54 protein-coding genes and 3 pseudogenes (2 of these 57 cut by a window edge) are annotated in these 57,671 nt (G+C 37.7%); 42 read left to right on the top strand and 15 right to left on the bottom strand.

Going from position 1 to position 57,671, the window contains the following annotated elements:
* The 3 genes from recG to ESV24_RS10425 form a co-directional block, all read left to right on the top strand.
* Positions 1-1,747 carry the 3' portion of an ATP-dependent DNA helicase RecG gene (gene recG, locus ESV24_RS10435; RefSeq protein WP_111816205.1) on the top strand. It extends 359 nt beyond the left edge of the window, so only the last 1,747 of its 2,106 coding nucleotides appear in the window; its start codon lies off the left edge, out of view; its stop codon occupies positions 1,745-1,747.
* Between the two features lie 226 nt (positions 1,748-1,973).
* On the top strand, positions 1,974-2,813 hold the full coding sequence (locus tag ESV24_RS10430; RefSeq protein WP_111816204.1) for a helix-turn-helix domain-containing protein: 840 nt from the start codon (positions 1,974-1,976) through the stop codon (positions 2,811-2,813).
* A gap of 277 nt (positions 2,814-3,090) precedes the next feature.
* A complete protein-coding gene (locus ESV24_RS10425) occupies positions 3,091-4,683 on the top strand; it encodes a M28 family peptidase (protein ID WP_160110614.1) in 1,593 nt (530 codons plus the stop codon).
* A 274-nt stretch (positions 4,684-4,957) separates the two neighbouring features.
* Here the strand turns inward: ESV24_RS10425 and ESV24_RS10420 are convergent, their stop codons facing one another.
* Positions 4,958-5,632, bottom strand: coding sequence for a TetR/AcrR family transcriptional regulator (locus ESV24_RS10420; protein ID WP_111816202.1), 675 nt, complete (start codon positions 5,630-5,632; stop codon positions 4,958-4,960).
* A gap of 171 nt (positions 5,633-5,803) precedes the next feature.
* On the opposite strand from ESV24_RS10420, the gene ESV24_RS10415 reads away from it, so the two are divergent.
* The 20 genes from ESV24_RS10415 to ESV24_RS10320 all read left to right on the top strand — a co-directional run bounded on the left by ESV24_RS10415 (position 5,804) and on the right by ESV24_RS10320 (position 26,806).
* Entirely contained in the window at positions 5,804-6,565 is a 762-nt protein-coding gene (locus ESV24_RS10415) for a carbonic anhydrase family protein (protein ID WP_111816302.1), read from the top strand.
* A 123-nt stretch (positions 6,566-6,688) separates the two neighbouring features.
* The gene (locus tag ESV24_RS10410) at positions 6,689-7,348 is read left to right on the top strand and encodes a DUF2490 domain-containing protein (protein ID WP_111816301.1); all 660 of its coding nucleotides are present in this window, start codon (positions 6,689-6,691) and stop codon (positions 7,346-7,348) included.
* 9 nt (positions 7,349-7,357) lie between these two features.
* Positions 7,358-8,674 (top strand): Na+/H+ antiporter NhaA, encoded by a 1,317-nt coding sequence (nhaA, locus tag ESV24_RS10405; RefSeq protein ID WP_111816201.1) that lies wholly within the window; start codon positions 7,358-7,360, stop codon positions 8,672-8,674.
* Positions 8,675-8,676: 2 nt separating this feature from the next.
* Entirely contained in the window at positions 8,677-8,946 is a 270-nt protein-coding gene (locus ESV24_RS10400) for a hypothetical protein (protein WP_111816200.1), read from the top strand.
* 163 nt (positions 8,947-9,109) lie between these two features.
* The gene (locus ESV24_RS10395; RefSeq protein WP_111816199.1) at positions 9,110-9,607 is read left to right on the top strand and encodes a mechanosensitive ion channel domain-containing protein; all 498 of its coding nucleotides are present in this window, start codon (positions 9,110-9,112) and stop codon (positions 9,605-9,607) included.
* Positions 9,600-10,184, top strand: coding sequence for a hypothetical protein (locus tag ESV24_RS10390; RefSeq protein WP_111816198.1), 585 nt, complete (start codon positions 9,600-9,602; stop codon positions 10,182-10,184). The genes ESV24_RS10395 and ESV24_RS10390 overlap by 8 nt, the downstream gene beginning before the upstream one ends.
* Positions 10,174-10,866 carry a DUF2490 domain-containing protein gene (locus ESV24_RS10385; protein ID WP_160110613.1) on the top strand — a complete coding sequence of 231 codons (693 nt, stop codon included), beginning with the start codon at positions 10,174-10,176 and terminating at the stop codon, positions 10,864-10,866. Before ESV24_RS10390 ends, ESV24_RS10385 begins: the two co-directional genes overlap by 11 nt.
* A 161-nt stretch (positions 10,867-11,027) precedes the next feature.
* Positions 11,028-11,981 carry a calcium/sodium antiporter gene (locus ESV24_RS10380; RefSeq protein WP_111816196.1) on the top strand — a complete coding sequence of 318 codons (954 nt, stop codon included), beginning with the start codon at positions 11,028-11,030 and terminating at the stop codon, positions 11,979-11,981.
* A gap of 174 nt (positions 11,982-12,155) precedes the next feature.
* A complete protein-coding gene (locus tag ESV24_RS10375) occupies positions 12,156-12,527 on the top strand; it encodes a helix-turn-helix domain-containing protein (RefSeq protein ID WP_111816195.1) in 372 nt (123 codons plus the stop codon).
* Between the two features lie 49 nt (positions 12,528-12,576).
* Positions 12,577-12,933, top strand: a complete 357-nt coding sequence (locus tag ESV24_RS10370) for a hypothetical protein (protein WP_111816194.1) — start codon at positions 12,577-12,579, stop codon at positions 12,931-12,933.
* 131 nt (positions 12,934-13,064) lie between these two features.
* Complete coding sequence (locus tag ESV24_RS10365; protein WP_111816193.1) at positions 13,065-15,269, top strand: RelA/SpoT family protein; 2,205 nt, start codon at positions 13,065-13,067, stop codon at positions 15,267-15,269.
* Between the two features lie 27 nt (positions 15,270-15,296).
* Positions 15,297-15,770 carry a Fur family transcriptional regulator gene (locus ESV24_RS10360; protein WP_111816192.1) on the top strand — a complete coding sequence of 158 codons (474 nt, stop codon included), beginning with the start codon at positions 15,297-15,299 and terminating at the stop codon, positions 15,768-15,770.
* Between the two features lie 6 nt (positions 15,771-15,776).
* Complete coding sequence (locus tag ESV24_RS10355) at positions 15,777-17,051, top strand: adenylosuccinate synthase (RefSeq protein WP_111816191.1); 1,275 nt, start codon at positions 15,777-15,779, stop codon at positions 17,049-17,051.
* 55 nt (positions 17,052-17,106) lie between these two features.
* Positions 17,107-18,831, top strand: coding sequence for an OstA-like protein (locus ESV24_RS10350; protein WP_235004033.1), 1,725 nt, complete (start codon positions 17,107-17,109; stop codon positions 18,829-18,831).
* Between the two features lie 88 nt (positions 18,832-18,919).
* Positions 18,920-20,104: an aspartate aminotransferase family protein gene (locus ESV24_RS10345; RefSeq protein ID WP_111816190.1), complete on the top strand. Its 1,185-nt coding sequence runs from the start codon at positions 18,920-18,922 to the stop codon at positions 20,102-20,104.
* A gap of 140 nt (positions 20,105-20,244) precedes the next feature.
* Positions 20,245-21,645, top strand: a complete 1,401-nt coding sequence (locus ESV24_RS10340) for a tetratricopeptide repeat protein (protein WP_111816189.1) — start codon at positions 20,245-20,247, stop codon at positions 21,643-21,645.
* A gap of 35 nt (positions 21,646-21,680) precedes the next feature.
* Positions 21,681-22,679 (top strand): DUF368 domain-containing protein, encoded by a 999-nt coding sequence (locus ESV24_RS10335; protein WP_111816188.1) that lies wholly within the window; start codon positions 21,681-21,683, stop codon positions 22,677-22,679.
* 58 nt (positions 22,680-22,737) lie between these two features.
* Positions 22,738-23,760 (top strand): DUF368 domain-containing protein, encoded by a 1,023-nt coding sequence (locus ESV24_RS10330; protein WP_111816187.1) that lies wholly within the window; start codon positions 22,738-22,740, stop codon positions 23,758-23,760.
* The gene (locus ESV24_RS10325) at positions 23,753-24,484 is read left to right on the top strand and encodes a shikimate dehydrogenase family protein (RefSeq protein WP_111816299.1); all 732 of its coding nucleotides are present in this window, start codon (positions 23,753-23,755) and stop codon (positions 24,482-24,484) included. The genes ESV24_RS10330 and ESV24_RS10325 overlap by 8 nt, the downstream gene beginning before the upstream one ends.
* 102 nt (positions 24,485-24,586) lie before the next feature.
* Entirely contained in the window at positions 24,587-26,806 is a 2,220-nt protein-coding gene (locus ESV24_RS10320; protein ID WP_111816186.1) for a DUF349 domain-containing protein, read from the top strand.
* A gap of 33 nt (positions 26,807-26,839) precedes the next feature.
* On the opposite strand, the gene mazG is transcribed toward ESV24_RS10320, so the two are convergent.
* The 4 genes from mazG to ruvX all read right to left on the bottom strand — a co-directional run bounded on the left by mazG (position 26,840) and on the right by ruvX (position 29,732).
* Positions 26,840-27,622, bottom strand: a complete 783-nt coding sequence (mazG, locus tag ESV24_RS10315; RefSeq protein ID WP_111816185.1) for a nucleoside triphosphate pyrophosphohydrolase — start codon at positions 27,620-27,622, stop codon at positions 26,840-26,842.
* Positions 27,623-27,749: 127 nt separating this feature from the next.
* Positions 27,750-28,295, bottom strand: a complete 546-nt coding sequence (locus ESV24_RS10310; protein ID WP_111816184.1) for a DUF5606 family protein — start codon at positions 28,293-28,295, stop codon at positions 27,750-27,752.
* A gap of 64 nt (positions 28,296-28,359) precedes the next feature.
* Complete coding sequence (def, locus tag ESV24_RS10305; protein WP_111816183.1) at positions 28,360-28,950, bottom strand: peptide deformylase; 591 nt, start codon at positions 28,948-28,950, stop codon at positions 28,360-28,362.
* Positions 28,951-29,321: 371 nt separating this feature from the next.
* Entirely contained in the window at positions 29,322-29,732 is a 411-nt protein-coding gene (gene ruvX / locus ESV24_RS10295) for a Holliday junction resolvase RuvX (RefSeq protein WP_111816182.1), read from the bottom strand.
* Positions 29,733-29,937: 205 nt separating this feature from the next.
* Here ruvX and ESV24_RS10290 point away from each other — a divergent pair, with 205 nt between their 5' ends.
* Complete coding sequence (locus tag ESV24_RS10290) at positions 29,938-30,753, top strand: 2,3,4,5-tetrahydropyridine-2,6-dicarboxylate N-succinyltransferase (protein WP_111816181.1); 816 nt, start codon at positions 29,938-29,940, stop codon at positions 30,751-30,753.
* Between the two features lie 158 nt (positions 30,754-30,911).
* Positions 30,912-31,213 (top strand): annotated as a pseudogene (locus ESV24_RS10285) (HigA family addiction module antitoxin).
* Positions 31,214-31,298: 85 nt separating this feature from the next.
* On the opposite strand, the gene ESV24_RS10280 reads toward ESV24_RS10285, so the two are convergent.
* Positions 31,299-32,045: a lipopolysaccharide kinase InaA family protein gene (locus ESV24_RS10280; RefSeq protein WP_111816180.1), complete on the bottom strand. Its 747-nt coding sequence runs from the start codon at positions 32,043-32,045 to the stop codon at positions 31,299-31,301.
* Positions 32,046-32,093: 48 nt separating this feature from the next.
* Here ESV24_RS10280 and ESV24_RS10275 point away from each other — a divergent pair, with 48 nt between their 5' ends.
* The gene (locus tag ESV24_RS10275) at positions 32,094-33,167 is read left to right on the top strand and encodes a glycosyltransferase family 9 protein (protein WP_111816179.1); all 1,074 of its coding nucleotides are present in this window, start codon (positions 32,094-32,096) and stop codon (positions 33,165-33,167) included.
* 35 nt (positions 33,168-33,202) lie between these two features.
* On the opposite strand, the pseudogene ESV24_RS10270 reads toward ESV24_RS10275, so the two are convergent.
* Positions 33,203-34,009 (bottom strand): annotated as a pseudogene (locus tag ESV24_RS10270) (glycosyltransferase family 2 protein); the annotation flags it as partial.
* A gap of 36 nt (positions 34,010-34,045) precedes the next feature.
* Positions 34,046-34,861: pseudogene (locus ESV24_RS15450) on the bottom strand (glycosyltransferase family 2 protein); the annotation flags it as partial.
* A 150-nt stretch (positions 34,862-35,011) separates the two neighbouring features.
* On the opposite strand from ESV24_RS15450, the gene ESV24_RS10265 reads away from it, so the two are divergent.
* A complete protein-coding gene (locus ESV24_RS10265) occupies positions 35,012-35,749 on the top strand; it encodes a glycosyltransferase family 2 protein (RefSeq protein ID WP_111816178.1) in 738 nt (245 codons plus the stop codon).
* 140 nt (positions 35,750-35,889) lie between these two features.
* Here the strand turns inward: ESV24_RS10265 and ESV24_RS10260 are convergent, their stop codons facing one another.
* Positions 35,890-36,594, bottom strand: a complete 705-nt coding sequence (locus ESV24_RS10260) for a polysaccharide deacetylase family protein (RefSeq protein WP_235004032.1) — start codon at positions 36,592-36,594, stop codon at positions 35,890-35,892.
* Between the two features lie 115 nt (positions 36,595-36,709).
* Here ESV24_RS10260 and ESV24_RS10255 point away from each other — a divergent pair, with 115 nt between their 5' ends.
* Positions 36,710-37,471 carry a glycosyltransferase family 2 protein gene (locus ESV24_RS10255; protein WP_111816176.1) on the top strand — a complete coding sequence of 254 codons (762 nt, stop codon included), beginning with the start codon at positions 36,710-36,712 and terminating at the stop codon, positions 37,469-37,471.
* Positions 37,472-37,473: 2 nt separating this feature from the next.
* Here ESV24_RS10255 and ESV24_RS10250 read toward each other — a convergent pair whose 3' ends face one another.
* The gene (locus ESV24_RS10250) at positions 37,474-38,259 is read right to left on the bottom strand and encodes a glycosyltransferase family 2 protein (RefSeq protein ID WP_111816175.1); all 786 of its coding nucleotides are present in this window, start codon (positions 38,257-38,259) and stop codon (positions 37,474-37,476) included.
* Complete coding sequence (locus tag ESV24_RS10245; protein WP_111816174.1) at positions 38,256-39,125, bottom strand: hypothetical protein; 870 nt, start codon at positions 39,123-39,125, stop codon at positions 38,256-38,258. The genes ESV24_RS10250 and ESV24_RS10245 overlap by 4 nt, the downstream gene beginning before the upstream one ends.
* A gap of 74 nt (positions 39,126-39,199) precedes the next feature.
* On the opposite strand from ESV24_RS10245, the gene ESV24_RS10240 reads away from it, so the two are divergent.
* Entirely contained in the window at positions 39,200-40,153 is a 954-nt protein-coding gene (locus ESV24_RS10240) for a glycosyltransferase family 2 protein (protein ID WP_111816173.1), read from the top strand.
* Between the two features lie 62 nt (positions 40,154-40,215).
* Here the strand turns inward: ESV24_RS10240 and ESV24_RS10235 are convergent, their stop codons facing one another.
* A complete protein-coding gene (locus ESV24_RS10235; protein ID WP_160110612.1) occupies positions 40,216-41,025 on the bottom strand; it encodes a glycosyltransferase in 810 nt (269 codons plus the stop codon).
* A 116-nt stretch (positions 41,026-41,141) separates the two neighbouring features.
* Between ESV24_RS10235 and ESV24_RS10230 the strand changes: the two genes are divergently transcribed.
* The 7 genes from ESV24_RS10230 to ESV24_RS10200 all read left to right on the top strand — a co-directional run bounded on the left by ESV24_RS10230 (position 41,142) and on the right by ESV24_RS10200 (position 47,272).
* The gene (locus ESV24_RS10230) at positions 41,142-41,702 is read left to right on the top strand and encodes an L-threonylcarbamoyladenylate synthase (protein WP_111816171.1); all 561 of its coding nucleotides are present in this window, start codon (positions 41,142-41,144) and stop codon (positions 41,700-41,702) included.
* A 49-nt stretch (positions 41,703-41,751) separates the two neighbouring features.
* Positions 41,752-42,126, top strand: coding sequence for a GxxExxY protein (locus ESV24_RS10225; protein WP_111816170.1), 375 nt, complete (start codon positions 41,752-41,754; stop codon positions 42,124-42,126).
* Positions 42,127-42,243: 117 nt separating this feature from the next.
* Complete coding sequence (locus ESV24_RS10220) at positions 42,244-43,668, top strand: CCA tRNA nucleotidyltransferase (RefSeq protein WP_111816169.1); 1,425 nt, start codon at positions 42,244-42,246, stop codon at positions 43,666-43,668.
* Between the two features lie 93 nt (positions 43,669-43,761).
* Complete coding sequence (locus tag ESV24_RS10215; protein WP_111816168.1) at positions 43,762-44,775, top strand: COX15/CtaA family protein; 1,014 nt, start codon at positions 43,762-43,764, stop codon at positions 44,773-44,775.
* 77 nt (positions 44,776-44,852) lie between these two features.
* The gene (locus ESV24_RS10210) at positions 44,853-45,368 is read left to right on the top strand and encodes an IS1096 element passenger TnpR family protein (RefSeq protein ID WP_111816167.1); all 516 of its coding nucleotides are present in this window, start codon (positions 44,853-44,855) and stop codon (positions 45,366-45,368) included.
* Between the two features lie 241 nt (positions 45,369-45,609).
* Positions 45,610-46,668, top strand: coding sequence for a nucleoid-associated protein (locus ESV24_RS10205; RefSeq protein WP_111816166.1), 1,059 nt, complete (start codon positions 45,610-45,612; stop codon positions 46,666-46,668).
* Positions 46,669-46,813: 145 nt separating this feature from the next.
* Positions 46,814-47,272, top strand: a complete 459-nt coding sequence (locus tag ESV24_RS10200; RefSeq protein ID WP_111816165.1) for a hypothetical protein — start codon at positions 46,814-46,816, stop codon at positions 47,270-47,272.
* 201 nt (positions 47,273-47,473) lie between these two features.
* Here the strand turns inward: ESV24_RS10200 and ESV24_RS10195 are convergent, their stop codons facing one another.
* Positions 47,474-49,666 carry a RecQ family ATP-dependent DNA helicase gene (locus ESV24_RS10195; protein WP_111816297.1) on the bottom strand — a complete coding sequence of 731 codons (2,193 nt, stop codon included), beginning with the start codon at positions 49,664-49,666 and terminating at the stop codon, positions 47,474-47,476.
* A 203-nt stretch (positions 49,667-49,869) separates the two neighbouring features.
* On the opposite strand from ESV24_RS10195, the gene ESV24_RS10190 reads away from it, so the two are divergent.
* The 4 genes from ESV24_RS10190 (at position 49,870) to lptB (ending at position 53,195) form a co-directional block, all read left to right on the top strand.
* The gene (locus ESV24_RS10190; RefSeq protein WP_111816164.1) at positions 49,870-50,835 is read left to right on the top strand and encodes a KpsF/GutQ family sugar-phosphate isomerase; all 966 of its coding nucleotides are present in this window, start codon (positions 49,870-49,872) and stop codon (positions 50,833-50,835) included.
* Complete coding sequence (gene tatC / locus ESV24_RS10185) at positions 50,835-51,677, top strand: twin-arginine translocase subunit TatC (RefSeq protein ID WP_111816163.1); 843 nt, start codon at positions 50,835-50,837, stop codon at positions 51,675-51,677. Before ESV24_RS10190 ends, tatC begins: the two co-directional genes overlap by 1 nt.
* A gap of 102 nt (positions 51,678-51,779) precedes the next feature.
* The gene (locus ESV24_RS10180; protein WP_111816162.1) at positions 51,780-52,133 is read left to right on the top strand and encodes a carboxymuconolactone decarboxylase family protein; all 354 of its coding nucleotides are present in this window, start codon (positions 51,780-51,782) and stop codon (positions 52,131-52,133) included.
* A gap of 321 nt (positions 52,134-52,454) precedes the next feature.
* Positions 52,455-53,195, top strand: a complete 741-nt coding sequence (gene lptB, locus ESV24_RS10175; RefSeq protein ID WP_111816161.1) for an LPS export ABC transporter ATP-binding protein — start codon at positions 52,455-52,457, stop codon at positions 53,193-53,195.
* Positions 53,196-53,911: 716 nt separating this feature from the next.
* On the opposite strand, the gene ESV24_RS10170 is transcribed toward lptB, so the two are convergent.
* Positions 53,912-54,682 carry a CDP-alcohol phosphatidyltransferase family protein gene (locus tag ESV24_RS10170; protein WP_111816296.1) on the bottom strand — a complete coding sequence of 257 codons (771 nt, stop codon included), beginning with the start codon at positions 54,680-54,682 and terminating at the stop codon, positions 53,912-53,914.
* 177 nt (positions 54,683-54,859) lie between these two features.
* Between ESV24_RS10170 and ESV24_RS10165 the strand changes: the two genes are divergently transcribed.
* Together ESV24_RS10165 and ESV24_RS10160 are read left to right on the top strand one after the other, a co-directional pair.
* Positions 54,860-55,927 (top strand): putative type IX sorting system protein PorV2, encoded by a 1,068-nt coding sequence (locus ESV24_RS10165; protein ID WP_111816160.1) that lies wholly within the window; start codon positions 54,860-54,862, stop codon positions 55,925-55,927.
* 156 nt (positions 55,928-56,083) lie between these two features.
* Positions 56,084-57,265, top strand: coding sequence for a lipoprotein N-acyltransferase Lnb domain-containing protein (locus tag ESV24_RS10160; protein ID WP_235004031.1), 1,182 nt, complete (start codon positions 56,084-56,086; stop codon positions 57,263-57,265).
* A gap of 404 nt (positions 57,266-57,669) precedes the next feature.
* On the opposite strand, the gene ESV24_RS10155 is transcribed toward ESV24_RS10160, so the two are convergent.
* Positions 57,670-57,671 carry a 2-nt sliver of a sugar transferase gene (locus ESV24_RS10155; protein ID WP_111816159.1) on the bottom strand. Its footprint extends 1,390 nt past the window's final position, so a 2-nt sliver of its 1,392-nt coding sequence is all that appears in the window; its start codon lies beyond the right edge, outside the window; only part of the stop codon is in view: it crosses the right edge, with 2 bases visible at positions 57,670-57,671.

The raw sequence follows: 57,671 nt of genomic DNA, 5'->3' as shown, positions 1-57,671 counted from the left end.
AACGAATTATTTCAATGGTAGTTTTTCAATGCCACACCCCGAAATGGAATTGCTGGACGCGCACGAAAAAAGCATTCGCTCTGCTATGCAACCTGTCTATCCTTCCACCGAAAAGTTGGGGAACAGTGGCATAACAAATAGGGTGATAAATGGACTGATGCAACAGCTGTTTTTGGAGAGCAAAAATGCCTTCGCCGAGACCCTCTCAAAACCACTTTTGGAGCAGCTTAAATTAGCCTCAAAAAAGGAAGCACTTTTTAACATACATTTTCCAAAAAGCCAGGCGCATTTAGCGCGCGCAACATACCGATTAAAGTTTGAGGAATTGTTCTACATTCAACTTCAATTAATTCGGAAAAACCTCATCCATAAATCTAAAATTAAAGGCTATACTTTTGATAAAATTGGACACAATTTCAACACCTTTTTTTCGGAACATTTACCCTTTGAATTGACCGAAGCACAGAAGCGGGTGATCAAAGAAATACGAAACGATTTGGGAAGCAACGCGCAGATGAACCGACTTTTACAAGGCGATGTTGGTTCTGGGAAAACAATAGTAGCGTTAATGTCAATGTTAATAGCTATTGACAACGGTTTTCAAGCTTGTTTAATGGCACCTACTGAAATTTTGTCAGTACAGCATTATACAGGTTTAGTTGAATTATGTAAAAAACTGAATACCAGTATTGAATTGTTAACGGGCTCAACCAAAACTTCAAAGAGACGAGAAATCCATGAAAAACTGGAAAATGGCGAATTAGACATCCTAATTGGCACTCATGCGCTGCTCGAAGATAAGGTAAAATTTAAAAATTTGGGGCTTGCAATTGTAGATGAGCAGCACCGTTTTGGGGTAGAACAACGCAGTAAATTATGGCATAAAAATGAGTACCCGCCACACGTACTTGTAATGACCGCCACCCCCATCCCCCGCACCCTTGCCATGAGCGTTTATGGCGACCTAGATATTAGTGTAATTGACGAGCTTCCGCCAGGCAGAAAAGACATCAAAACTGTGCACCGTTTTGACGCAAATAGACTGAAGGTTTTTCGCTTTATGAAAGACGAAATTTCAAAGGGCAGACAGGTGTATATTGTGTACCCTTTAATACAGGAAAGTGAAACCATGGATTACAAAGATTTGATGGACGGATACGAGAGTATCGTACGCGAATTTCCACAGCCAAATTATCAAGTTTCCATAGTTCACGGACAGATGAAACCTGCCGATAAAGAATATGAAATGAACCGCTTTATAAAAGGCGAAACGCAAATTATGGTCGCCACCACGGTTATTGAAGTTGGTGTAAATGTTCCAAATGCCAGTGTAATGATTATTGAAAGCGCGGAACGTTTCGGACTTTCACAATTACACCAATTGCGTGGTCGTGTGGGTCGTGGTGCCGAACAGAGTTACTGCATTTTAATGACTAGCCATAAACTATCTGCAGATGCAAAAACCCGTTTGGAAACCATGGTGCGCACCAGCGACGGCTTTGAAATTGCCGAAGTAGATTTAAAACTACGCGGCCCCGGCGATATGATGGGCACCCAACAAAGTGGTGTACTAAATCTTCGTATTGCTGATATAATAAAGGATTCGGAAATATTGAAAATCGCGCGTAGCTATGCAATGCAAGTATTGAAAGCTGACCCCAACCTTTCTTCCGAAGAAAATATTCCTATAAAAAATACCTACGCACAGCTTGTGAAGTACCGTAATATCTGGAATTATATTTCATAAATTATCACTAAAATTGCTTTCTTTTCACTGAGATAAAAGTTACGAAGGAGAGATCTGCAATTAAGACATTCCACTGATGGAAAGAACATATACTAATGTAAGATAAAACTCTCTTAAATTAGGGGGATTTACCCCTAACCTAGTTCATATATTTATTGTAATTTGTTGTAATTTGTTGTAAACTAAATATATATGGATCAAAACAGCCAATCTTAAGCTAAATGAAATGTTTCAAACGCATGTTCCATCCAAGATTCTACAACCCTACATTGCATTTTATTATACCATAAAATGCAAGAAGACCGATTATGACAATATAATAAGTGAGTATAATTTACCCAGTGGTTTTGGACATATGGGGTTTCACTTTTGTGGTTCTTTTTATGTAGTTCAAAAAAAAGGAGAACAAGAACTACCGAGATTTTACACCGTAGGCCAGCAAACCCAACACTACTATATGAATTCTGACTCGTCCAAGGTAGATCTCTATGCTGTAACGTTTAAACCAACAGGGTTATGGCATTTTTTTGGATTGGATATGCCATCAATTACAGATAAGGCAATTGCAACTACTTCACTCTTTAATAATAATATTCAGAAATTTACCAAGCAATTTGATTCTCAACAAGGCGATAAATTAAAGATTAAGCTTATTGAAAATCTTTTAATTAATCATTTATTAACGGTAAATCCGCAATTAAATGTAATTGATTCTGCAATACAAAGAATAAATGAAACTTACGGTTGTTGTTCAATTACAGAACTTATAAGTTATTTAGGAATTAACGAGCGCTACTTTCAAAAACAGTTTAAAAAAATGGTCGGCATCACTCCCACAGTATACAAGCGCATCGTGCGTTTTAATTATATGTTTGCAGAAATAAAGAACGAAACTCCAATCGATTGTAAGGCCTTAATTGCACTATTTAATTATTACGATTTTTCCCATTTCTCCAAGGATTTTAAAAAATATTGTGGCGCCTGTCCTTCTAAATTTCATATTGAAAAGTTCAAATTTCTTCAAGAGCTTATGGCTTCAAAAGCTTTTCTCAACCCACCACTATAAAATTCTCCCCCACTATATAATTGATTTCCAGATACTAAATGGCGGTTTTATACAACTCAATATTAGATTTTCCAATTACATTTAAACATCTTAACTCCCAATTACTAATTATTAAAAGAATATTAACCACTTTAAAATTATCATTATGGGACAATTCAACTTTATCCATTCCGGAGTAAAAACAGCCGAAAACTATTTTACAATTCACGTTGGACCATTCGAATTTAACAACAATAATAGATGTGATACTCGCATAAAAAGGCTTCGATTTAACAAAATGAAAAAAAATCTAACATTTATTTTATGTCTTTTCTCTTTAGTGTGCCTTGGTCAAAACACCCCACCACAAATTGAAATTACCGATTTAACGGAAGATGAAACTGCAAAAACCCTTACCGTTAATTATTCTTTAAGCGATGCTGAAAGTGATATATGTGAAGTGTGGCTAAAAATTTCCTTAGATGATGGGATCTATTTTGAAACAATACCACAAGCTAACATTACTGGAGATATCGGTACAGGTATAAATCCTGATCCAACACTTTCTCTAACTTGGGATTATTCAGACCTAACTGTAGGAATTAGAGATGTAGATATCAAACTATTTGCCTCAGATAACCAAGCAGTTGATATTGCCGAAATGGTCAGTCAAGTAGATGAAGCAAGGTTATTGAGCGACTTACAATTTATTGAAGGTGAGCGGCATTATTTAACGGCTCCTGTCCATCTGGAAGAAGTACGCACATTTATTGAAGATGCTTTTACGGATGCAAATCTTCAAACCGAACGCCAAGATTTTGTAGTTTCTGGTACGGGAGGTACGACGATGCAGAATATCCTGGGTCGCCAACCTGGTGCTAAAGATGAAGCCACTACCTATGTCATCGACGGACATTTTGATGGGGTTTCTGGCAGTCCAGCGGCAGACGACAACGGCTCGGCAGTAGTAGGAACACTTGAAGCATTGCGCATATTGTCGCAATATTCCTTTGAACATTCCATTCGTTTTATTGGTTTTGATGCTGAAGAAAGTTTTTCGGCCAGCGGTAGCGATAAGTACATTTCCGATGGCATTAAACCTTTTGAAGATTTACAGGGAACTTTAAATATGGAGATGATTGGTTTTTATTCTGATGAAATAAATTCGCAAAGTTTGCCTGTAGGTTTCGGCACGCTATTTCCAGATGTTGCCCAAGCGGTTGAAGATGATGAGTTTCGAGGTAATTTTCTGTTTGGATGTGGCAACACCACATCAGATCCTTTATTAGCAGCTTTTGTAAGTGCTTCTGAAACGTATGTTTCGGAATTAAGGGTTCTTACTGTCTCTGTACCTGGTAATGGTGAAGTGACCCCAGATCTTCGTAGAAGTGATCATGCTGCTTTTTGGGATGCAGGTTTACAGGCGTTGATGCTTACAGATACTGCCGATTTTAGAAACCTTAATTATCATACTTCTGGCGATACCAGTAATACACTCAATTTTGAATTTATGAGGGATGTTGTTAAAACAATTTTGGCTACAGCCGCCGAACTAGCCGTACCCATTAGTGCAGGTTCTGACGAAGCTGATTTATCTATTTGGCTGAGTGTTGGCGAATACGATCCGCAGTTTGTGGCAAAAATATTTATATTTCCCAATCCTTCAAATGGACTCTTGTCGTTACGGGTTGAGAACGCTAAATCTGGGTTTACCTCACATGTCGAAGTTTATGACTTAACTGGAAAACGCGTGTATCAAGATGTTCTAAAATTTTCAGCAGGGACTAGCGATTCCGAAATCAATCTACAGCATTTAGCTAAGGGCTCTTATATACTTAAGCTGAAATCTGAAAATGCCACAAAATCCCTTGGTTTTATTATTGCGGATTGATTCGTAATTCGAAGATAAAAGCCAAAAGTCTTCTTCTGTATAACTGTAGAAGAAGACTTTTTTATAATTATAGCTACAGCTAATTAAAAGAACTAAAGACTGGAAATCTTCTTTTTTAGCAATCTCAAATCCTGTTACCGTATTCTTTAAAACTTCTTCGCTATCTGCAAATTCTGATATTCTCAACCATCTTTATGCATTACGAAGAAAACATTCCTATAAAAAATACGTACGCACAACTTGTAAAATATCGAAATATTTGGAATTACATTTCTTAGCGCAATAAATTTGTTGCGAAATAATTCAACATTTTTTCTACTTCGGAATACTTGTTCTCTCCCACTTTTATATCTGTGAGCCTCGGTAAATGTTTGGCGAAATAAATGTGGTCGTTAGACATTTCAAATAAGTTGCTGGCCAAAGCATACGGATATTCAAATGAAGGATTAATTTCTGTGATCACTCCCGCAACCATTGTTATTAATTCCTTATAATTTTTAAAAAAACCCTTGCCGTTCTCCTCGTCAACTTCTTTTGTATGGTAAACTTTGAGCCCTTCGGATATAATAACACTGTGGAGCTTGCTTTCGTCCACATAATCAGTGGTAGGGTTGTCTGCCGAGGCAGAAACAAAGGAATTGATTATTATTTCAAGCTTTCTCTTTGGGTCGTCTATATTCAATGTATTTATCTTAATAAGATAGGCAACCCACTCCCAATACCACGAAACTAAATAGATAAGTAGTAAGTGCTTATTTTCAAAATAACGATAGATGGAAGCTTCGGTAGACTTCATTTCTTGAGCTAACTTCTTAAAGTTAAAAGATTCAAAACCAATATCTTCAATAAGCAAAATACTGTGCTTTATTATGTTTCGTCCCAATGCGGAATCTTGTGGATCTCTCAAATAAATCCCTTCATTAAGAGAAATTTTAATTTCAATTGCCATATACCTGCTGTTTCAAAAAACAAAGCTAACCAATTTAAAATGATAGCCAAACATCGAAACATAATATTTTTACTATTTATTATGATAGTTATACTATTATTTAAAAAAGTATTTTTATATTTGACCCATATTAAATATAAAACAAACACTAAAACCCATAAAATGAAAACAATGAAAACTACATTTCCACTCGCTGTAACACTTTTAATCAGCACCTCGTTACTATTTTCTTGTAAGGAAGAGTCTAAAAGAGCAGAAGATACAGCAATCGTACAACAAACAATTGAAGAGCCACAAGCCGTTACGGATGTTATGACAAAGGAAGACCAAGAAAACCTTACGCCACAAATGGTTATTGATGATTTTAAGGCTGGTAACGAACGCTTCGTTAACCAAAAAACTACAAATCGTAATCACGGGGAGCAAATACGAAAAACCGCATTGGCTCAATACCCGAAAGCAATTGTATTAAGCTGTGTAGACAGCCGCGTACCCGTTGAAGATTTATTTGACCAAGGCATTGGCGACGTATTTGTAGGCCGTGTAGCAGGAAATTTTGTAAACGAAGATTTACTGGGAAGCATGGAATTTGCAACCAAGGTAGCTGGAGCCAAACTTGTAGTCATTCTGGGTCACAAATACTGTGGCGCGGTGAAAGGCGCCATTGATAACGCTGAACTTGGAAACTTAACAGCTATGCTTGAAAATATAAAACCTGCAGTAAAAGCTGTGGAAGAACCACAAGACAAAGCGATCAGAAATTCAAAAAATGACGATTTTGTAGAAGCGGTTTCTAATAAAAACGTACTTCTAAATATTGAAAAAACACTTGCACAAAGCCCGGTATTGGCAGAAATGCAAGAAAAGGGCGAAATTAAAATTGTTGGGGCAACTTATGACCTGTCTACTGGAAAAGTAACCTTTTTTGAATAACACATTATAAAGAGTGGTCAAAAAAAATGCATTGATTTAGATTAGTTTGTTTTTTTAGCATTATTGGCCACTCTTTTTTTTTGTCCCAAATTTAAGTATCAAAAAACTTTACAAAAAAATAAAATGAAGAAACACTTTTTATTATTGGCTTTGCTTTTGCCGTTTTTGGCGATTGGCCAAGACAGTAACTTCGGAAACTGGATTATTTATTTCGGAAATAAAAAAATTGACAATAAATGGAACTTGCATCACGAAGTTCAATACAGAAACTATAACGCCATTGGCGATCTTGAACAACTATTGCTTCGCACAGGCCTAGGCTATAATCTTACCGAAAACAACAACAATTTACTGCTAGGTTACGGCTATATTTTAAGCGAAAACTACATTGGTACAACAGACGATAAAAACTCGGTAAACGAGCATAGAATTTACCAACAATTTATTACCAGACAACAAATAAACCGCGTTGGTGTTCAGCACAGATATCGCTTTGAGCAACGTTTTGTGGAAGCTGATTTTAAACTCCGCTTTCGTTATTTTTTAGGTCTAAACGTGCCTTTAAACAATGCTGAAATAATTGACAAAACAATATATTTTTCGGCCTACAACGAAATTTTCCTAAATACAGAGAACAATGTTTTTGACAGAAACAGACTATACTCGGGCTTGGGTTATAAACTGAACAAATCATTAAAGTTTGAAATTGGCTATATGAACCAGTTTCTAGCCGGAGGTAAAAATAGGGATCAGTTGAACCTTATTACTTTTTTCAATTTCTAAAACACCCCTATGCCAACCAGTAAAATTTTAAGTCCTTTTCAAAAATTCACCAAAATTGAAAGTTTCAGCGGTATTTTGCTGATGCTAGCCACGGTTATTGCGCTTATCTGGGCAAACTCGCCATTTTCCGATAGCTACGTTTCGCTATGGAACTCAAAGGTAGGTTTCAGCTTTACGGGTTTTGAACTTTACAAACCGCTATTGCTTTGGATAAATGATTTATTGATGGCCATCTTCTTTTTTGTAATTGGTCTGGAAATAAAGCGTGAGTTTTTGGTAGGCGAACTCAATTCTACAAAGAAAATGGTTTTTCCTTTGGTGGGCGCCTTGGGCGGAATGGTGCTTCCTGTGCTTTTCTTTATACTCATAAACCAAAACCCTGACACTGCACGTGGCTGGGGCGTACCAATGGCTACTGATATTGCCTTTGCTTTAGCAATACTAAAATTACTGGGAGATAAGGTGCCTATGGCGCTCAAAATTTTTCTTACCGCATTCGCCATTATAGACGATATGGGTGCGGTGCTAATCATCGCCATTTTTTACAGCGGAAACATACAAATAATGATGCTACTTTTTGCTTTGGTACTATTGGCGGTGCTTTATTTTTTATCGTATAAAGGTATTTACTCAAAATTTTTATTGGTGCTAGTAGGCGCTGTAGTATGGTTCTTATTCTTGAAAAGCGGAATACATCCTACAATTGCGGGACTCCTTTTGGCGTTTTCGGTGCCCTTGCGGCAGAAAATAAATACAGAAACTTTTATTGGTTCGTTAAACTATATTTCAGAAAAGATAAAAATCAACCCAGAAAAAACGAAACCCGTGCTTTCTGAAGTACAAATTGAGGCAATAGACAATCTTGAAGATTGGACGACAAAATACCAATCGCCACTGCAGCATTTAGAGCACCGTCTTCACGATTGGGTAGCCTATTTTATAATTCCGCTTTTTGCATTGGCAAATGCCGGAGTGGTACTTAATACAGATATCCCGCTAGACCAATCTCTCATTATAACCATCATCATCTGTTTGGTTGCTGGAAACAGTATTGGCATTACGAGCTTGGTCTTTTTGGCGAAAAAACTAAAGTTAATCACTATGCCCAAGGAAATTAATATGAAGCATATTGTAGGAGTTTCCTTTATAGCTGGAGTAGGCTTCACTATGGCCATTTTTATAGCCAGTCTTGCCTTTGCAAACAGGCCGGAATATTTAGACTCAGCCAAAATAGGCATTCTTATTGGCTCATTAATTTCTGGTGTTATAGGTTATTTAATACTAGCCCGAACATCGAAAAAAAATACAAACACCCAAAAAATATAGCTATGCAAAAATATAAATTGCTCATCGTTTTAGTTATTGTGTTAGTGGCATTCTTAACCTCTTGTGAAAATGGCATCAGCGCTGTAGAAAGCCAGTTAAACAATCTTACTAACAAAGCGAACCAGCTAGATTCAGTAATTAACACTGAAATGGATAAGGTTATAAAACTCGATTCAATAATTAATCTGGAAGACCTAAAGATTAAAAAACTAGACTCAATAGTGGAAAAAACGTCATCAAACCTTGATTCTATTTTGAACAAATATAAGTGACAGTAAATTCTGGTATCGATTCTAAGACGGAGTTTTGGGATTTCGATTTTAAAAATAAAAATGAATCCCAAAAGAATGCTATGAACGGTTCAGAAAAAAATTTCATTTTTTAATCGCTGAATCTCCAGCAAAGTTTGAGAATATCTATCATAAAACTATAATAATGGATAGTGTCCAGTTAAAAATTATTGAAACGGTTGTAGTCTTAGCGGCATTTGCTTTAACGCTTTTTATTACGTCCAAATTGGTAAATAAAACTGTATCAAACAATTTGTTGAAAAAGGTAAGAGGCAAAATCATAAAGAAAGTCATCAACCTGATCAACATTTTAGTTTGTTTAATAATAATCTTAATAATTTGGGGAGTTGACCAATCAGAATTAGGTGTTTTTATAGGGTCGTTATTAACTGTTTTAGGGATAGCCTTGTTTGCCCAATGGTCAATCCTTTCCAATATAACTTCCAGTATCATAATATTTTTCAATCATCCTGTAAAATTGGATGATACAATTACCATAATTGATAAGGACTACGAAACCGAAGGAAGGGTGAGCGATATTGGTATTTTTTTCATTATCCTTAAAACGAAGGAAGGAGAGCAAATAACAATACCCAGCAACGTTTTTATTCAAAAAATGATAAAAAAGAAAATAAATGATTAAGTCCATTTTAGCAGTTGTTGCAATTTTCATTCTTGGAAATTTTTCCAATAGTTTATTCGCTCAACAAAAGTTTGAAAAGGAAAGTCGTTTAGCACAAAGTGATGTTCCGATGAATGCTTTAAATTTTATAGATTCTTTAAAATTGAAGAATAAAGTAAAATGGTATTTGGAAGAAGGGCTGGAAAGGAAAAGTATCGAAGCCAAATTTAAAAGAAACAGAAAAAAACACAGCGTTGAATTTGATGCACTCGGAAATATTGAAGATGTTGAAATTGAAATAAAATGGGATGAATTAACAACACCACTTAAAAATTCAATAGGCACAAGACTGCAAAAAGATTGTATTAAGCACAGAATTAACAAAATCCAAATACAATATACAGGAAATCAAATACCGTTGTTTTTAAAATTATTATCTGGAAAACCAACTGAAGATTTGACCGTTAAATATGAAATAATAGTCAAGTGCCGTTCCGAAAAAAGCACTGAATTATTTGAATACCTTTTCACAGATAAAGGACACTTCGTTTTGGCATCCCAAATAATATTTAAACCCAGCTATCATCTTGAATATTAATAAATTTCATATAGCCACTTTTATTGTGTTCATTCAATTTTTAAATAGTGCATCGGCCCAAAGCACCTATCAGTTTGGGCTGTTGCCATCCATAAATTTAAATTATAAATTAGAAAATGACTGGTCGCTCATCTCAAAAATAGAGTCACGCCAACTTTTACAATCAGGAGAATTCAACGGCAGTACTGAAAGCCAGTATAACTACATTCTCACTGACATTTCAATGATTACCGCCAAAAAAGTTGGTTTGAATTCTCGTGTTGCTGGTGGTTATCTTATTAGGCTTCGAGAAGAAAAGTTATTTCATAGATTTATTCAGCAATATACTGTAGTGCAAAGATTGAGTGCTCTTAGGTTGGTACACCGTTTCTCAACAGATCAAACGTTTTCCAAAGAAGAAAAACCAGAATTTAGATTAAGATATCGCATTGCTTCAGAAATCCCATTAAATGGAGAATCAGTGGACCCACAGGAATTCTATTTTAAATTTAATAACGAATATCTTAACAGTTGGCAGGATTCAGACTATGACCTTGAAATACGACTTGTTCCACTATTAGGATATAATTTGAAAAATAATGATAAAATAGAGGTGGGTATGGGCTATAGGGTTAATTCATTTCTGGACAATACTACCCGCCATAGTTTTTGGACGAGTATAAATTGGTTTTTAGAAATATAACCTTCTCAGAAGAAAAATCTTTTCAGAGAATCAAAACGCAGCAATTTAAAGCCTTGCTTGCTTACTTGAATGGGTAGCTGAGAAGTATTTAATTATTTATTTCCTTATGTTACCGCAATTAGATTAATACATATCTTCGGGGCTTTCAAAAGAAAAATAGTATGATTGTATCACTGCTTTTAATAGTTCTTGGATTTGCAGGCTTAATATTTGGCGCTAATTGGCTAGTGGATGGCGCTACCTCATTAGCGAAAAAGTATAATATTCCAGATTTAGTAATAGGCTTAACTATTGTTGCCTTTGGAACTTCTGCCCCTGAGTTGGTTGTAAACTCCATCGCTTCAGCAGACGGTCTTTCAGATATTGTTTTGGCAAACGTAATAGGCAGTAACAACTTCAACTTATTTATAATATTGGGATTAGCAGGTTTAATTTACCCAATAACCGTTCAGTCTTCCACAGCTTGGAAAGAAATTCCCGTCTCGCTTATAATTACTATCGCTTTAATGGTGCTAGCAAATAATTTCTTCATGGATGGAGATTCTGAAATATCAAGACTAGACGGGCTTATTTTACTGGTACTTTTTGCAGGCTTTTTGTATTATATGTTTAGACAGTTAAAAATGGATAATACCGATGTTGTTGTGCAGGTAAACAAATCTAATACAAAAATTTGGGGCTTAATTTTAATTGGTTTTGCAGGTCTTGTAGTAGGTGGAACTTTGGTGGTTGACAACGCCATAGCAGTAGCCACCGAATTGGGAACCAGTCAAAAAATAATTGGTCTAACCATAATTGCCGCCGGCACTTCATTGCCCGAATTAGTAACTTCAATAGTCGCCGCCGTTAAAAGAAATAGTGATATTGCCATAGGTAATGTTATAGGCTCAAACATATTTAATATACTGCTGATTGTTTCAGTTAGTTCATTTATAAATCCGATAGCATACAATCAGAACTTTAACCAAGACTTCGCAATACTAATTGGAGGAACTATATTTCTAATAATTTCCATGTTTATAGGAAAAAGAAAAAAACTGGACCGATGGGAAGCCTTACTGTTATTTAGCTTTTATTTAATTTATACTGGCTATTTAGTATTTAAAGAAATTTAAAAAACAATTAATTACAGGAGCCGCCAGATTTCAACACCAACGTCGCAGAGCGCACTACCCTGAAAAGATAAATTTGTATATTTGGAAACTACGCATAATAATAATGCGAAAACTTGGGCGTGGCCAACCGTGCTGACGGGATAATCCCAATAAAGTTGATTTAAATGAACTGTTATGGAATTAAAACCGATTAAATCTGAAAAGGATTACCGAAATACACTTGAACGTCTTGAAATAATTTTTGATGCTCCGGTTGATACAAAAGATGGCGGTGAGGCAGAAATCCTATCATTGCTGATTGAAAATTACGAAAACGAACATTATCCAATTGAAGCACCTGACCCGATCGAGGCAATAAAAATAAGAATGGAGGAACTAAATATGCGCCAAAAGAACTTGGTCGGAATAGTAGGTGGAAAAAGTCGAGTGTCAGAAATCCTAAATAGAAAGAAGAGATTGACTGTAGATATGATTAGGGAACTGGAACGAATACTTCAGATTTCCGCATCGGTTCTTGTCAATAACTATCAGCTTTCAAAAAAATAATAAAGGATACCAAAGTATCCCATGAATACTAATCCCGTTACCCACAACTATGGAACAAACAGAATTCTTAGAAAAAAATATATTTACTGATTTGAAAAACTTGAATGATGGATCCGACAAAGAGACCATTCAATATTTTTCTGAGCAGGATTTCGAAATCGTTCTTCAACGCGTTGAACATTTCGGGATTGGAGTTTATAAAATTGAAACATGGCAAAACGGAGAAGTTTCCGAGGTTGCCGCCCACGAAGATTTTAAAAAGAAAGCCACGGACCCAAAATGGTATAAAAAAGCATTTTTGACTTTTAAATCGCGTCAACCCGGACTTTCTTATTCCGCGACCTATAAAGTTTCCAATAAACTTTTAGCGAAGAATACTGCTTTGGACAACGAAGAGCTGAGCTAAAAAAAAACCTCTCAACTTTAATTTCAACTTGCTGCAATTTTCGCTTCCGTTTTTCTTTTTACCTTAAACTGCATACCGTCCGCTGCATTAATTTTCTTGCCAATTAAATTACTTATCTGTACTTTTAGGTTATGACAGAAGCCGCTATAGAAGAAGAAAAGAAAGAGCTCGCAAAGCAGTACAAACAGTTGCTGAAGATTAGTTACCGCACCCTTACCAGGGACGATAAAAAACTGATTCGCAGTGCCTTTGACCTTGCCGTAGATGCCCATAAAGAGCAACGCCGCAAAAGTGGCGAAGCCTATATTTTTCACCCAATCGCGGTCGCAAAAATTGTTGCCGCCGAAATCGGATTGGATGCCACGAGCATAGCCGCCGCCCTTCTGCACGATGTGGTTGAGGATACAGAATACAGTTTAGAAGATATTGAACGGTTGTTCGGTACCGCCGTAGCGCGCATCGTGGACGGCTTAACAAAGATCGCACACATCTCCATGTCTGAAGATGTTTCCATGCAAGCCGAAAATTTCCGAAAAATGTTACTCACGCTGAATGAAGACATTCGCGTAATTATCATAAAAATCGCTGATCGTTTGCACAATATGCAAACAATGGACAGCATGCCGCCAGACAAGCAGCGGAAAATTGCTTCGGAAACACTTTACATCTATGCACCCCTCGCCCACCGCATAGGACTTTATAATATAAAAAGTGATTTGGAAGATCTAGGTTTAAAGTTTACCGAACCAGAAGTTTACGCAGATATTTTAAGCCATATAAAAGAAAGCAAAGAAGAACAGGACGCCTATATTGATGCTTTTACGAAAGTGATAAAAGATTCCTTGGATGCCGAAGATTTGAATTACGAAATAAAAGGCCGCCCAAAATCCATCTTTTCCATAAGAAGAAAAATGCTGGCGCAGAACGTAAGCTTCGATGAGGTTTATGACAAGTTCGCAGTACGGATTATTTATAAGAGCAAACCAGAAAACGAAAAATTCTTCGCCTGGAAAATTTATTCTATTGTTACAGATCATTTTCGCCCAAACCCTATCCGTTTGCGCGATTGGATTTCTTCACCCAAATCAACTGGTTATGAAGCTTTACACATTACGGTTATGGGGCCAAAAGGCCGTTGGGTAGAAGTACAGATTCGCAGCGAGCGCATGAATGAGATTGCTGAAAAGGGTTTCGCAGCACATTACAAATACAAAAACAAAGAAAAGGACGACGGCGGACTTGAAAACTGGCTAGACAAACTGCAGGACACGCTGGAAAATTCAGAGATTAGTGCGGTAGATTTTGTGGAAGAATTCAAGCTGAATCTTTATGCCAAAGAAATTTTTGTATTCACTCCAAAAGGCGATTTGTACTCGCTTCCCAAAGGCGCAACTGCGTTAGATTTCTCTTTTCATATCCATACTGAAATAGGTATGCACACTCGCGGCACGAAAGTTAATGGGAAGTTGGTTCCTTTAAGCCACGAACTGAAAAGTGGCGACCAAGTGGAAATAATAACTTCTGAAAATGCCAAACCCACTGCCAACTGGTTAAACTACGCTACAACCGGACGTGCAAGGTCAAAAATTAAATCTTCCTTAAAAGACGAAAAGAAACAACTTGCCGAAGAAGGAAAAGTAGTTTTAGCTAGAAAATTGAAGTCTTTAAAATTGAACCTAGACGAGAATACGCTCAATCAATTAGTAGTTTTCTTTAAAGTGAAAACCAGCCTTGATTTGTACTATCGCGTGGGTGCAGGAATTATAGACAATCCAAAACTGAAAGATTTTGCTGCTTCGCGAAGCAATGCTTTTATCAGTTTCTTCAAAAACAGAATCAGAAAGCCAGACAAACCGGAAGATGTAAATAAAGAAGAAATAACCGAAAAGTTTGACCAGCTTGTTTTTGGCAAAAACGAAGACAAACTGGATTATAAAATGGCAAACTGTTGCAACCCCATTCCGGGTGATGATGTTTTCGGTTTTGTAACAGTAAATGAAGGCATCAAAGTTCATAAAACCAACTGTCCGAACGCGCTGCAGCTTCAAAGCAATTACAGTTACCGCATTATGCCCGCCAAGTGGATTGACAGTACTCAACGCGAATTTAAAGCTGTGTTGACAATTTCTGGTATTGACACTATCGGTTTGGTAAACGAGGTAACAAAAGTAATCTCAAACAATCTTCATATAGATATGAAGAGCGTTCACTTTGATAGTAATGATGGGGTTTTTACAGGTAAAATCATTGTGGTTGTAAAAAACAAAACCATTTTAACCAACCTTGTGGACAACATCAAAAAAATAAACGGAATTGATAAAGTTACTAGAGTGTAAAATTTGAGTAACTTTGCCCACTTAATTATGAGTTCAAAAACAGATATAACCAATCAGGCAATTGTAAAGAACGTTTTTACGGGTTTTCTTGAACAAAAAGGACACCGCAAAACGCCTGAACGCTACGCAATTCTTCAGGAAATTTATGATCACGATGACCATTTTGACATTGAGTCCTTGTACATAAATATGAAGAATAAAAATTACCGCGTAAGCCGTGCTACGCTTTACAATACTATTGAATTGCTTTTGGAATGTGGTTTGGTTCGCAAACATCAGTTTGGGCAAAACCAAGCACATTATGAAAAATCATATTTTGATCGTAACCACGATCACGTAATCCTTGCAGATGGCGAAGTGATTGAGTTTTGCGATCCGCGAATTCACAACATCAAAAAAACCATTGAAGAGGTTTTTAATATTGAAATAACCAACCATTCACTCTATTTTTACGGAAATAGAAAAACACCCGCCACAACCGATGACGGGAACAATCAATAGAAAATTATGGCAGTAGACTTACTACTTGGACTACAATGGGGCGACGAAGGCAAAGGAAAAATTGTTGATGTCCTAACAAAAAACTATGATATAATTGCGCGTTTTCAAGGCGGGCCAAATGCTGGGCACACCTTAGAATTTGATGGCCATAAACACGTGCTGCACACCATCCCTAGTGGAATTTTTCACGATGGTACTATCAACTTGGTTGGCAACGGGGTTGTAATTGATCCAGTGATTTTTAAAAGAGAACTGGACAATCTTGCCAAGTTCAATCTAGACCTTAAAAAGAGTCTACTTATTTCGCGTAAAGCGCACCTTATTTTGCCAACGCATCGCTTGCTAGACGCAGCTTCCGAAGCTTCAAAAGGAAAAGCAAAAATAGGGTCAACACTTAAAGGGATTGGACCAACATATATGGACAAAACAGGCCGCAACGGAATACGCGTAGGCGATCTGGAAATGGAAAACTGGCAGGATAAATACCGCGCTTTGGCAGATAAGCACGAAGCGATGATTGACTTTTACAATGTGGATGTACAGTACGATTTGGCAGACCTTGAAGCTGAATTCTTCAAAGCTGTTGAAGTATTGAAATCACTTACTTTTATTGATAGTGAGGAATATTTGCACCAAGCACAGCAAGACGGCAAAACAGTTCTTGCCGAAGGAGCACAGGGTTCATTGCTGGATATAGATTTTGGAACCTATCCTTTCGTAACGTCTTCAAACACTACTGCCGCCGGAGCTTGCACAGGTTTAGGAATAGCACCCGGAAAAATTAAAGAAGTCTTCGGAATTTTTAAAGCATACACCACCCGCGTGGGCAGTGGCCCCTTCCCTACCGAACTTTTTGATGAAGATGGCGAAACTATGGGCCGCGTAGGTAATGAATTTGGAGCAACCACAGGACGTCCAAGACGTTGTGGCTGGTTAGATTTGGTAGCTTTACGTTATGCAGTTCAAGTGAATGGCGTTACGCAATTAATTATGATGAAAGGTGACGTTTTAAGTGGTTTCGATACGCTGAAAGTTTGCACCGCTTACAATTATAAAGGAAAAACCATTCACCATTTCCCTTATAATATTGAAGCCGAAAATGTAACTCCAATTTACACCGAAATGAAAGGTTGGCAAGCAGATTTGACCAAAATGAACGAAGCTTCACAATTGCCACAAGCATTGAACGATTATATTGATTTCTTGGAAAAGGAACTGGAAGTGCCTATTAAAATTGTTTCCGTAGGTCCAGACAGAAAACAGACTATTCACCGCAATTAGGGATTAGGGATTAAGGATTAGAATTTTGAAATCGAAATAATCAATAAAATATCATTTGAAAATAAATTCGATATATAGTTTTTTTCTTCTTTTTCTTCTCTTCGGATATGGAACTACACTTACCGCACAAGAAAAACAAAAGGTCGATATACAGTCGGGCTATCTCGAATTACGGCCTGAATTTCCAGATGCTGCTATTTATACCAAAGACGAAACCGGACAGGTTTACATTATTCACGAAGGTGTTGAAATGTGGTGCGACCAAGCATTCGTTTATCTAAAAAGTAACTTTGTAAAGGCGTACGGCGATGTGCGAATATCGCAAGGCGATACTGTTTCTATGAACAGTAAATACGCTGAATACAACGGAAATACACAATTTGCTTTTGCCAGTGGCGATGTGGTTTTAACAGAACCCAAGACTACACTCAAAACAGATACATTATATTTTGACCGAATAAAGCAGCAGGCCTATTACAGAACTGGCGGGACGGTTCAGGACACAGCCAGTGTTTTGACAAGTCGCTCTGGAAGATATTTCGCCGAAACTAAAAAATATCAATTTCTTCAGAATGTAAAAATCGTTAACCCAAAATATACCGTACACAGTAACCAGCTCGATTTTTATTCGGAAACGGGAGCTGCGTATCTCTATGGACCTTCCACGATTGTGAGCGAAACCAGCACGGTATACTGCGAACGCGGTTATTACGACACGCGGGGTGATACTGGTTATTTCGTGAAAAATTCAAAAATAGACTACGAAAACCGAACGCTTTATGGCGACAGCATCTATTTTGACAGAAATAAAAGTTTTGCTTCTGCCACCAATAATATTAGGGTTTTGGACACTATAAATAAAAGTGTGATTCGTGGGCATTATGCTGAAGTTTTTCGTGAAAAAGATTCGGTTTTTATTACGAAACGCGCAGTTGCTATTACCGTTCGCGATGGTGATTCTATTTATGTACATGCCGATACGCTGCGAGTAACAGGAAAACCAGAAGACAGAATTTTAAAAGGATTTTATCGCGCAAGGCTTTTTAAACCTGGAAAAGAGGGCGACGATCCCACTAGCGGAAAGTGTGACTCGATTTACGTTAACGAAAAGCGAGGAATCACGAAATTACTCCGAAATCCCGTGCTTTGGAGTGGCGAAAACCAAATGATTGGCGACACTATACATATCCTTTCAGACACGATTACGGATAAACTTGATACCCTTAAAGTTTTCAACAATGCATTTTTGGTGCAAAAAGATAGTATGGGTTTCAATCAAGTAAAAGGTGAACGGCTTATTGGGCTCTTCACCAATAATGAACTGGACACTGTTAATATCGACAAAAATGCACAGGTAATTTATTATTCCCGAAACGATAATGATGACTTGGTAGGTATAAACAATACCGTTTCCAGTTCCATTCAAATGTATTTAGAAGAGCAACAAATTACCGGAATTCGATTTATAAAAAAGGCCGACGGAAAAGTGTATCCGCCTTCCATGCTTCCCGAGAATGCTAGGATACTTCCTGGTTTTCAATGGCGGGGTGAAGAACGCCTATATTCTGTGGAAGACTTATTTAAAGGAAAACCGGCGCCCATACTGCCGAAAATAACTGGAATTCCTTTGCCGAAAGACGAAGGCGAATTTTTTGAAGATCTTCCCGAAGATGAAATTCAACTTCCCGAAGAATCAAAACTAAGTCCGAAAGATTTGCAAAACCGTCCGGACGACCCAAAACCCGAAACTGAAAGCCCCCCAACCCCGGAAGGGGGCTAAAAATAGAACCCTAAAAACTTTGCAGCTTTGCGGCTTTGCGAGAGAAAAATTTACACGCAAAGGCGCGAAGTCGCCAAGGAATAATAAAATGAAAAACGATTTCTACAAATATCAGGCTCAAACAACGCCCCATCCTTTGGCATTGGAAATTTCGCACGCCAAAGGGAGTTATATTTATGACACTTCAGGAAAAAAGCATCTCGATTTTGTAGCTGGAGTTTCGGCCTGTACGCTTGGCCATTGCCATCCACGCGTTGTTTCAGCAATAAAAAATCAGGTGGATAAATATTTGCACGTAATGGTTTATGGCGAATATATTCAAGAACCGGCAGTTGAACTTGCAAAATTGCTTGCTGAAAATTTACCAAAGAATTTAAACACTACATATTTAGTTAACAGCGGTACCGAAGCCATTGAAGGCTCATTAAAGCTCGCCCGCCGCTCAACCGGAAGAACCCAGCTTTTATACGCAAACAACGCTTATCACGGGAACACGATGGGCTCCATGAGTGTGATGGGATATGAAGATAGAAAAAATGCTTTCAAGCCTTTGGTGCCAGATTGCTTCCCGATTAAATTCAACAACGAAGCAGATCTTCAAAAAATAACTTCAGAAACTGCAGCCATTATTTTAGAAACCATTCAAGGTGGCGCAGGCTTTATTCAGCCAGAAAATGATTATTTAAAAAAAGTACGAAAGCGCTGCGACGAAACCGGAGCACTTTTGATATTGGATGAAATTCAACCAGGCTTCGGACGCACTGGAAAACTCTTCGCTTTTGAACATTTCCACATTGTTCCAGATATTTTAGTGATGGGAAAAGGTATGGGCGGCGGTTTGCCAATTGGCGCATTCACAGCTTCACACGACGTTATGGCATTGCTTCAGGACAATCCAAAATTAGGGCATATTACCACTTTTGGCGGAAATCCCGTAATTGCGTCTGCCGCTTTGGCAACGCTTCAGGAATTGATAGAAACTGACATTATTCAACAAACACTTCAGAAGGAAAAACTTTTTAGAAAACTTTTGAAACATCCATTAATAAAGGAAGTTCGCGGAAGAGGCTTGATGCTTGCTGCAATGATGGAAACTCCCGAAATTGCTTCCGAAGTAATCCTCGCCTGCAAAGAGCGCGGCTTGATTCTTTTTTGGTTGCTTTTTGAAGGACGTGCAATCCGCATCACGCCACCATTAACTATTAGCAATGACGAAATTGCAGAAGGTTGCAATACGTTGCAGGAAGTATTAATTAGTTTCACAAAGCGTTAATTCGTTGCAAACCCTTTAATAATAGGAAATTATAGATTATCTTTCTGTTGATAAGTCCGTTAACAATAAAGGCGGCATAACTATTGAACTTATCATTACATTATTATCTTTAAAATAGAAGAAACCGTTAAACCGTGCGTATGCAATTAAGTTCAAACGAGCATAATAACTTCTCGCTGGAAAGATTCGAATCTATGCTGAAAACTAACAGCATTCTATTTTTCGACTCAGAGGAATTTGAAGAGATAGTGCACCACTACCTCGAAAATGGAAAAATTGCTCTAGCCAAAAAGGCGACCAAATTGGGATTGGAGCAACATCCATCATCCACCAATCTGAAACTTTTCCAAATTGAAATGTTTATTTTTGAAAATAAATTGGACATTGCGGATGAGCTTTTGGACGAACTGCATCAATTAGAGCAGAGCAACGAGGAAATCTACATTCAAAAAGCAAATATCTTCTCCCGCCGCGATAAGCATAAAGAAGCAATCTCATTGTTGGAACAAGCTTTGGAAATAACCGATGACGAGGCGGATGTGCTGTCTTTATTGGGAATGGAGTATCTTTTTATGGAAGATTACGTTAATGCCAAATATTATTTTATGAAGTGTTTGGAGGAAGATGAAGAGGACTATTCTGCACTTTACAACATCATTTACTGCTTTGAGTATCTTGAAGAATACGAAGCGGCTATTGATTATTTGAATGATTTTCTTAATAAAAACCCATATTGTGAAGTGGCTTGGCACCAAGTGGGCAAGCAGTATTACGAGCTTAAGGACTACAAAAAAGCACTTGCAGCCTATGATTTTGCTATAATTAGTGACGATCGCTTTATAGGAGCATATCTTGAAAAAGGAAGAGTGCTTGAAAAATTGAAAAGACCTGCGGAAGCAATTGAGAGCTACTCCATCACTTTAGGTTTGGACGATCCAACCTCCTATGCTTTATTGCGAATTGGAAAGTGCTACGAAAAATTGGGCAATGCCGAGATGGCAATTCAATTTTACACTAAATGTGTAGAGGAAGATTCACTACTAGATAAAGGGTGGATAGCCATCACCGATTTTTATATTAAAAGCAAACAATTCCAAAAAGCACTTTATTACATTGAGAAAGCCATTAATATTGACGGTGAGAATGTACATTACTGGAAGCGATATGCCAAAATAAACAATAGGCTCAATCTTTTTGAGGAAGCAGAAGTAGGCTTCAGAAAAGCTTTGGAACTTGGCAATTATGAAATAGAATCATGGTTAACTCGCGGCGATATTTTAATCAATCTTGGCGAGTTTGAAGCCGCCGTAAACAATTTCAATCAAGCTTTAGAGTTTTATCCCGAGCACGCCGAATTAGAATACCGTCTTTCCGGACTTTATTTTACCCTCGGAGAGAGTGACAAGGGAGCGTTTCATCTTAAGAATGCACTAAAATCTGAAGCTGAATATGTGATGATAATTGAGGAGTTATTTCCACAAGTCTATGAAATGGAAACAGTGGTTGAAATAATCAAACAACACAAAAATCCTTCGCTTTAATTTCTGTATTTTTGGGGTTATAGCAAAATAGACCTATGCCTCAAAGAAACTTTCTTCAATACTTAACTGTTATCGCAAAAGGGCTCGCAATGGGCGCTGCAGATGTAGTTCCCGGTGTTTCTGGCGGAACGATCGCCTTTATTTCCGGAATTTATGAAGAGCTAATAGAAACCATATACAATGTTGACTTTGGCTTCTTCAAAGTTTGGAAAAAGGAAGGTTTTTTGAAAGCTTGGAAACATTACAATCTGGGTTTTCTGCTCGCGCTCTTTTCAGGAATTTTCATCAGTATCATTTCACTCGCGAAACTAATTACTTGGCTTTTGGATGTTTACCCAATTATGGTTTGGTCGTTTTTCTTTGGGTTGGTAATCGCCAGTATTGTTTATGTTGGTAAACAAATAAACAATTGGAGGCTAGCGGTAATGGTGGCCTTGCTCATAGCTTCAATATTCTCCTATTTAATAACAATTGCAGACCCTGTAGGCTCTCCAGATAGTACTTGGTTTCTATTTTTAGCTGGTTTTATAGCTATAATTGCAATGATTCTTCCGGGAATTTCGGGAGCATTCATTCTTTTGCTTTTAGGCGCATACACAACCGTTATTGGCATTGTGACCCAGCTAGGCGAAGGAGCCACAACTTTTAACAGCGCACTTTTCTTGGGCGCACTTGCCAAGCTTTTAATATTTGCCGTTGGGGCAATTATTGGGTTAAAGGTATTTTCAAGAGCATTAAATTGGATGTTTAAGCACCATAAAAATCTTATACTCGCTGTACTTACTGGCTTTATGATTGGCGCATTGAACAAAATATGGCCATGGAAAGAGGTTTTGCAATATAGAATGAACCACGCCGGCGAACAGATTCCATTTATTGAAAGAAGTATTCTGCCCCAAAATTATGATGGTAACCCACAAATATTATACGCTGTAATTTTCGCCACCATAGGCTTTCTAACGATTTTCCTGTTGGAACGCATTGCCGTAAAGAAAGTAGCAGTAAGTAGTGACGGTAAGCAGTCCGAGTACTAATCACCGAACACTCAATACTCAATACTCATTACTCAATACTCAATACTCAATACTAAAAGTGTACGAAAACCGCTCCTTCAACGATAAAACATGGCTAGTCTTAAAGGGACTTGGTATGGGCGCGGCTAATAAAGTGCCCGGGATTTCGGGAGGTGTTGTGGCTTTTGTAGCAGGTTTTTATGAAGAATTTATTTATTCGCTCCAAAAAATAAATAGAAAAGCGTTTAAACTTCTTATTGGTGGACGTTTTAGAAGTTTTTATCGATATACCAACGGGCAGTTTTTAAGCCTTTTAATTTTGGGAATGATTATAAGCTACTTTAGCGTTTCCAAGATTTTAGATTATCTGATTGCCCATTATGAGCTTTATGTTTGGAGCGCTTTCTTCGGAATGATTATCGGCTCCATTTATTTTATTGCGAAGGATTTTGGCGATTGGAACAGAAAGTACGTGGCGTATTTACTCTGCGGAGTGGTGGCGGGCGTGGCTATCAGTTTTTTAGAACCCGCCAAAGAAAACAGCAACCTGATCTTCGTGTTTCTCTGTGGAATAATAAGTGTTTCGGGAATGACTTTGCCTGGGCTTTCTGGGTCGTTTATTCTTATGCTTCTAGGTAATTATGTGCTGCTTTTGGTAGATTCAGTGAATGCGCTGTTTGATACCTTTGCGGCAATTTTTCGGTGGGATTTCAGCTGGGTTTATAATGCACAGCATATTGAACTTTTGGAGGTCTTGGCGGTATTCTCTTTAGGTTCTGTGGTAGGCTTGGTTTCACTTTCACATCTTTTGGCATACGTTTTAAAACGTTTCAAAAAAGCTGCTTATGCCGTTATCATCGGTTTTATTGCAGGTTCTTTGGGTGTGGTTTGGCCGTGGAAAGAGGAAAAATATATTTGGGATAGCTTTGGAAAAATACAACTTGACGCCAAAGGCAGAGAAATAATAACCGGTTATACCAGATATTTTCCGTCAGAAATTAATACTGAAACTATTCTTGCCGTGGCTTTTATTATTATCGGGGCGTTGCTTGTACTTAGCCTGGATTGGTATGACAATCTTAAAAAGAAACAACATGTCTAAATTTGGACTAATAGGAAAAAACATTGATTATTCTTTTTCAAAAAAGTACTTTACTGAAAAATTTGAAAGAGAAAACTTACCACATTCCTACGAAAATTTCGACATCCCTTTTCTTGAAAATTTTCCAAAGGTAATTTCTGAAACATCAAATTTGAAAGGATTGAACGTAACAATTCCCTACAAAGAAGAAATTATTCCCCTCTTGGACAACCTGGACAACGAAGCTATAAAAATTGGCGCTGTAAATACCATTAAAATTTCCGAAGAAAGAAAACTTACAGGCTATAATACCGATCACTACGGATTTCAAAAATCACTTGAAATTTTTTTACCGCTTCAACAAAAAACAGCGCTCATTTTAGGCACGGGTGGCGCATCAAAAGCTGTTGCGTATGCCTTGGGTAACTTGGGTTTCAATTTCAATTTCGTAAGCAGAAAAAGTAATTCCAACAGCTTCGTTTATTCTGAATTGAACCAAGCTATAATTAATAACCATCTTCTCATTGTAAACTGCACACCCTTGGGCACCTTTCCAAATATTGAAGCCTGCCCACCAATTCCCTACCATTATCTTACAAAGCATCATTTGCTTTTCGATTTAATCTACAATCCATCAGAAACGGAATTCTTAAAACGCGGAAAGCTGAAAGGCACCCAAACCGCTAACGGACTGAAGATGCTAGAGCTGCAGGCAGAGAAAGCTTGGGAAATCTGGAATTCATAAAATTGATATAAAAAAATTCAAAAAACCGCTGTGTGCTTTGACAATTGCGCAGTTGTTAGTATATTGACCCTCCAAGAAAAACGAACCTAAACATTGAAACAAATGTCTGACGAAAAATTGCCTCAGGAAGAAAACGAAAAAGAAATTCCAACAAACGAAACTGCTGAAGAAACAAGCGCTGCTTCTGAAACTTCGAATGAAATCGAAAACGATAGCCATCAGAACGACGCTGAATCCGAAAAAATTGATGAAGTAAAAAATGTTTCGGAAGAAAACTCGGAAGACACATTAAAAGCCGAAGACCTATCTAGCCCTGAACCTATACGCCATGAACGCGAAGCTACGGAGGACGAAGGAAATCCAGAGGAAGGAACCGTTGTGGAAGACGCAATGCTAGACGAAACGGAAGCTATTAAGGAGAAGGAATCTATTGAGGCTACTTCCAATGAAAAGATAGAAGCTACAGATAGCGATCTATCACCTCTTAAACTTAATACTTCGAAGGACGAGAGTTCGAAAGACGAGAGTTCGGGAGACGAAAAGGACGAGGAAGAAGTTGCTTCTTCTGAAGACGAGGAAGAAGAGGAAGATTCCGAAGAGAAAGCACAAAAAGATTACAGCGCTCTTTCAGAAAAAGAATTGGTTGCGGCCCTTGATAACCTTCTGAAAACAAAAAAAATACAAGAGTTAAAGCACGATGTTGAGGAAATCCGTTCAGAATTCAATAGTAAATTTAACGAAGAATTAGAGCACAAAAAAGAGGAGTTTCTTGCCGAGGGCGGGAATATAATTGACTTTCACTATACTACTGCGCTGAAGAAAGAATTCAACTCCCTTTATTTCGATTATAAGGAAAAGCGCAACAATCATTATAAAAGTCTTAAGAAAGACCTACAATCTAACCTAGACAAGCGCTGGGAACTTATTGAGGAACTGAAAGGCCTTTTGGGCGCAGAGGAAAATATAAATACTACTTACAAGCATTTCAAGGAGATTCAGGAAAAATGGCATTTGGCCGGTGCAATTCCTAGAGATAAATACAATACCGTTTGGAATACGTACCATCACCACGTTGAGAATTTTTACGATTTTCTTCACTTAAACCGTGAGTTCCGCGATTTAGATTTTAAACACAATCTTGACGCCAAGCTAAAACTCATTACCCGTGCCGAAGAGTTGGGTCAGGAAGAAGACATTAACAAAGCTTTCCGCGAATTACAGATGCTTCATAAAATGTGGAAAGAAGACGTTGGTCCCGTTGCAAAGGAATATCGTGATGAGGTTTGGGATAAGTTCAGCGATGCTACAAAGGTAATCCACGATAAGCGCCAAGGGCAAATGGCCGAGATGGAAAAAGACTTTGATGATAATCTGGAAAAGAAAAAGCAAATTGTTGAAGATATAAAAAAGGCCGCCGAAGAGGCTAAACCAAGTCACCAAGGCTGGCAAAATGCTATCAAAAAAACGCAGGAACTTCGTGATGCTTTTTTCAATACTGGAAGAGTTCCAAGAGCCAATAACAAAGAAATTTGGAAAGCGTTTAAAGATGCGACGGGCAACTTCAACCATCAAAAAAATAGTTTTTATAAGAACCAGAAAAAAGAGCAGTACACGAATCTTGAAAAGAAACGTGAGCTTATAAAAATTGCTGAGGAAAATAAGGACAGCGAAGATTTTGATGCTACAACCCAATTGATGAAAAAAGTCCAAAACGATTGGAAAAATATTGGGCATGTACCACGAAAGGATAGCGACAAAATTTGGAAACAATTTAAAAAGGCTTGCAACCATTATTTTGATAGGCTTCACGCCCAGAAAAATGAAGCTAATAAAGAAGAAGTAGTACACTTTGAAGCCAAGCAGGCAATGCTTGAAAAACTTGCCTCTCTTGAGTTGACCGGTGACCACAAAGCCGACGTAAAATCTATAAAGGAGCAAATTACCGCATGGAAAGAAATAGGTCGCGTACCATACAACAAGCGCAGCATTGAGCAGAAGTTCAATAAAACCTTGGACGGACTTTTCGGTAAATTAGATTTGGGGAAAAAAGAAACTGAACTTATTAAATTCGATAATAAATTAAATGCACTTGTAAACCGCGAAGACGATCGTAAGTTGCAAAATGAGCATTTCTTTATTTCCAAAAAGATAGATGAAACCAAAGACGAAATCCGTCAGCTGGAAAATAATTTAGGCTTTTTTCATCATGTTGACGAAAACAATCCCTTGGTAAAAGAAGTGCATAACAACATTGCACGCCATAAAGAACAACTTGACGTTTGGAAAGCCAAGCTGACGAAAATTAAAGAAGCTCGGGAATAATAATGGGCAGTAGAGACGCACGGCCGTACGTCTCTACTGGTTGTTGATTTTTTTAGCTTCGTTCCAAAAAACGTCCATCTCTGCCAGTGTCATATCTTTCAAAGATTTGTTCATTTCCTTGGCTTTGCTTTCAAGATATTGAAAGCGTTTTATGAATTTCTTATTGGTGCGTTCCAATGCATTTTCCGGGTTTACTTTTAGGAATCGGGCGTAATTTATCATTGAGAACAGAACGTCCCCAAATTCGGCTTCTATTTTTTCTTGGTTGTTTTCATTTATTTCGTGTTGAAGCTCGCCCAACTCTTCCTGAAGCTTTTCAAACACTTGTTGGGGTTCTTCCCAGTCAAACCCTACTCCTGCAACTTTTTCTTGAATACGGCTTGCTTTAACCACGGCCGGTAATGATTTTGGAACACCTTCCAAAACGCTGCTTTTACCTTCTTTTAATTTTAAGTTTTCCCAGTTGCGCTTCACTTCTTCTTCGTCTGCCACTTTTACGTCGCCGTAAATATGTGGATGACGTGAAATCAACTTTTCACAAATATTGTTGCAAACATCTGCTATGTCAAAATCGTTGGTTTCGCTACCTATTTTAGCATAAAAGACGATGTGGAGTAAAACATCTCCCAACTCTTTTTTAACCTCATCTAAATCCCTATCAAGAATAGCGTCACCCAATTCATAGGTTTCCTCAATGGTTAAATGGCGCAGCGTTTCCATCGTTTGCTTTTTGTCCCACGGGCATTGCTCGCGTAGTTCGTCCATAATGGTCAATAACCTGTCAAAAGCTTTTAGTTGTTCTTTTCGGGAATTCATATTTTAATTGATTCTATTGATGCTTTGTATTCTACTATTAGCAAGGTTAATTTCAACAAAAAATCCCAAAACCCGGAGCGGATTAAGGGATTTTTTCAAAATAATTTTATAACTCAAAAACCCAATCTTAGGTTTTGCGTGAAGCAGCGTTTTTTGTAGAGCCGCCTTTTTTAGTTGAGGAGGCTTTAGGATTTGCAGTTTTGGGAGCAGCAGATTTTGGAGAAACTACTTTACCGCTCTTTGCAGCTTTGGCTTCTAATTCGTCATCACCATTTTCTTCCTTCGTTTCAGAAAAATCTGTGATTCCCTCTTTAATTAGCATATTGTACCACTGTACCACTTTTTTGATATCACTTGCGTAAACGCGATCTTCATCATAATCTGGCATTATGCCGAAGAAGAATTCTTCCAATTCTTCCTTGGAAGCTTTATGGCTCATGGTTTCTTTACCACCTTCCTTTTCAGAAATCTTTTCGAATACTTTACGAAGCGGAACTTCTTCCGTCAAGGTATAAATAGCGATTTCAGAAAGTAGGCTCACATTGTGGCGTCCACTTACGTTTATTGTTTTCCCGTCTAAAAGCGACTCTGCAAGAAAGCCCCCACGGGTTTGTGTTTTTAGTTTGTAAAGTCCAGGTTTGCCGGAAATGGAAAGCACTTTTTCTAAGCTCATAAAATACTTTTAAAATGTTTTAACGTTTGCAAATATCTTTGGTTTGGTTAATATAAACAAGTGTTTAACGTTTCTTTTTTGCATTGGGGAATTTCATACGGTAATCAGTATCTACTTTGCCTTTTGAAATGTTCGTCAATTTGCTTTTTATCAGGCGTTTCTTTAAGGGTGAAAGCTTGTCTGTGAAGAGAATGCCTTCAATGTGATCGTACTCATGCTGAATGATGCGAGCTACTATGCCACTGAAACTCTCTTTTTGTTTTTTGAAGTTTTCGTCTTCGTATTCAATCACAATATTTGGCTGACGGAATACATCTTCACGCACATCTGGGATACTCAAGCAACCTTCGTTAAACGCCCATTCATTGCCAGACTCTTCAAGAATCCGCGCGTTTATGAACACCTTCTTGAAAGTAGAAACAAATTTTTGCTCTTCTTCTGAAAGATCTTCATCGTCTTCAAAAGGGGTTGCATCTACTATAAAAAGACGGATGGGCAAATTTACCTGAGGCGCCGCAAGGCCGATGCCACGAGCTTCGTACATGGTTTCGAACATATTTGCAAGTACCTCATCCAGTTTTGGATGATCTTTGGTTAATTCTTCGGTCTCTTTTCTTAAAACCGGGTCGCCGTATGCTATTATGGGAAAAATCATTTATTAATTTTCTATTGTTATTCTATATTTTCTATCGATGCTGTTGATTCTGTTGATTCTGTTGATTCTGTTGATTCTGTTGATTCTGTTGATTCTGTTGATTCTGTTGATTCTGTTGATTCTGTTGATTCTGTGGATACTATGGATTCTATTGTTACTTTAAAGGATAAAAAGTATCCTTACTTATTATTTTTTATTTTCCATTGCACGCGATAAATCACGAGCCTACTGAAAAATTCGTTTTTCTTTTCTCTTGGCTCTTGGCTCTTGACTCTTGACTCTTGACTCTTGGCTCTTGACTCTTGGCTCTTGGCTCTTGACTCTTGACTCTTGGCTCTTGACTCTTGACTCTTGGCTCTTGACTCTTGACTCTATTTATTATAAAGGTATTCCTGCAAAATAATAGTTGCACTAATCTCATCAACTAACGCTTTATTTTGACGTTGTTTCTTTTTTAATCCGCTGTCAATCATTGATTGAAAAGCCATTTTACTTGTATAACGTTCATCACCACGCTTCACCTCTAAGTCGGAAAATACTTTTGAAAATTTCTTTAAAAACTTCTGAATTTCTGCCTCAATGTTGGAATGGGTTCCGTCTTTTTGTTTTGGTTCGCCCACTAGAATCAGTTCAACCTTTTCCGACGCAATATAATTTTTCAGAAAATCCATCAGTTCAGAAGTGGCAACAGTCGTCAAGCCAGAAGCAATAAGTTGCAACTCGTCCGTAATGGCGATGCCTGTGCGCTTACTGCCGTAATCTAATGCTAAAATTCTTCCCATACCGACTGCAAAAATAAGGGTTTCGTAAATAGTATGCTACAATTGGACAGTTATTTGAAACGGAGGTTTTATATTTGTTGGATGACGGAAGAAGGATGACGGATGACAGTATAAAAATCAAAAGCATCACAGTACCAATAGCATCAACAGCATCAACAGCATCAACAGCATCAACAGCATCAATAAGAATTATAAAATCTTAAATATGAACAAACTTCAAAAAATCATAGAAAAAGCTTGGGAAGACCGTTCCCTACTATCCGAAACTGAAACCATCGTCGCCATACGCGAAGTGGTAAACTTCTGCGACGAAGGCAAACTGCGCTGTGCAGAACCCACGGCTAATGGCTGGCAAGTAAACGAATGGGTAAAAAAAGCAATCGTGCTATACTTCCCCATTCAAAAAATGAAGACACTCGAAGCTGGAATTTTTGAATATCATGATAAAATTCCGCTAAAATCGGGTTACGAAGCTAAGGGAATCCGCGTAGTTCCAAATGCCGTTGCACGTCATGGCGCGTATATTTCAAAAGGTGTAATCCTTATGCCTAGTTACGTAAATATAGGCGCTTATGTAGATGAAGGTACAATGGTAGATACTTGGGCAACGGTGGGCAGTTGCGCACAGATTGGCAAAAACGTACACTTAAGCGGTGGCGTAGGCATTGGCGGCGTTTTGGAACCATTGCAAGCCGCTCCGGTAATTATTGAAGATGGTGCTTTTATTGGTTCACGCTGTATTGTCGTGGAAGGTGTTCGCGTTGGTAAAGAAGCCGTGTTGGGCGCTAATGTGGTACTCACCGCTTCCACAAAGATTATTGATGTTACGGGTGAAACACCCATTGAAACAAAAGGTTTGGTGCCAGAACGCTGTGTGGTAATACCTGGAAGCTATACCAAGAAATTTCCCGCCGGTGAATATCAGGTTCCGTGCGCGCTGATTATTGGAAAACGCAAGGAAAGTACTAATTTAAAAACTTCTCTGAATGATGCTTTGCGGGAGTATGGGGTGGCTGTTTAATACCAAAAAGCTACTTATAATCCAGTGATATATTGATAAATGAATTTATTTGTTGGGATATAATGGGTTAGGCAACATTGAAAAAAAAGCCTACGAACATCCAACTAAAGGAAACGCAAGTGAAGTGGAAATAATCGATTATCATTAAAAATGAAAAAATGGAAAAGTTAGCGAATGTACACCCTGGAGAAATTTTGAATTATGAATTTCTTGAGCCCTTCCAAATTACTGCCTACCGACTTTCAAAAGATCTGAAAATAGCGCAGACAAGAATTTCGGAAATAATAAAAGGAAATCGCCGAATTACCCAGATACGGCTTTGCGATTGAGCAAATATTTTGGGAATTCTGCCAAATTCTGGCTCGGACTTCAAGATGATTATGACATTGAAAAGGAAAAAGAAAATAAACGAAATGAACTGAACGAAATAATTCTTTACGCTGACAAGAACGTTGAATAAAAACGCATATAATCCATAGTCCAAGTCCTTGACAGCCCAAAGGTTCGAGCATCTTTAGAAAGTCCCCAAATTTTTAAATTTACTGTCATTTCCGCCGCCGCAACTTCTTACTATTAACTTTCTTCTGAAAACCCCTGCTGTAGTGCAACATCAGGGCATAAGTTCCATCAACAGATTTTTTATAAAGTTTGGCATATTCTTTCGCCATCACTTTCATCATCGTTTTTGAAAGCCATAATCTTCGAAAATTGTGCATCCGCGCGTTGAAATCCATCGATTCAAAACGCATTCGGTTTAGGTCAATCAAGTAGAAAACATATGTATCTTTTTCGCTTTCCACAATCAGGGTGTTGCCTGGAGAATGATCTAGAAAATTTATCCCGTTTTCGTGAAGCTTAAAGGTAAAGTGTGTAAACTGCCGCAAGATTTCGTTTCGCTTTTTAAAACTTGGATTATGTATCAATTCGCGGAAATCAAAGTCGTAATTTACGTGCTCGCTTACATAGAAACTCTCTTTCAGGCCTCCTGAAAATACTTCCAAATACCCAACGGGAAAAGGTGTTTTTATTCCGAAATCGATCAGTTTTGAAGCGTATTCAAAAGACCGCTTCGCCTTACTTTTCCGAAGATATTGGTAAACCAGTGACTGAAATACGTTGGGCGTTTTGAATTTTTTAATATTAAAGGCAATTCCCTCAAGCTGAACCATTTTAATTACATTGCGTTCGCCTTTGGTTACATAATCCCCTTTTTTGGAAAAATTGTAAAGCACATCCTGTAGCTTTGCAGCCAAGTGGGAATAGTTGGGATGAATTACAAAATTCTCGCGCATTTATAAAAAAGATACATTCAAAAAAAGTATTTTGCGAAGGTAATCTATATGAAGAAAATACTCGTAATACAAAACAAAAGAATTGGCGATGTGCTGATCAGCTCTGTAATTGCCAACAATATAAAAAAAATCTTTCCGCAAAGCGAAGTCACATATTTTGTGTACAACTACACCACGGGCGTTTTGGAACGGAATCCGAACATTGACCGAGTTATTTCGGTTAAGGAAAAAGAGCTTAAAAAATTTACAAATCTTCTACGCACCATCGCGAAAATAAGAAAGGAGAAATACGACATCATTTTTGATCCGTATTCCAAATTTCAAAGTAGAATGATCTGTTTATTTTCTGGTGCTGAATACAGAATTGGGCTGAAAAGAGCCCACAAAGAATTAAAACTTCCCTTTTATACCCACCCCATTAGTTTTTTGGACCATCGGTCCAAAAACTGCGGGAAGGCTATTGAAGATAGAATTAATATGATTGCATCAGTCTTTGAACTACAAGAGCCAGAGTATGCTCCTAAAATATTCCTAACCGAAGAAGAAAAAAATTATACGCGAATTGACTCCCTTAAAAAACCAGTAATTATGCTGGGCATTTTAGGAAGCACGCCGCAAAAGTCTATGCCCTATGAATATATGGTCGAGATAATTAACTACATCACTTCAAACTATTACGGCACCATTCTCTTCAATTATGCGCCCCATCAAAAGGAAGAAGCGCTGAAGGTTTATGAAATGTGCCAAAACAAAGACCAAATAAACCTCGATATTTATGAAGATTCCATTCGCGGTTTTATAAAATTAATGAACCAATGCGATCTCTTGGTTTCTAACGAAGGCGGTAGCGTACACATCACCAAGGCGCTAAATAAACCAACATTTACAATCTATTCGCCCTATGTGAACAAAGAGCATTGGTGCAGTTTTGAGGATGGAGACCACCACGATTCCATTCACTTATTGGAGGAAAAACCAAATCTTTTCAGCAGTTTCACTTTAGAAGAAAGAAGAAGGATTGAGCAAGATCCCCATTCCCTTTATAGCGAATTAACGCCCGAAATGATTTTTGTAAAACTGAAACCTTTTCTCAAGCACCATTTAATAAGCGTTACCAATTAATTTTAGAAACGACTTCAATTTTCTAATAGAAATAATCAATTGGTGCTTTCTACTTTTGAAGTAATACCATAGTCGGTCCAAACTCTATTCTCCTTCTTGGTTTCCCGCCTAATGGCCTTATTTTTTACAAACATTTCTTTTTTAACATAGCCTCGCTCGTGGTCCAAATGTAGGGTTACGGTACTGTATCTTATTTGCTGGGGTTTAACCCCGTAGTTCATCAATCGTTCGCCCATTTCGCGGTCTTCGCCACCGTACTGCATGCGCTCGTCAAAACCATTTACGGCAAGTACATCTTTGCGCCAGCCCGAAGCATTGTTGCCATCCCAAGTGGCGCTGGTTGGGGTGAACGTATTTAAAATATCCTCCTTCAATCCGTATGAAGTAAGTTTATTGATTTTAAAAGTTTTTTTCAATCCGTGTTTTAAAAGCCATTTCGCATTAAAACAGCGCTGGGTTTCAATATCGTTTTTGGTAATTTGTTTTGAAATTTTCATAGACAATTTAAAATAGCCCGCTGAAAGAAAGCATCCCGGACGGCTAAGTCCCAAATGGGTCGATACCAAATCGTTCCGAGGAATACAATCGCCATCAGTAAAAATTAAATATTCTCCTTTTGAAACCTGTATGGCCTTGTTCAAAATTTTTGTTTTCTGAAAACCGTGATCTTCCTGCCAAACGTGGGTGATCTTCAAAGAAGAGTTTTCTTTAAAGTAACGGATTAATTCCGAGGTCTCTTCCGTAGAACCATCATCAGCAATGATAATTTCAAAATTCTTTTCCAGTTGTTGCTCAAAACCCCAAATCGCTTTTTGGAGCCATTCGGGTTGATTATACGTGCTCACTATAACCGAAACATAAGGAGCGGCGTTGGCATCTTTCACAATGCCGTAAGGTGTCCACTTCTTTTTTTGATCGCGGGTAAGTTTACGAATTCCAAGATTTTTTTTGATGGATTCTTCATTTTTGTAACCGCGGGGATGGTCCAAATGCAGCACTACCGCATTATAACGTATCTGTTTGCTCTTTATGCCAAGATTGGTCAAACGCTCCCCAAGCTCGCGGTCCTGCCCTCCGTATTGCATACGTTCATCAAAACCATTGATAGCAACAATATCCTTTTTCCACCCAGAGGCATTGTGGCCGTTCCAGCTTGCATTGGTGGGCGTAAAAGCATTTAGAAGATTGGCCTTTAATGGTCCGGAATATAGTTTGTTGTTTTTAAATGAAGATGTAAGTCCGTTTTTCTTAAGCCACGAAACATCAAAACACTTTTCGGTATAAATATCTTCTTTGGTAATTTCCTCTGAAATATCCATCGGCAACATAAAATAACCGCCAGAAAGAAAATAACCCTCTTCGCGGTTCTTAATGTGCTGTTCCACAAAATCCTTCCGCGGAATGCAGTCGCCGTCGCTCATTATAATATATTCAGAACTACACTGAAGTATGGCTTTATTGAGAATCTGCGATTTCTGAAAACCTTTGTCCTCTTGCCAAACATGGACGATGGGATAAAAAACTTCCATTTCCATCCGTTTAAGCAAATCCCTTGTTTCGTCATTGGAACCGTCATCGGCAATTACCACTTCAAATTGTCTATAGGTTTGATTGTTATAGCCATACAGCACTTTTTCAAGCCATTGGATGGAATTGTAAGTGCTTATAATTATGGAAGTGTCCAGTAGTTTCATCTTTGCAAAGATAAAGTTATTTATCAAGTTGGCTCAAGAAACAAAAAGTTGTAATTTCGAAATGAAAAGTAATCTTTGTGAAGAATTAAAAAACCACGGATACACGAATAATTATGTATAATGATATTCGTGTATTCGTGGTGAAAAATTATGCCGAAACTAACCGTAATCATACCCACATTCAACGAAGAAGCATATCTTGAAGATGCGCTGTTTTCGGTTTCTTTCGCTGATGAAATAATCGTGGTTGATTCTTTCAGCAAAGATAAAACACCCGAAATTGCCCAAAAATACGCTACCAAATTTCTGCAGCGAAAATTCGATAATTTTTCAAACCAAAAAAACTTCGCATTAAAGGAAGCCACGGGTGATTGGGTTTTATTTGTTGATGCCGACGAGCGCGTTACGCACACTTTGGAAGCGGAAATAAAAAAAATCATTCAAAACCCAAAACACTGCGGCTACAAAATAAATTTCCCACATTTTTATATGAACCGTTTTCTTTACCATCATAGCGACGATGTACTTAGGCTGGTAAAACGTGAAGGTGCCAGTTTTTCCGGCAAGGTACACGAAAAATTGCATTGCGAAGGAAGCATCGGAAAACTTAAAAACAAAATGCTCCATTTCACCTATAAAGGTTTGGACAGCTATATTTCAAAAAAAGAATCGTACGCTTGGTTTCAGGCGCAGCAACAATTTGAAAAAGGCAAGAAAGCTACTTGGTTCCACCTATTTTTTAAACCAGCATACCGGTTTTTCCGATCCTTCATCTTAAAAGGCGGGTTCCGCGATGGCGTTCCCGGACTAACAGTAGCCGCCGTAAATGCATACGGGGTTTTTGAACGCTATGTGAAATTGATGTTGCTAAAGAAAGGGATGCGGTGAAAAATTGTTTCAGGTTTCAGGTTACGAGTTTACTAAACAACTTCCAGCTTCTAGCTTCTAGCTTCTAGCTTCCAGCTTCCAGCTTCCAACTTCCAACCTTCAGCTTCTAGCTTCTAGCTTCTAGCTTCTAGCTTCTAGCTTTAAAAAAGTTTCCCAAACCGAATCTTCTGCCGAAATTTCAACATTGAAAATTCACCTTTTACGTCAATTCGTTCTATTTCAAAAGGTTTTTTAAAGGGGAAATTATTTATGCGATTGCCAATGCGCAACCCGATTGTAATTCCGTTATCCAAAAGTATTTTTTTGAAGATAGCATTACGCGCTTTTTCCTTTGGAAATTTCCCGTAAGGATACGCCAAAACCGGTGAAAAATTCAAATCATTTTCTGTGACAAATTCAATACAGCGGTGAGTGTCAGCTTCTATTTCTGCATTGGAAAGCTCAGTGTATTTTTTGTGGTAAAAGGAATGAAAACCGAACTCTATAATATTTGGATCGAGTGATTTCAACTGTTCCGAAGTCATTATTTCCAACGAAGCTGTATTCCAACTGTCTGTTTTTCCGAGAAAATCCAAAGGCACGAAAAAAGTGGCTTTCAGCTTGTATTTTTTTAGCAAAGGAAGCGCCAATTCCATTTGGCTCACGTAGCCATCATCAAACGTAATGACTATATTTTTACCCTTAGCCAATTGTTTTATTTGTAACAACTCCTTCACGTGATAAGTTTTGTAACCATTTTCAGCCAAATGTTTAAATTGCTTTTCAAGTTTTTCCACGGAAATGGTAAGACCCGCGCTTTCGCGGGGGTGAATGTGATGGTACATTAAAACTGGAAGCTTTGCCACGAAACAGTTACATCTAAAAATATGAGTCTATTATTTTATACATTAAAAGTCTCATTTCTAATATCTAAAATCTCAAGTCTAAATTTACTACTTTTACGCAAACTACAATCTGTTTTTGGAAAACACTGTAAAAATCACCGCTCTCGCCATAACGCTCAACGAAGCGCACAATATTGAAGGGTATATTAATAGTCTTTGGTTTGCCGATGAAATTGTGATTGTGGATTCTTTTAGCAGTGATGAAACCGTCGCTTTGGCTTTAAAACACGAAAAGGTTACGGTTTACCAACGAGTTTTTGACAATTTTTCGGCTCAGAAAAATTTTGCCATTTCAAAAGCGAAAAACGATTGGGTTACTTTTTTTGATCTCGATGAAGAAATAACGCCATCACTTGCAAGTGAAATTTTGGAAACGTTTAAAGACCCTTCTTCAATTGCTTATTTCGTGAAACGCGATTTCTATTTTATGGGAAAACGTATAAAATACAGTGGATTGCAAAATGATTATATCGTGCGTTTTTTCAATAAAAATCATTGCAGCTACAACGCAAATCTGGTTCACGAAACCTTGGAAACAAATGGCGAAACGGAAAATTTAAAAAACACTTTACCGCACCACACCTATAAATCCTTTGACGATTACACTGCCAAAATGCACCAATACAGCGCACTACAGGCAGAAATGCTTTATAAAAAAGGAAAGAAACCCAATTATTATCATTTCCTTTTCCGTCCGTTTTATCGCTTTTGGAACCAATTCATTTTCCGACTGGGAATTTTAGACGGGAAGGAAGGTTTTGTCTTGGCTTATGTAAGTGCCTTTTCGGTTTTTAAAAGATATGTGAATCTTTGGCTGCTGTACAGGAAGATTGATTGAAATTATAAGTATTTATCAATCCCCTTCTCGCACCATTTGATTTTTTCAGCTAGCGCCTTTACCTGCAACGTATCGTTGATTTCAAAACGGCTTTGGTCTTTTACTTTATGCCAAATGTGATAAACAATCCCACGATAACGAAGCCTTCTGCCCAAAACGCCGTTGTGCATCATCCGTATAATCAATTCAGAATCTTCCCTGCCCCAGCCTTCAAATTCTTCGTTGTAACCGTTAACCGCAACCACATCTTTTTTCCAAAAGGAAACATTGCAACCACGCATTTTTCCTGAAATTTCATCGGTGGTTTTATAAAGATTGCTCAATGCGGGAACGCGTAGATTTCGGGTGCGTTTTTTAATGCCTTTGTCAAAAAAGCTAAATTTTATTTTTTGTGAATCGAATAACTTCGGAAGAAATTCCTCTTGGATATTCACGCGACTTCCAAAAAGATAAACATTGGGTTGCGCCAAAGTTTTGTGATCACGCACAAAATCTTTGTGCATAATGCAATCGCCATCCAGTTGAATAATGTAATCTCCCTTTGCAGCAGCGATAGCCTTATTCAAAATAATCGACTTTCGGAAACCTTTGTCTTCGTGCCAAAAATGGTGGATTGGAACAATCAATTTCTTCTGAAAATTTTCAATCAAGCTTTTTGTCTCTTCGGAAGAGCCATCATCTGCAATTAAAATTTCATCCGGTTTTTCGGTTTGGTTTTGAGCACTCAAAAGCACCAGTTCCAATGCCTCAGGCCAGTTGTAAGTTGAAATTAATAACGAAGTCTTCATTTAAAAAGGTGTTTAAAATATTGCCCAATATTCTTCTTAAAAAGAAAAAATTGTGAAGGATGTAACTCTGGCTTTGCATTCAATTGCTTTTTTATTTCGTCCATGTTTTTCGAGCCGATATAATCCAACGTTTTCCAACCTTCGGGCTGTAAGTAGAAAAAATCCTGCATTTCCTTATAATTATCTTTGTTAACCGAGCGCCATTTTTCCACGTATTGTTCAATATCAAAATCTTTGGAATGGCCCCAATTGGTGAGTTTTGTCATCAAATCTTTTTCGCTACGCGAGATACATTCGTGCATCAAAAGATTATCTGTATAAATAACGCGCTTTCGGTTTTGGCGCGCAAAGGTGTACTTTGGATAATTCGTAGCTAATAAAACCTTCGTAGGATTATCAACATATAGCAAGCCGTCGTCTGTATATTTATACATATTTATAAGAAACCCAGCAATCTGCACAGGCGTCTTTGCGGGATTTTTTAAGAAACTATCGTACTTCCGAAGCGTCTTTACAAAACTTTTGAAATCTATAAAATATTCGTCGGCATCCACCTGCACTAACCAGTTGCCAACGCCCATTTTTTCAGAAAGCAAAGTACGCTCACGGGTGTCGTTTTCTATTGCTGAAAGCGCTGGTAGATAAAAATCGTCTTTGTAAATCTGTATTTTTTTCTCTGTATCAAATTCCTTTAACCATTCGTAAAAGGAGGGTGAAACCTCAAATTTTTCGCCAGACCAGGTTCTGTATTCCTTGTCCTCTGCTATAAAAATTGCATCGGCATCTTCATAAACCGGCGGAATTGCTTTTTTGAGATTTTCGTAATCGTACGATAACAAAAAACCAACGTGAATTTTTTTAGACATACCTTTGTGATGGTTACTTAATTCACAAAAATAGCCTATTTTTAAAGCCTTTGACAAACCAAATAGATTAAATTTTGGAAAAAACCACTTCCGCACAACCGCTCGTTTCCGTCATAATTCTAAATTATAATACGTTTCAATTAATGTTGGATTGTGTGGCTTCCATTAAAAAATTTACGCCTTCAAACATTCACGTAGAATTTATTATTGTTGATAACGCTTCAGCAAACAATGAAGGAGTTTCACTTCAAAATGCATTTCAAAATCAGGAAGAGTGCCAAGTTTTAAGAAGCCAGATAAATCTGGGGTTTGGCGCCGGAAATGTTTTGGGCGCGCAACAAGCCAAGGGGCGCTATTTCGCTTTTATAAACAGCGATGTACTTTTTACTGAAGATTGCTTTTCCGAAATGGTTTCTTTTATGGAAAGCAGTAAAAATGTTGGTGTTTGCGGTATTCAAATACTGAATGGCGAAGGCGAAAAATCTATTTCACAGAGACCCTTTGAAGGGGTTCGCTATAAATTGTTTGGCAAGAAATTTCTTTATAAAACCGATCCGAAAATCCCAAAAATTAACGCTGAATTAAAAACCCCAACTCAAGTTGATTTTGTGATTGGCAGTTTTATGTTTTTCAATGCAAATGCTTATCGCGAATGTGGTGGCTTCGACCCTAATATTTTTCTTTATTATGAAGAATTTGATATTTGCTATCGTCTGAAACTGTTGGGTTACAAAACAGTTTTTTTACCGCAAATCAGCTACATTCATTTGGAAGGACAAAGCGGCGGTTTCAATATTTTGAAAAAGAAAGAACACTTGCTTTCCTATTTATATGTGGTTCGAAAAAATCTCGGATTTTCTAAGTTTTGGATCATCAAAAGCTATTTGCTTCTCACTTACTTTTTTAAGGCTATTTTCAAACCGAAGTACCGTCCGCTTTTCAAATTTCTACTTTTTAGAGGTGAGAGTTTGGCCCATTCCCTAAGGCATCAACAAAAGCAACTTGAAAAAAAGGACACTATTCTGTAACATCAATAAATTTATTATGCTGTCTTTTGTGTTTAAATTTTTTGCGCATTGGCGGCACAGAATCACTCTTCTTCAACTTTATAAACCAGCCCCCGCAATCTCCTGATTTTTAAATTCAATTTTTGAAAAAAAGATGGTTTGTAGCGTCGTTTCAAATTTTTTAGAAGTTCGTATTGCTGTGCCCTTTTTCCGCTATTTTCATAAGAGGTAAAACTTTGTGATTCTTCGGAAACAATTCTATAGAAACTAGTTCGCTCGGGTACAAAACTAACGGCTTCATTCATATAAAGTGGAAGTAAAAAAAGATAATCTTCAGCCAACTGAAGCCGTTCATCGAATTTCAAATTTAGTCGTTCTATTGCATTTCCCGTAACCACAAAACTGTGGATCGTAATAAAATTGTCTTTATAAAAAGAGAGCTTATCAATAAATCTGCCGTCAAAAAGTTCAGCTTTAATTTTATCGTTTTCGTCCACAACTTGTGCAAGGCAAAAAGCCATTGAAGTTTTTTCTCTACTAATTGCTGAAATTAAGTTTTCATAATGTGTGGGAGCCACATAATCGTCATCATCCAAAAAAGCGAAGTATTCACCCCTGGCAGCCTCGAGACCCATATTTAGGTTCTTGGAGCGTTCGTCATTTATTGTTTTATTCTGAATAAAATGCACAGCTTTATTCGGCCACTGCAAATTAATATCATTTTTAACAGCTTCAAAAAGCGCTTTATCAATTCCTTGAAAAACAATAACCACTTCAATATTAGAATACGAATTTTTAAAAACACTCGATAGTGCCTTTCTCAATAATTCTATATCACTGCCTAGTGTTCGCACAATTACAGATAAAAGCGGCAAGTTGTTTCTAAGGCGCATATTTGCTTTCATTCGGAGATTAAAGCTCCAAATCTAAAGAAATAAATCAACACCTATTCGCTTTCAAAAGTCAAATTCAATACCTTCGCAGTATCTATTTTTACAAAAAATAAGCTATGAAAATTGAAGTTGAAAACTGTCTAAATATTCTCAAAAAAGGAGGCCTCATCCTCTACCCTACGGACACTGTTTGGGGAATAGGCTGCGATGCCACCAATCCTGATGCCGTAGATAAAGTTTTTAAACTGAAGCAACGTAGCGATGAAAAATCGTTGATATGTTTGGTTCACGATTTTAGAATGCTGAACGAGTATGTGGAAAACGTACCGGAAGTAGCTTACGATATTTTGAAGTATGCAAAAAAGCCTACATCCATTATTTATGACGACCCAATACGGGTAGCGGAAAATATTATTGCTGAAGACAACTCGTTGGCCATTCGGGTAACAAAGGATGAGTTCTGTAAAAAACTAATACAGAAATTCCGCAGACCGTTGGTTTCAACTTCCGCAAATATTTCCGGAGAAAAAACCCCACAAAGTTATGCCGAAATAGACCCTTTAATTTTGGAAGGCGTGGACTATGTTGTAAATTTGCATCACCAAAAAAAGTCTGGAAAACCATCGGCTATTATTAAGTTGAAGAATGATGGAAGCGTTAAAGTCATTCGTCAATAAAAGAGTTCACCACGAATACACGAATGTTTTTATATTTTCTTCGTGCAATATGACTGATATAATTTATAGACAGGAAAGTTATGACGTAGTTGGCTGCCTTTATGAGGTGTTCAACTGCTTGGGCAGTGGTTTGTCTGAAATAGTTTATAAAGATGCCTTGAAATATGAATTTATTCAAAGAAATATTTCCTTCGAAAGAGAAAAGGAATTCTCTGTTCCCTACAAAGATATTATTCTTAAACATAAATTCTATGCTGATTTTGTAGTTTATGATAAGATTATTTTGGAAATAAAAACTGTTGAAATACTTACAGATCTGCACTTAGGGCAGTGTATTAATTATTTAAAAGTCTCAAAAAATAAATTGGCCATTTTGGCAAATTTTAAAGGTGAAGGTCTAGAATATAAAAGAGTAGTATTATAAAAATTGATATATTTTAAAGTTTAGAAAATATTCCAAAAAAATACAAAATAAAACAATATTCGTGTATTCGTGGTCAACAATCCTTGAATATTTATATTAAAAAAACATAATTCATTTGTGGTTAAAGAAACCTATATATCCGCTTTAAAAAATCCAGTATTTAGAACCATTTCCAAAGCTTCCAAAAATCTAAACTTGGAAAGCTACGTTATTGGCGGTTACGTGCGCGATTTCTTATTAAAGCGCGGCGAAGCCAAAGACATTGATATAGTTGCGGTGGGTAGCGGAATTGATTTGGCTGAAGAAGTTTCCAAACTACTACCCGGAAAACCCAAGGTTACAATCTTTAAAACCTACGGAACCGCAATGCTAAAAAGCGGCGGCATTGAGCTTGAATTTGTAGGCGCCCGAAAAGAATCCTATTCTGAAGAAAGCAGAAATCCCGCTGTTGAAAACGGAACTTTGGAAGACGACCAAAACCGAAGGGATTTTACTATAAATGCTTTAGCACTTAGTTTGAGCGATGAAAATTTTGGAGAATTGCTAGATCCATTTAATGGAATTGAAGATCTTCATAAAAAAATAATCAGAACGCCTTTAAACCCAGATATAACCTATAGCGACGATCCTTTACGAATGCTCCGCGCCATTCGGTTTGCAACCCAATTAGATTTTGTGATTGAAAAAGATTCGTTGGAAGCAATTACCCGAAATGTTGAACGCATAAAAATCATTTCCAAAGAACGGGTTGTGGATGAGCTGAATAAAATTTTACTTTCAGAAGTGCCCTCAAAAGGATTTTCACTTCTTCACAAAACAGGATTGCTACCGTATATTTTACCAGAATTGGTTGCGCTGCAAGGCATAGACGAAAAGGAAGGTCAAACCCACAAAGATAATTTTTGGCATACGCTGGAGGTGGTTGATAATATTTCAAAAGCAACAGAAGATCTTTGGCTGCGCTGGGCCGCATTGCTTCACGATATTGGGAAAGCACCCACAAAAAAGTTCGATAAAAAACTGGGTTGGACGTTTCACGCACACGAATTTGTAGGCTCAAAAATGGTTTACAAACTCTTCAAACGCTTGAAGATGCCGCTGAACGATAAAATGAAATTCGTCCAGAAAATGGTTTTGATGAGCTCCCGCCCTATTGTTTTGGCAAGCGAAGTTACTGACAGCGCCGTGCGAAGATTGATTTTTGACGCAGGCGAATACGTAGAAGATTTAATGACGCTTTGTGAAGCCGATATTACTACCAAGAATCCCAATAAGTTTAAAAAATACCACAGCAATTTCCAATTGGTACGGAATAAAATTGTGGAAGTGGAAGAACGCGACCAGGTTCGCAATTTTCAACCGCCAGTTACGGGTGAGGAAATTATGGAAACTTTCAGCTTGAAACCATCCCGCGAAATCGGAATCATAAAAGACGCCATAAAAGAAGCAATCCTTGAAGGTGAAATTCCCAATGAATACGAGGCTGCGAGAAAATTTATGTTGAAAAAAGGACAATCCATCGGGCTGCAGGCGGTAAAATAAAAAAATAGTAATTAACTGTGTCAGTTGCCAAGTTAGAAAACGACAATACTATAAATAGTATCAACAGTATCAACAGTATCAATAGCATCAACAGTGAAAGACAACAAAAAAGTAATCTACTGGCTCCTAGCGGGATGTTTCTTAATCTTCATTATGGTTGTAGTAGGCGGTATTACACGCTTAACCCATTCCGGACTCTCTATTTCAAGTTACAAATTAATTTCAGGTACAATTCCGCCTCTAGATGAAGCGGATTGGATAGCTGAATTTGAACATTACCAGCAATTCCCCGAGTACCAAAAACTGAACAATCACTTCAGCTTAGAGGATTTTAAGGATATTTATTTCTGGGAGTGGTTCCACCGTTTATTGGGAAGACTTTTGGGAGTGGTTTTTATTATTCCCTTTCTATATTTTCTTCTGAAAAAACAACTCACGAAACCCACAATAAAGAAGGCTATAATTTTAATGTGCCTGGGTGCATTTCAAGGATTTCTTGGTTGGTACATGGTAAAAAGCGGCTTGGTGGATCGGCCAGATGTGAGCCACTATAGACTTGCAATGCATTTAACGACCGCTTTTATAACCTTTGCTTACACCCTTTGGGTAGCCTTGGATTTAATATATCCCGTTAAAAAAGAAATCAGTAAACACATGCGAAATATTGTTCGCTTTGGAATGGTGATATTACTTATCCAAATTATCTGGGGAGCATTCGTGGCGGGTCTGGATGCGGGCTGGATTCATAACCATTGGCCGCTAATGAACGATGGTCTATGGATGCACGAAACCGTTACCACGGAACAGCTGCCTATGTGGAAAAACTTTGTGGAAGGCAAAAGCGGTGTACAATTCGTTCATCGTTATATGGCGTATGCAGTTGTAGCAATAATTCTTTTTATTTGGTATAAAGCCAGAAAACTACCTTTAACGATGTTGCAAAAAAACGGTATCAATACGTTATTGCTATTAACTTTGGTGCAGTTTGTTTTGGGTGTTTTCACACTAATCCTACAAGTACCAGTAGTATTAGGGGTTTTGCATCAAGTAACTGCTTTTTTCCTACTTGCGGCAATGACGTTTGTTTTGCATCGATTTTCAAAATAAAGGATTCAAAACTGCAAACCGTAACTGGATACTGCCTACTTTTTTTATAACTTTGCGTCCCAAAAAAAATTGAAAAAATGATTTACCGTTTCAGAATAATCCTCGACACCCACGAAGACGTTTTCCGCGACATCGAAATAGAAGCTTCGGCAACGCTAGAAGATTTTCACAATGCTATTACCCAGTCCTTCGGGTTTGACGGGCAGGAGATGGCTTCTTTTTACACCAGTAACGACCTGTGGGAAGAGGGAGAAGAAATTTCCCTTTTTGACGTAAGTGACGAACCCGGTGGCGTTCGCATTATGGGCGAAACCTTTTTAGAAGACGTGGTAGACAAAGAAAAAACACGTTTGCTATATGTTTACGATTTTCTAAATATGTGGACGTTTATGGTAGAACTTGCCGATGTTGCACAACGCGAAGATGGTCAGATGTATCCAAATTTGATGTTCGCCCACGGCGAAATACCCGAAGAAGCTCCAGAAAAAGAATTCATTTCTGAACCTATTGAAGGGGAAGATGATTTTGATGAAGAGTTTGACCTAGATCCCGAAGATTACGACAACCTCGATTTTGACGAAAACTGGAATTGATTTCAGTTGATGGTTGATAGTTGATGGTTGATAGTTGATAGTTGATAGACACTAAAAAACAAATTCACATTTTAACAATCCCGATAGCTATCGGGACACATTTTAACAATCCCGATAGCTATCGGGACACATTTTAACAATCCCGATAGCTATCGGGACACATTTTAACAATCCCGATAGCTATCGGGACACATTTTAACAATCCCGATAGCTATCGGGACACTAATTCACTAATTAAAAAATGATCAATCTTTTTAGTACCCACATCGCATCCCTTTCCATTCACAGAGTGGGTAATAAAAGTAGAAGTGAAGCAATTTTCCTTTCAGAAAAACCTTATAAAATGGACGATGAAATAACGCCATTACTAAAAGAGTTTTTTCTGAAACCGTTCCGCGAAAAGGAAGAAAACTACTTTCAGTTTTCGCACGAGGCAGATTTGGAATTTCACGAACTCTTCAATAGCGCAACAAAGATTTTCGATAATCCAGAAAACATACACGAAGAGAGTCGAAGAATGGCAACCTATCTTTACAATCAGTCCGAACATCCGCATATAAAAAGCGGTGAGGTTTACGTGGCCTATCTTGAAGGCGTACAATTAGACAACGTAAAAATGGACGCCATAGGAATTTTTAAGAGCGAACTAAAACAGGATTTTCTTCAGTTTGCTGAAGATGGGAACCAACTGGAGGCAATGCTTCAGCACGGTGTGAGCCTCAATAAACTCGACAAAGGCTGCATTATTTTCAATTCACAAAAAGAAGAAGGTTATAAAATTCTTTCTGTGGATAGCAACCGTTACGATGCACGTTACTGGTTGGAAAGCTTCCTAGGCGTGGAAGCATTTGCAGATGATAATTTCTACACAAAAAAGTACTTGAAATTCTGTCAGGATTTCGCAAAAGATGTGGTTTTACCTGCGGAAGACAAGAAGCAGGAAGTTATGTTTATGAATCGTGCGGTGAACCATTTCGCCAAAAACGACCAATTTGAAGAAACTGCCTTTATGAATGAGGTGATTGACAATCCAGATTTATTGCCGGAATTTCGTCATTATAAAAGTGAAAAAGCACCCAAATACAGTATTGAAGATTTAACCACTTTCCCTATTGCAAACACAGCGGTAACTGCTGCGCGCAAAAAGATTAAAAACGTAATCAACTTAGATACCAATATTCAGATAAAGCTGGATTTCATTAATCCTGAAAGTGCCGAAAAATTTGTTGAAAAGGGATGGGACGAGGAAAAGCAGATGTATTATTATTTGGTGTATTTCAATAAAGAAGTGAAATCGTAGAGACACACGGCCATGTGTCTAAAGCAAATTGGGCGATAGAAGAGATTACGCAATTGTTAGTTGTTAGTTGTTAGTTGTTAGTTGTTAGTTGTTAGTTGTTAGTTGTTAGTTGTTAGTTGTTAGTTGTTAGCAGATATTATTTTAAATGAGAACAAAAGCTTCCATTTTCTTAGTTATCGCATTCTCTGCATTTATTTCATGCAGCGTAGATAATTGCGATGTAGATTGCAATAGCGGACCATTGAGCTTGAGCTTTGAACTTTTGGATAAAGCCACGGGCGAAAATTTATTTATCAATGGCACTTTTGATCCAGCTGATATTGAAGTTTTAGATTTAGACAACAATAATAGCAGAGTGCAATTCACTTTTAATTCTGAAAATGATATAAATAGTATCAATTTAGGCCCTTTTGGTTGGGAAAAGAAAATTGCAAACTATGTTTTGAAAGTAGAAGAAAGAGAAATTTTTGTGCTGTTAGTTGATGCGGAAGAAAAAAAAGAAGATTGCTGCTCTTATGTAATTTTGAACAAATTGACCATTGAAGGTTCCAACTATTCACAGAATACCGAAAATGGAATTTATGAGATTTTGGTGGAGTTATAAGTGAGATTCCAAATAACAAGCTCCAAATTCCAAATAAATATCAAAAAACAAAAATTCAAAAAAGAATAATTTGTTAATCTTCGAGATTGCAATAAAACATTAAAGCATTTATAACACCACACTGACCACTGCGCACTGACTACTGAATCCTGGCTACTGCGTACTGCCCACTGCGTACTGCCCACTGCGTACTGACGACCACTAATTCCCCACCTCGCTTATAAACTTAATTCGGTAAAGCCGCAGTTCCTCTTCATCATAATCGCCGTCAAACTCATCGAGAGCTTCTTCAATATTATCGGTTTTGGCCTCAAGAAAATATTCGTGGATTTCTTCCTGCTGGTCCTCATCCAATACCTCATCAACCCAATAATTTATATTTAACTTGGTGCCACTGTAAACAATTGCCTCCATTTCCTTAATAAATTCTGGCATTTCAAGACCTTTCGCATTTGCAATATCAGGCAACGCGAGTTTGCGATCTACGTTTTGGATGATGTACAATTTAAGCGAACTATTGCTTCCGGTTGATTTCACAACGAAATCTTCTGGACGAATTATATCATTTTCTTCAACGTAATCTTGAATCAATTTCAAAAAGGATTTCCCGTATTTTTTTGCTTTTCCCTCTCCCACACCGTGAACATTGGAGAGTTCATCCATAGTAACGGGATATTTTAGCGCCATATCTTCCAACGAAGGTTCTTGAAAAATTACAAATGGGGGTAAATCTAAATCATGCGCCACTTTTTTGAGCTCTGATTTAAGGAGTCTGAAAAGATTCTCGTCAGCAATATCGCCTCCTTTATTTGCAGCTACAATTACATCGTCATTCGCATCTTTAAAGGAATGGTCTTCTGTCATCATAAAAGAAGTTGGCGATTTTATGAATTGTTTTCCCGAAACTGTTAAATGTATAACCCCGTAAGTTTCTATATCTTTCTTTAAATATCCAGCCACCAATAATTGGCGAAGCAATGCCATCCAATAAGCGGGTTCGTGCGCAGCGCCGGACCCAAAATATTCTTGGGCATCAGTTCGGTGCGATTTTATGAGGGCGTTTACTTTCCCCACCAAAACATTTACTATTTCCTTACTTTTGTACTGCTCGTTGGTTTTAGAAACCACATCTAAAAGTTGTTTGGCATCATCTTTCGCCTCGTGCTTCTTTTTTGGATAGCGCATATTGTCATCCATCATTCCCCCATCGCCGGTTTCATTGTCAAATTCTTCTCCAAAATAATGAAGGATGAATTTTCTTCGCGAAATAGAAGTTTCCGCAAAGCCAACTACCTCTTGCAAAAGAGCGTGCCCTATTTCCTGCTCGGCAACGGGCTTGCCGCTCATAAATTTTTCTAGTTTCTCTATGTCCTTATAACTGTAAAAAGCAAGGCAGTGCCCTTCGCCACCGTCGCGACCTGCACGTCCGGTTTCTTGGTAATAGCTTTCTATACTTTTTGGAATGTCATTATGTATAACGAAACGCACGTCTGGTTTGTCAATCCCCATTCCAAAGGCAATGGTAGCCACCACAACATCTGCATCTTCCATCAAAAACATGTCTTGGTGCTTTACGCGAGTCTTGCCGTCAAGCCCTGCGTGATACGGGACTGCCTTGATTCCGTTAACTTGTAGCGCCTGTGCCAACTGTTCAACTCTCTTTCTGCTCAAACAATAAATAATTCCACTTTTACCTTCGTTCTGTTTTACAAAACGAATAACGTCTGCGTCAACGTTTTTAGTTTTGGGCCTTATTTCGTAATAGAGATTTGGACGGTTAAAGGACGCCTTAAAGGTGTTTGCATCCGGCATATTAAGATTTTTCAAAATATCCTCCTGTACCTTCGGGGTTGCTGTTGCGGTAAGACCTATAATAGGTATATCATTCCCAATGCGCTGTATAATGCTTTTCAGATTTCGGTATTCAGGCCTAAAATCATGGCCCCATTCGCTTATGCAGTGAGCTTCATCTATCGCCATAAATGAAATTTTCTGGGTTTGCAGGAAAGCTACATATTCTTCTTTAGTGAGTGATTCCGGCGCAACGTATAATAACTTTGTTACTCCATTTGCAATATCATTCTTTACATTCTTCACTTCGGTTTTATTCAGGGAAGAGTTTAAAACGTGCGCAATTCCTTCTTCCGAAGAAAGAGCCCGTAGGGAATCCACTTGGTTTTTCATTAACGCAATAAGAGGGGAAACCACTATGGCCGTACCTTCCTGCATAAGAGCCGGAAGCTGATAACAAAGTGATTTTCCGCCACCAGTGGGCATAACCACAAAGGTATTGTGACCGTTGAGAATGCTTTTTACAACTTCCTCCTGTAAGCCTTTAAATTTGGTAAATCCGAAATGTTTTTTTAGGGCTGCGTAAATATCAAAATGTGCCACACTGCTAAGGTTTTTAAAAGCCAATTCAGTTTTAGTCAACAATACATTGTTTTACTGATTAACAATTGTAATTTTGCAACCGTATTATGTTGACTGCATCTTAAAAGAGAAGTATCTATATTAAGATTTCTGAATTGAATTAAATTCTATTCTAAATATACTAATTTCTGAAACAGTTACAAACATTCAAAAGCATTAAAATTTTGAACAAGCAAGAGAGAATCATTTCCGTAGCGAAAAACACCATAGAAACTGAAAGTAAAGCCATTGCAAATCTGGCAAATCTGGTGAACGAGGAATTTGCTGGGGCAGTTGAGTATATTTACCATTCCAAAGGGAGAGTTATTGTTACCGGAATAGGCAAAAGCGCCAATATTGCAACAAAAATCGTGGCCACTTTGAACTCTACGGGCACTCCCTCAATTTTTATGCACGCAGCAGATGCCATCCACGGAGATTTAGGAACCATCCAACAAAATGATACCGTTATCTGTATTTCTAAAAGTGGAAATACCCCTGAAATAAAAGTGCTTGTTCCACTAATTAAAGCGGTTGATAATAAATTAATAGCTATAACCGGCAATCGCGAATCCTTTTTGGGCCAACAGGCAGATTACGTATTGAATGCCTATGTAGAGAAAGAGGCCTGCCCTAACAATCTTGCGCCAACCACCAGTACAACTGCACAGTTGGTAATTGGCGATGCCTTGGCAATGTGCCTTTTGGACCTCCGCGGGTTTTCGAGTAAGGATTTTGCTAAATTCCATCCAGGAGGTTCTCTGGGGAAAAAGCTTTATCTGCGCGTAAGCAATCTTACAGCACTAAATGAAAAACCGCAGGTAAGCCCAGATACCGATGTTAAAAAGGTAATTGTAGAAATTTCAGAAAAAATGTTGGGTGTAACTGCTGTTGTTGAAAATAATGAAATTATAGGCATAATTACCGATGGCGATTTAAGGCGTATGTTAACAAAAACAGATAGCTTTGTAGGATTGACAGCAAAAGACATTATGACCCACAATCCAAAAAAAATAGCAAACAACGCAATGGCTGTTGAAGCAATGGAAATGATGGACAAATACGGAATAACACAAATTCTCGCTGAAGACAAAGGCAGATATAGCGGCGTGGTACACATTCATAATCTTACCAAAGAGGGAATTATATAATGAAGAAAATAGGTTCCCCAGAAAAAGAAATGTCCTTTTTGGACCACTTAGAAGAGCTGCGCTGGCATTTAGTGCGTTCTACTTTTGCCGTATTGATTGTAGCGGTTCTGGCTTTTATTTTTAAAAGATTTATTTTTGACGTCCTTATTTTTGGCCCATCAAAACCAGAATTTGCAACTTATAGCATATTTTGCGAAATCTCGCGATCTTTAGGTATGGACACCTTCTGCTTTCAGGAAATGCCCTTTAAAATTCAAAGTAGAACAATGGCCGGACAGTTTTCAGCACATATGTGGACCTCCATTTATGCGGGAATTATTGTCGCCTTTCCCTATATTCTTTTTGAATTTTGGAAATTCATTAGTCCTGGACTCAAAGATAAAGAACGCAAATCAAGTAGAGGTTTTATTATTATAGCTTCCCTGCTTTTCTTTGTCGGCGTTTTGTTTGGCTATTATCTCATCGCTCCCCTATCAATCAACTTTTTAGGAAATTATCAGGTAAGTGAGGAGGTTATTAACCAGTTTGATTTGGATAGTTATATTTCCTTGGTGCGCACTTCCGTTCTGGCCTGCGGAATTGTTTTTGAGTTGCCAATTATTATGTACATACTTACCAAAATCGGACTTATAACTCCTGAAATTCTTCGAAAATACCGAAAGTTTGCATTAATAATAGTCTTGATCCTTTCCGCGTTAATCACCCCCCCAGACATTGTAAGCCAGATTATTGTTGCCATCCCCATACTTATTCTTTATGAGGTGAGTATTTATATTTCAAAGGTTGTTATTAGAAATCAGGCGAGAGAGGAAAGAAGAAAGAAAAAAGAACAAAGACAGTAGGAAATGTTCGATGTTCAATGTTCAATGTTCAATGTTCAATGTTCAATGTTCAATGTTCAATGTTCAAAAGAATAATAAAAAATTTATATTCAATATTTTAAAATGAAAAATAATATAGTCGAAGAATTTAACGCCTACCGTGAAAAGATGAACGGGCAAATGCTTGAGGATAATAACAAGATTATCAAGCGCATTTTCAATTTAGATACTAACGCCTATATGGAAGGAGTGCTTCCGAAGAAAACAAAAGAACTTTTGGGTTTGGGAAATTCGTTGGTGCTTCGTTGCGATGATTGCGTACGCTATCATTTAGAAGAATGTCACAAACTGGGTTTAACAAAAGAAGAAGTTGTGGAAGGAATGAGTATTTCATTGCTTATTGGGGGAACTATTGTTATTCCACATTTGCGAAGAGCTTTCGAATATTGGGAAGCCTTGGAGGCGCAGCAGGTCTAGATTTCAATATAAATAATATTAATTAACCCTAACGCTGAAATCATTTATTACCACGAATTCACGAATTATTGATATATTCGTTTAACTGAAAAAGAGCGAAGAGGAAAGAAGCGAAGAGCTACGAGGAAAGAGCGACGAGCGACGAGCGCCTGAGAAAGAAAAGGAGCTTAGCGACTAACAGCGTATAAATTAGAAAAAATAAATATTCGTGTATTCGTGGTAAATAATACACTCCAAAATACATTCGTGTATTCGTGGTAAACATAACCCATACTACCACAGAGACCGAAGTACATTCGTGGTAAATTTTAATTCTACTAAATGAAGTTAAAAGCCGAAAATCTTATAAAATCCTACAAAGGCCGAAAGGTTGTAAAGGGAATTACTCTGGAAGTAAACCAAGGGGAAATCGTAGGTTTGCTTGGCCCAAATGGTGCCGGAAAAACTACTTCCTTTTATATGATTGTTGGGTTGATAAAACCCAATGGCGGTAAAATCTTTCTGGAAGGCACCGAAATCACCAAATACCCTATGTACAAACGCGCACAGAACGGTATTGGCTATTTGGCACAGGAAGCGTCGGTATTTAGGAAGTTGAGCGTTGAAGATAATATTCTAAGTGTTTTACAGCTTACAAAGCTTTCCAAAAAAGAACAGCGAGATAAAATGGAATTGCTTATCGAAGAATTTGGTTTAGGCCATATCCGTAAAAGTCGTGGCGATCTATTAAGCGGAGGCGAAAGACGTAGAACCGAAATTGCACGTGCTTTGGCAACCGATCCACACTTCATCCTTCTTGATGAGCCTTTTGCGGGAGTTGATCCCGTGGCCGTGGAAGATATTCAGCGTATTGTGGCGCAACTTAAAAATAAAAATATCGGTATCCTTATTACCGATCACAACGTACAGGAAACGCTGGCAATTACTGATAGAACTTACTTAATGTTTGAAGGAAGTATCCTAAAACACGGTATTCCCGAAGAACTTGCCGCAGACGAAATGGTTCGGAAAGTATATCTTGGGCAGAATTTTGAACTTCGGAAGAAGAAATTAGAGTTTTAGATTTTTTGACCACGATACACGAATAACTATGTTTTTGGTCTGTGAATTTCTTCGAAATTCTAAGCCGAGTAAATAAAAAAATATTCGTGCATTCGTGGTAAAATTTTCTACTTCATCAGAAGAAGTTAGAGCTAGTCCCCCTAGCCCCCAAAGGGGGAATAATCGACAGCAGCGTGTTTTTTTGCCACGAATTCACGAATTATTATGTTTGGGTTGGTGAAAATTTCTTCGTTATACCTTCAAACAAAACCGAGTATATAAAAAATTGTTCGTGTATTCGTGGTAGATTTTTTCCCTTAGGAAGAAGTTAGAGCTAGTCCCCCTAGCCCCCAAAGGGGGAAGCAGCAGCGTGTTTTTTTGCCACGAATTCACAAATAATTATGTTTGGGGTTTTTGAAATTTCTTCTAAATATTTTTAAAGCCGAGTAAATAGAAAAATATTCGTGTATTCGTAGTAAACTTTTTTACTTCAGCAGAAGAAGTTAGAGCTAGTCCCCCTGGCCCCCAAAGGGGGAATAATCGACAGCAGCGTGTTTTTTTGCCACGAATTCACGAATAATTATGTTTGGGGTTTTTGAAATTTCTTCTAAATATTTTTAAAGCCGAGTACGTAAAAAAATATTCGTTTATTCGTGGTAAACTTTTAATCTTCATTAGAAGAAACTACAATTTTAGAACATAGTTTTCGTCACAGATCCACAAATACTCATAAAAAATTATTCGTGCATTCGTGGTAAACTTTTTACCTTCGGCACTTTCCAAAAAACTGAAAGCAATATATAAAGCAGAATTATAAACGGTATCGCTAAAAACTTAATCAGCACCAAAAGCACAACGCAAAGTATTAAAAATACATAGCGAACGGCGTTGCTCTTAAAATCCCAGGTTTTGAATTTTAGGGCGAAAAGTGGGATTTCGGCATTCATCAGGATGCAGCTTAAAAACGTCATTCCTATTAAAAACCATCTATTCAAAATTATAGTTTCTATTAATTCTGAATATTGAAATTGTAATATTAGCGGTAAACTCAATATTAGAAGCGCATTAGCAGGTGTTGGCAAACCGATAAAACCTGAAGTTTGCCGCGTATCTACATTGAATTTTGCCAAACGATAAGCCGCTGCTATCACAATCAATAAACCTATAAGTGGCAAATAATTTTTAAAGCTAACGTTCCAACCATCCAAAGAAAATGTTTCGGTCAGCGTATGCATTTCGTAGAAATAAGACAAGTTCAGCATTTGATACATTATTATACCAGGCGCTACGCCGCTGGTAATAACATCTGCCAGCGAATCCAGCTGAAGGCCCACTTCACTCTGCGCTTTCAACAAACGAGCCGCAAGCCCGTCAAAAAAGTCGAAGAAAATCCCTAGAAAAACAAAAAAGGAAGCGTTTATTAAATCTCCCGAAGTCGCAAAAAGTATGGCAACACAGCCACAAAGAATATTCAGGGAGGTAATTATGTTTGGTATTTGTTTTAGCATATCATAAAAGATAAGGTCTCCACCAGACAAGAAATCTTGTCTATTTAAAATTAATTAGAAATCTTTTTGTAAAAATAACAAAGTATTTTCGTCCAATGCTATCAAAACACAATATGTGCATAAATTTAAAGTTTAATATTCTGTAAAATAGTGTCATATTTGTCCAAATTTTTAAGATTGAAAGAGAAAATTTTACTCCTATTATTACTTACCTCAGCCACTCTGGCGGCACAGACTGTGCGTAAATACTCAAACGAATTTATGAACATTGGCGTAGATGCAGCTGCCTTTGGTATGAGCAACGCCGTTGTAGCTTCCTCGGGAGATGTAAATTCTGGCTATTGGAATCCCGCGGGTTTGGCAAATCTGGAAGACAAACAAATTTCGTTGATGCACGCGTCCTATTTCGCCAATATTGCAAGTTACGATTATGCTGCATTTGCAATGCCCCTAGACGATAAAAGCGCTGTGGGACTTTCGATAATACGCTTTGGCGTTGATGATATTTTGAATACTACGCAGCTTATTGATAGTGAAGGCAACATAGATTATAACCGTATCAGTCTTTTTTCAACTGCAGATTACGGATTTACTTTTTCATACGCACGTAAATTGCCGCTTGACGGATTAAACTATGGGGTAAATGCCAAAGTAATCCGCCGTATTATTGGTGACTTTGCTTCCTCTTGGGGTTTCGGACTGGACGCTGCTATTCAGTTTAGAACAGACCAGTGGATGTTTGGAGTTATGGCTCGTGATATAACAACCACCTTCAACGCATGGAGTATTGACGAAGAAAAATTTGCCGAAATTCAAGGTGCGGTTGATGGTCAAAATCAGGAATTGCCAGAGACTACCGAAATTACAATCCCAAAACTTCAATTGGGTATAGCCCGGAAGTTTGTGTACCAATACGATTTCTCGCTGATGGCAGAAGTAGATCTCAATTTTAGATTTGCTGAAACCAATGATGTTATTTCTACCTCTTTTGCAAGCATCACACCATCTATGGGACTTGAATTTGCATATATAGATATGGTTTATGTACGTGGCGGCGTTGGTAATTTTCAGAATATCCAACAATTGGACGGCAGTGATTCCGTAGGCTTCCAACCCAACATTGGCGTTGGTTTCCGCTATAAAGGCATTCAAGTAGATTATGCATTAACTGATATTGGCGACCAAAGCGCTGCGCTCTATTCTAATGTTTTTTCGTTGAAGTTAGATTGGGAGATTTTTCGATAGAAGTTGATTAGTTGAGTTTATGTGTTTATAAGTTTATAAGTTTATAAGAAAAAATATGAAACTTGAAACAAGAAGCTTGATGCTGGAAGCTGGAAGTTGGAAGTTGGACTTAAAAAATAGAGCCCAAATAGATAATAAAATAATATTCGTGTATTCGTGGTAAAAAATTATATATTTCTACTTCTTCTATTACTACTAAGTGTTTCTGCAAAAGCACAGTTCATCCCGTTATCCGAAACTTCTGAAATAAGCATTATTACTATTGGTCCAGGAGCGGAGCTTTACGACAAGTTTGGGCACAGCGCGTTTCGAATTCAAGATAGTTTGAATGGGGTTGATGTGGTTTTCAATTATGGAGTCTATGATTTTAATACACCAAATTTCTACACCAAATTTGCGCAAGGAAAGCTACTTTATCAGTTAGGTGTAAGTTATTATCAACCGTTTTTTGAAAGCTATGTAGCCCAAAATCGCTGGGTTAAAGAACAAACCTTGAACCTCAACTACACTGAAAAACAAGCTGTCTCAGATTTTCTTTGGAACAATGCACGGCCAGAGAATAAAAAATACAAATACGATTTCTTTTTCGACAATTGCGCTACCAAAATTCGCGATGTAGTTCAAGAAGTATTGGGCAACAAGCTGGAGTTTAAGGAAGATCATATAAAAGAAGAACGTACGTTTCGCCAACTTATCCAGCAAAACCTAGAGTGGAATACTTGGGGAAGTATGGGTATTGATATCGCCCTCGGTGCAGTAATCGACAGAAAGGCAAAACCTATTGAATACCAATTTCTGCCCGACTATGTGTATGAAGGTGCCGCAAATGCCGTTATAAAAAGAAATGGCACTTCTGAAAATTTGGTGAAACAAACAACCGTTCTTTTTGAAAATACCCCTACTCCCACTGAGAACAATTTCTTATTGAGTCCGTTTTTTATACTGGGTTTATTGGGCTTGTTGATTGTTTTTGTAACCTATCGCGACTATAAAAATAATACCCGAAGCCGTTATTTAGACACTTCAATTTTTGTCTTTACTGGGCTTATTGGCATATTTCTATTATTGCTTTGGTTTGCCACAGACCATACGGCTACGGCATACAACTACAACCTACTTTGGGCCTTCCCTATTTCCATAGTAGTGATTTTTGCAATCTCCAAAGTAAACGTATCCCCAAAGCTTAAAAGGTATATTTCGTTTCTTCTACTTCTATTAGTCCTGTTAACCATCCATTGGATCACTGGAGTACAGGTTTTCGCCATTGCCTTGTTGCCGCTTTTAATCGCGTTGGCAGTGCGCTATGTTTATGTAGTGTATTTTATTGGCAGACGGTAAGAGACTTGGTACTGCTGAATCTTTGGATTCTTTGGATGCTACTGTCACCCTGAGCGCAGTCGAAGGGCTGGACCAGAAGCTAGAAGCTAGAAGCTAGAAGCTAGATGCTAGAAGCTAGAAGCTAGAAGCCAGAAGCTAGAAGCTAGACGCTAGATGCTAGAAGCTAGAAGCCAGATGCTAGAAGCCAGAAACCGCTAACCGACAATCTACATAGCACCAAGTTAGCCATCTTCACCGAACAAAGAAATTTGAATTAGTTAATCTTCATAATAGTGCAGAAAATATAGTATAAGATTATTTTTAAATTTAAGCTGAAAGAGAAAAACTCAAAAACTCAAAAACTCACAAATTCACAAATTCACCTTTCTAAAACTAACTACTCAATACTAACTACTCAATACTAATT

The organism is Aequorivita lipolytica (genome assembly GCF_007997135.1).
In the GTDB taxonomy this organism is placed as follows: Bacteria; Bacteroidota; Bacteroidia; order Flavobacteriales; family Flavobacteriaceae; genus Aequorivita; species Aequorivita lipolytica.
The sequence above is the reverse complement of the archived record's forward strand: the minus strand, read 5'-3'. Positions and strand labels throughout refer to the sequence as shown.

Excerpts from the sequence above, each read along its gene's own strand:
- ESV24_RS10430 (WP_111816204.1), top strand. The coding sequence starts at position 1,974 with ATGTTTCAAACGCATGTTCCATCCAAGATTCTACAACCCTACATTGCA.
- ESV24_RS10425 (WP_160110614.1), top strand. The coding sequence starts at position 3,091 with ATGAAAAAAAATCTAACATTTATTTTATGTCTTTTCTCTTTAGTGTGC.
- ESV24_RS10420 (WP_111816202.1), bottom strand. The coding sequence starts at position 5,632 with ATGGCAATTGAAATTAAAATTTCTCTTAATGAAGGGATTTATTTGAGA.
- ESV24_RS10415 (WP_111816302.1), top strand. The coding sequence starts at position 5,804 with ATGAAAACTACATTTCCACTCGCTGTAACACTTTTAATCAGCACCTCG.
- ESV24_RS10410 (WP_111816301.1), top strand. The coding sequence starts at position 6,689 with ATGAAGAAACACTTTTTATTATTGGCTTTGCTTTTGCCGTTTTTGGCG.
- nhaA (WP_111816201.1), top strand. The coding sequence starts at position 7,358 with ATGCCAACCAGTAAAATTTTAAGTCCTTTTCAAAAATTCACCAAAATT.
- ESV24_RS10400 (WP_111816200.1), top strand. The coding sequence starts at position 8,677 with ATGCAAAAATATAAATTGCTCATCGTTTTAGTTATTGTGTTAGTGGCA.
- ESV24_RS10395 (WP_111816199.1), top strand. The coding sequence starts at position 9,110 with ATGGATAGTGTCCAGTTAAAAATTATTGAAACGGTTGTAGTCTTAGCG.
- ESV24_RS10390 (WP_111816198.1), top strand. The coding sequence starts at position 9,600 with ATGATTAAGTCCATTTTAGCAGTTGTTGCAATTTTCATTCTTGGAAAT.
- ESV24_RS10380 (WP_111816196.1), top strand. The coding sequence starts at position 11,028 with ATGATTGTATCACTGCTTTTAATAGTTCTTGGATTTGCAGGCTTAATA.
- ESV24_RS10375 (WP_111816195.1), top strand. The coding sequence starts at position 12,156 with ATGGAATTAAAACCGATTAAATCTGAAAAGGATTACCGAAATACACTT.
- ESV24_RS10370 (WP_111816194.1), top strand. The coding sequence starts at position 12,577 with ATGGAACAAACAGAATTCTTAGAAAAAAATATATTTACTGATTTGAAA.
- ESV24_RS10365 (WP_111816193.1), top strand. The coding sequence starts at position 13,065 with ATGACAGAAGCCGCTATAGAAGAAGAAAAGAAAGAGCTCGCAAAGCAG.
- ESV24_RS10360 (WP_111816192.1), top strand. The coding sequence starts at position 15,297 with ATGAGTTCAAAAACAGATATAACCAATCAGGCAATTGTAAAGAACGTT.
- ESV24_RS10355 (WP_111816191.1), top strand. The coding sequence starts at position 15,777 with ATGGCAGTAGACTTACTACTTGGACTACAATGGGGCGACGAAGGCAAA.
- ESV24_RS10345 (WP_111816190.1), top strand. The coding sequence starts at position 18,920 with ATGAAAAACGATTTCTACAAATATCAGGCTCAAACAACGCCCCATCCT.
- ESV24_RS10340 (WP_111816189.1), top strand. The coding sequence starts at position 20,245 with ATGCAATTAAGTTCAAACGAGCATAATAACTTCTCGCTGGAAAGATTC.
- ESV24_RS10335 (WP_111816188.1), top strand. The coding sequence starts at position 21,681 with ATGCCTCAAAGAAACTTTCTTCAATACTTAACTGTTATCGCAAAAGGG.
- ESV24_RS10325 (WP_111816299.1), top strand. The coding sequence starts at position 23,753 with ATGTCTAAATTTGGACTAATAGGAAAAAACATTGATTATTCTTTTTCA.
- ESV24_RS10320 (WP_111816186.1), top strand. The coding sequence starts at position 24,587 with ATGTCTGACGAAAAATTGCCTCAGGAAGAAAACGAAAAAGAAATTCCA.
- mazG (WP_111816185.1), bottom strand. The coding sequence starts at position 27,622 with ATGAATTCCCGAAAAGAACAACTAAAAGCTTTTGACAGGTTATTGACC.
- ESV24_RS10310 (WP_111816184.1), bottom strand. The coding sequence starts at position 28,295 with ATGAGCTTAGAAAAAGTGCTTTCCATTTCCGGCAAACCTGGACTTTAC.
- def (WP_111816183.1), bottom strand. The coding sequence starts at position 28,950 with ATGATTTTTCCCATAATAGCATACGGCGACCCGGTTTTAAGAAAAGAG.
- ruvX (WP_111816182.1), bottom strand. The coding sequence starts at position 29,732 with ATGGGAAGAATTTTAGCATTAGATTACGGCAGTAAGCGCACAGGCATC.
- ESV24_RS10290 (WP_111816181.1), top strand. The coding sequence starts at position 29,938 with ATGAACAAACTTCAAAAAATCATAGAAAAAGCTTGGGAAGACCGTTCC.
- ESV24_RS10280 (WP_111816180.1), bottom strand. The coding sequence starts at position 32,045 with ATGCGCGAGAATTTTGTAATTCATCCCAACTATTCCCACTTGGCTGCA.
- ESV24_RS10275 (WP_111816179.1), top strand. The coding sequence starts at position 32,094 with ATGAAGAAAATACTCGTAATACAAAACAAAAGAATTGGCGATGTGCTG.
- ESV24_RS10265 (WP_111816178.1), top strand. The coding sequence starts at position 35,012 with ATGCCGAAACTAACCGTAATCATACCCACATTCAACGAAGAAGCATAT.
- ESV24_RS10250 (WP_111816175.1), bottom strand. The coding sequence starts at position 38,259 with ATGAAGACTTCGTTATTAATTTCAACTTACAACTGGCCTGAGGCATTG.
- ESV24_RS10245 (WP_111816174.1), bottom strand. The coding sequence starts at position 39,125 with ATGTCTAAAAAAATTCACGTTGGTTTTTTGTTATCGTACGATTACGAA.
- ESV24_RS10235 (WP_160110612.1), bottom strand. The coding sequence starts at position 41,025 with ATGCGCCTTAGAAACAACTTGCCGCTTTTATCTGTAATTGTGCGAACA.
- ESV24_RS10230 (WP_111816171.1), top strand. The coding sequence starts at position 41,142 with ATGAAAATTGAAGTTGAAAACTGTCTAAATATTCTCAAAAAAGGAGGC.
- ESV24_RS10225 (WP_111816170.1), top strand. The coding sequence starts at position 41,752 with ATGACTGATATAATTTATAGACAGGAAAGTTATGACGTAGTTGGCTGC.
- ESV24_RS10210 (WP_111816167.1), top strand. The coding sequence starts at position 44,853 with ATGATTTACCGTTTCAGAATAATCCTCGACACCCACGAAGACGTTTTC.
- ESV24_RS10205 (WP_111816166.1), top strand. The coding sequence starts at position 45,610 with ATGATCAATCTTTTTAGTACCCACATCGCATCCCTTTCCATTCACAGA.
- ESV24_RS10200 (WP_111816165.1), top strand. The coding sequence starts at position 46,814 with ATGAGAACAAAAGCTTCCATTTTCTTAGTTATCGCATTCTCTGCATTT.
- tatC (WP_111816163.1), top strand. The coding sequence starts at position 50,835 with ATGAAGAAAATAGGTTCCCCAGAAAAAGAAATGTCCTTTTTGGACCAC.
- ESV24_RS10180 (WP_111816162.1), top strand. The coding sequence starts at position 51,780 with ATGAAAAATAATATAGTCGAAGAATTTAACGCCTACCGTGAAAAGATG.
- lptB (WP_111816161.1), top strand. The coding sequence starts at position 52,455 with ATGAAGTTAAAAGCCGAAAATCTTATAAAATCCTACAAAGGCCGAAAG.
- ESV24_RS10170 (WP_111816296.1), bottom strand. The coding sequence starts at position 54,682 with ATGCTAAAACAAATACCAAACATAATTACCTCCCTGAATATTCTTTGT.